Genomic DNA, 54,420 nt, shown 5'->3' with positions numbered 1-54,420 from the left:
AGTAGGGGTCGGCGTCCATGCCATGGATCTGTACGGGCACCCCGGCCGGCCAGGCGTCGGCGTAGGTGCCCAGCGGCAGGCAGGCGCTGATCAGCACGGCGCCGCGGGCTCCGGGGCGGGTCTGCGCCAGCCGCTGCGCCGGCATCACGCCCAGCGAAAAGCCGATGTAGACCAGGTCCTCCGGAAAACGGCCGGCAACCTGCACGCCCGCCTCCTCGATGGCGTCCATGCCGATCTCCTGCGCGTACTCGACGCCCTGCTCCAGGTCGCCGAAAACGTGCCCGTCGTACAGGTCCGGCACCGTCACCGTATGCCCTGCCTCGCGCAGCACTTCGGCGAAGGCATCCATCCCGGCGGTCAGGCCGAGCGCGTGATGGAACAGCAGGACATTGGCCACGCCGGCCTCCTAAGGCTCTACGAGGATGCCGTCCTCATCGGCGTACAGCGCGGCGCCGGGACGGAAGGTGACACCGCCGAACTCTACGGGCACATCCACCTCGCCGACAGAGTCCTTGGCGCTCTTGCGCGGGTTACTCCCCAGCGCTTTGACGCCCAGCGGCAGCTTGGCGACAGCGGACCGGTCGCGGATGGGTCCGTTAATGACGACGCCGGCCCAGCCGTTCTCCACGGCGGCGGCGGCGATCATGTCCCCCATGAGTGCGGTGTTCAACGACCCGGCGCCGTCGATCACCAGGACCGCGCCGTCGCCGGGGGAGTTCAGCAGCGACTTGATGATGCCGTTGTCCTCCAGGCAGCGCACGGTGCGGATGGGGCCGGTGAAGGCCGTGTGTCCGCCCAGGTCCTGGAACTGCAGGGAGACGGAGGCAAGCTCGTCGCCGCGCTCGTCGTAAAGGTCAGCTGTGCTCAGTCGGGTTTCCATGCCACCTACTGTGGCAGAGGACACACCGCAGTGCCGCCCTGCCACGCCGTCGCCGTCGTTCTTCGGGCCGGGTTACGCCTTGGTGGCGCGGGCGTGGTCCTTGAGAACATCCACAATCTGGAGCAGGTCGCCCACGGAGTTGGAGCGGTGGTCGCGTGTGGACTGCGGCCAGCCGCCGGGCAGCCCCTCGTTGTAATACAGTCCGTCGGCCAGCAGCGTGATGCCCCGGGCAATGGCCGGATCACCCACCTCCTGCTCCACCATGTCGAACCAGCTGCTGTGGATCTGCTGCAGCAGTTCCGACGCCGCCGCATCCGAGGCCTGTGCCAGCCGGACCACGCCGATCAGTGCCCGGTCCAGTGGGCTGCCCACATACACGGAACTGCGGACCAGGTAGCGGGACGGGCCTTCGGGGTCCTCCCGCATCCGCTGCAGGTCGACGTCGGCCAGCTCGTGCAGCCGCTCGATCAGCGCCCCGGCCATCGCTTCCTTGTTCTTGAAGTGATACAGCAGGCCGCCTTTGGAGACCTCGGCGCGGGCTACCACCGCATCCATGGTGGCGCCGCGGGGGCCTTCGTTAATCAGCAGCTCCTCATAGGCGTCGAGGATGCGGTCCCGGGCGGGACGAGAGTTGGACATGCTTTTACGCTACGCCATCAGCGGACCAAAGGGCGGCCATTTGGGTACCGTACAGTCTAGACGGTACAGTAGTTTTTCGGGTATTTCCCGTAAGCAATCCCTAATGCCGTCTCAAAGGAGGAAAGCCGTGCTGGCCATCCAGGAAAAGCCCGCAGTTGCGCGTGCAGGTAAGCGCGAGTGGTGGGGGCTTGCCGTCCTGATGCTGCCGGTACTGCTCATCTCCATCGACAACAACGTGCTGAGCTTCGCCATCCCGTCGCTCTCGCAGGCGCTGGCACCCACCGGCGTCGAACTGCTGTGGATCGTGGACATTTACGCCCTGGTCCTTGCCGGCCTGCTGGTGCCCATGGGCAGCCTCGGGGACCGGATCGGCCGGCTCCGCCTGCTGATGATCGGCAGCGTGGGCTTCGGCGTCTTCTCCCTGGTGGCCGCGTTTGCTCCCTCGGCCATGCTGCTGATCGTGGCCCGCGCCCTGATGGGTGTCTTCGGCGCCATGCTGATGCCCGCCACCCTCTCGCTGATCCGCAACATCTTCACCGATCCGTCCCAGCGCCGCATCGCGGTGGCCATCTGGGCGGCCGGCTTCTCCGGCGGCGCGGCCCTCGGCCCGATTGTCGGCGGCGTGCTGCTGGAACACTTCTGGTGGGGTTCGGTGTTCCTGCTCTCCATCCCGGTGCTGCTGCCGCTGCTGATCTTCGCCCCGATGCTCCTGCCCGAGTCCAAGGACCCCAGCCCCGGCGCCGTCGACCGCCTCGGCGTGGTGCTGGTGATGGGTGCCATGCTCTCGGTCACCTACGGCATCAAGACCTTCGCGCACGACGGCGCCGCAGCCGGCCTGCCGTTCATCCTCGCCGGACTGGTGCTCGGGTTCCTGTTTGCCCGCCGCCAGCTGGGCCGCGAGAAGCCGATGCTGGACGTCCGGCTGTTCAAGAACCCGGTCTTCACCGGCTCCATCAGCGCCAACCTGCTCAGCCTGTTCGCCATGGTCGGGTTTATCTTCTTCCTCTCCCAGCACCTGCAGCTGGTGGTGGGCCAGACCCCGATCGAAGCCGGCCTGACCATGCTGCCGGGCCTGGTGCTGACCATCATCACCGGCCTGGCCGTGGTGCCGCTGGTGCGCCATATCCGCCCGGCGTATGTCGTGGCCGGCGGGCTGCTGTTCAATGCGGCCGGCTACGGGCTGGTGTTCGCCGCTGGCGCGGACGTTACGGTGATGCACCTGATCATCGCGTTCCTGCTGCTGGGTGTTGGTGTTGGAGCGGCGGAAACCATTTCCAATGACCTCATCCTGGCCAGCGTCCCGCCCTCCCGGGCCGGATCGGCGTCGGCCATTTCAGAGACCGCCTACGAGATCGGCTCCGTGCTGGGTACCGCCGTACTGGGCAGCATCCTCACCTCGGCCTACCGCACGCACGTTTCCGTGCCCGACGGGCTGAGCCCGGAGCAGGCGGCCTCCGCAGGGGAAACCCTGGGTGGGGCAGTGGAAGCCGCCCATGGCCTTCCCGCCGAACAGGCATCCGCGCTGCTGCACTCAGCGCAGGCTGCCTTCGATTCCGGTGTCAGCATCACCACGCTGATCGGCGTCATCACCATGGTGGTTGCCGCCGTCGGGGCCGCCATCCTGATCCGCCGGGTTCCCGCCCACGGCTAGTCCCGGTGCGGCCGGGCGATGAGGACCGGGCAGTAGGCGTGGGCCGCCACGGCGGTGCTCACGGAGCCGAGCAGCAGGCCGGCGAATCCGCCGCGGCCGCGGTTGCCCACCACCAGCATCTCCGCTCCCCGGCTTGCCTCCATCAACACCCGGGCGGGCTGGCCGGCCACCGCCTCCTGCATCAGGCCCTTCGGAATGCTGGAACCCTCGAACGCTGCCTCCACCGCCTCGGCAAGGGCCTGCTCGGCTTCCACACGCGGTGAGAACTCCGTGGTGGGAAACGGTGTGGCCAGCATGGCCGGGTATTCCCAGACGGTGATGGCCTGTATGCGGCAGTCCAGCAGTTTGGCCAGCCGTGCTGCCATCCGTATCGCGTGCAGGGACTCCTCGGAGCCGTCCATGCCCACCACAATCCTTTTCCGGGACGCCTCAGCCATGGGAAATCCTTCCAAATGGTCAGCCAGTTACCCAGCAGTGTGCGCTTCATGAAGGAGTAATGGCCAGAGCGAGTCAGTGCAATGCAAATAGGATGACGCATATGCCTGCACTGCCCGTATCCCAACGCACCGTCACCGCCATGACCAGCGGACTGCTCCTGGTCCTTGCCCTGCTTTCGGCCGCCGGACCGTTCGCCACGGACCTGTACCTGCCTTCCTTCCCGCAGATGGCCGACGACCTGGGCGCCTCCGCCACCGGTGTGCAGCTGACCCTGACCGCTTTCCTCGCGGGCATGGCCACCGGGCAGCTGATCTTCGGCCCGTTCTCGGACCGGTACGGCCGGTTCCGTCCGCTGCTGGTCGGCTCGGTGCTGTTTGTGCTGGCCTCCGTGGTCTGCGCCGTGGCGCCGAACCTGCCCGTACTGATTGCCGGGCGGCTCTTCCAAGGCCTGTTCGCCTCCGCCGGCGTGGTGATTGCCCGGGCCATCGTGGCCGACCTGACCAGCGGGCAGGCGGCGGCACGCACCTTCAGCCTGCTGATGACCATCGGCGGGGTGGCCCCGGTCCTGGCTCCCACCGTGGGCGGCATCCTGGCCGGCAGTGTTGGCTGGCGCGGGGTGCTCTGGGTTTTGGCGGGGCTGGCCGCAGCCATGCTCGCAGGGGTGGCCGGCGTGGTGCGCGAGACCCGGCCGCAGGAAAAACGCAGCAGCGGCCCCATCTTGGGCGGGCTGGCCGCGGTGCTGCGCCGCAAGCGGTTTGTGGGTTACGCGGTGCTTTTCGCGTCCACTTTCGGAGTCCTGATGGGCTACATTTCCGCCTCCCCGTTTATCTACCAGAACCTTATGGGCCTGTCGCCGGCCGGCTACGGCCTGGCCTTCGGCATCAATGCGAGCGGGCTGGTGCTGGCCGGGTTCATCTCCGCCCGGCTGGCCCGTACGGTCCCGCCCCGCCGGACGGTCAGCATTGCGGTGCCGGTGCTGCTGGGGGTTTCCGCGGTGCTGCTGCTGCTGATCCTGCTGGACGTCCCGCCGCTGCTGTTGGCTGTGCCCATCTTCCTGGCGGCGTCCTCGGTGGGCTTCATTATGGGCAACACCACCAGCCTGGCCCTGGCCGAGGCAGGTTTCGCCGCGGGCAGCGGGTCGGCCGTGCTGGGCAGCGGCCAGTTCTTCTTTGGCGCCCTGGTCTCGCCACTGACCGGTATTGCGGGGGAGGACACCGCCCTGCCGCTGGCCCTGGTGATGTGCGGGTCCGGGCTGATCGCGCTGGTGGCCCTGCTGGCCACCCGTTCTCCGGACACGCCTACGGGCGAACGACGCCGGCTGCGAACCCGCTAGCCCGCGCCGTCGTCGGGCCGCTGGCATCCGCCGGCATCGTCCACTCAGCGGAAGCCGCCGTCGCCGTCGTCAGGACTGATCCCGCACCGGCCGACTTGAGTCGGACCCGGGGTCGGGCATAGGGTAGTAAGCATGCTTACGTTAGCGTAAGCGAACGCCTTTTAGGGCGGCCCGGAAAGGGTCCGCCTGAATGGACTGACCTACCGAAAGTGGGAACTTCTATGACAAACGGCAACAACACAGACCAGTACACGTTCCAGAACCCGGTGGACCGCTACCCGACCATCGCGCCGCCGAAGCAGGACCAGCCGGAGCCGGGCCTGGACAAGGACATGACCCCGCACGTGGACCACGGTGAGGACACCTACCGCGGCACCGGCCGGCTGGAGGGCCGCAAGGCACTCGTCACCGGCGGCGATTCCGGCATCGGTGCGGCCGTGGCCATCGCCTTCGCCCGGGAAGGCGCCGACGTCGCCATCTCCTACCTCCCCGAAGAGGAACCGGACGCCCAGCACATTGCCGAGGTCATCGAGAAGACGGGCCGCAAGGTCGTTAAGCTTCCCGGCGACCTGAAGGACGCCGATTACTGCCGCCAGCTGGTGGAAGACGCCGTTGAGGGTCTGGGCGGCCTCGACATCCTGGTGAACAACGCCGGCAAGCAGATTGCGGTGGACAACCTCGAGGACCTCTCCGACGAGCAGCTGGACCACACCTTCAAGACGAACATCTACTCGTTCTTCCGGGTGACCAAGGCGGCGCTGAAGCACCTGCCTGCCGGTTCCAGCATCATCAACACCACCTCCATCCAGGCCTATGAGCCGTCGCCGAACCTGCTGGATTACGCCAGCACCAAGGCTGCGATCAACAACTTCACCAAGGGCCTGGGCCAGCAGCTGGCACCCAAGGGCATCCGCGTGAACGCCGTGGCCCCGGGTCCGTTCTGGACCCCGCTGCAGCCGACCGACGGACAGAACAAGGAAGACCTGCCCGAGTTCGGCCAGAGTGTTCCGCTGGGCCGTGCGGGCCAGCCGACCGAGCTTGCCCCGGCCTACGTGTTCCTGGCCTCGCCGGAATCCAGCTACGTGATCGGCGAAACCCTGAACGTCAACGGCGGAACCCCTTCCCCGTAACTTTGCCGTTTTCATAGACCTGAGGCCCCGCATCTGCGGGGCCTCAGGTCGTTTAAGCCGTCGTGCACCCATGGAACCAGCCTCTGCGGGAGTGGGGGTTGGGTCAGGGTCGGCGGAGCTTCCCACGGAGCGGTGCCCTTGTGGCTGGTGAGGTCACCCCAGTCACAGCAGTACCGAAGGGTGGGAAAGTCTGTGGGAGCTGACAGCGGGGTCGGCGGAGCTTCCCACGGAGCGGTGCCCTTGTGGCTGGTGGGGCCACAGCAGTCACAGCAGTACCGAAGGGTGGGAAGCTTTGCCGGTACGGGCCCCGGAATCACCAAAACGGCCGCTGCATCCCGGGAATTCCGGAGCGCAGCGGCCGTGAGCCGGAAGGGAACGCCCTAGCGCACGGTCTCTTCGGTGCGGAAGTCCGCGCGGTCGATCCGGCGGTGGAAGCGCATGCCCGCCAGGCCGCCCAACACGGCGCCGGTCAGCGTCACCACCAGGCTGGCAGCGACGGCAATCCAGGTTCCGGCGCTGACGCCTTCCAGGTCCTCGGGCAGCGGGGCCACCGAGTTCAGCTGGCTGATGCTGCGGATGTCGCTGCCGTAGATCAGGCCAAGAACGACGACGACGGCGGCTGCGATCAGCGCCCACAGCCAGACGGCGAGGCCCTGCTTGAGTCCGTTGAAGCGTGCCATCCGGCCGGCCACGTAGCCGCCGGCATAGTAGGAGAGCAGCAGGACCGCCAGCATGATGACCGCGCCGATGATCCCGGCGGACTGGTTGGCGGCAGCGGATTCAAGTGCCGCGCCCAGATCGGTTTCCGCGGACAGGCCCACGGCGGCTCCAATGGCGGCGGCCAGCGCCGACAGCAGCACCACCATGCCGGTGGCGGTCAGCCAGCCGAAGAAGGCCGAGCCGAATTTCATGCCGCCGAAGCGCTCCTTCTCGCGGGCCAGCAGGGCCTCGCGGTTGGGCAGGGCTGTCTCGCCGACGACGGCGTCGTTGTGCACCGCTTCATTGCGTGCCGTTTCGTGGCGCACCGTTTCAGTGCGGTGCCGGCCGTCCCGGGTGTCTGTTTCGTCCGGGAGGTCCTTGGTGGAGGTCACCGGGGCAACCCGGGTGCGGGTGTCGTCGGCATCGGTTGCCGGGACAGCACGCGGGGTGTCCTCGGTCGTGCCGGCGGCGGGGGCAACCCGGGGGTGCATGTCCTCAGCGTCGGTTGCGGGGACAGCGCGCGTGCGCGTTTCATCGGCGTCGGTTGTCCGGACTGTGCTGGCCCGCGTGTCGTCGACGGGGACAGTGCGGGTGCGGGCATCGTGGACCGGGACTGCATGGGTGTGGGTGTCCTCGGCGTTGGTGGCACCGGCGGCGGGGGCAACCCGGGTGCGGCCGGCATCCGTTGCGGGGACGGTGCGGGCATCGCCATCGGCCGAGCCGGCTGCCGGTTCGGCCATGTGGCTGCCCGCATGGTTTCCGGTGTGGCGGCCGGAACCCTGGGTCGGATCGGCAGCGGAGTCCGCGCCGATTCCCCCGGTGCTGTCGTTGGTGCGGCGACTGTCGCCGGGGACGACACGTGCGGCGTCGTCAGCGGCAGTCCGTTCCGAGCGGTCCCGCAGCGGACCGCCGTCGGTGGCGCCGCGATTGGCCGCGGAAGCGTTTCCGGTGTTCCCTGGTTCGGTGCTCATTACTGCATCTCCTGTTTCCGTCCGGTGAATCGGGCTGAAGTTGCCACCATATAAGTATCCTTACTAATTTCTCCACCTGCGTTAGGACTCGCACCCGGGATGAGGGGCAGGGGAGTGCGAAAACCCTCCGTTTTGTGCAGTTCGCTGCCAGTTTGGGAAATCCCTGCCGGTTTGCAGCGGAGCGATTTCCCAAACCGGCAGCAAAAACCCAAACCGGCAGGGAATCCGGGGCCAACGCACCTGGTGTACAGATAATGCGTCTCTGCAGCTCGTTTAGGCCCTTTATCTGTGCAGTAGACGGACGAAGCCGGGCCGGCCTGGGTTCTGCCCCTAGCATCCCGCCGAAGCTGTCACATTCCAGCGGTCCCGCCGAAGCACCCCTAAGCCCCGCAGCGCCCCCAGCACCCCAAACCACCCTGAGGTGGAAATGCGCGGGTCCGGGAAATCCGGTGGAAGACTGGTGGCATGGATCCCGATCTCCTCGTAACCCTTGTCGCCGCCCTCGTGATTGCCGTGGGGCTGACCGGCATAGTGGTGCCCGTTCTGCCCGGCAGCATCCTCATCATCATTGCCCTGCTCGGCTGGGCCTTCGGCGTGCAGAGCCCGGCAGGCTGGTGGGCCTTCGGGATCGGCGCGGTGCTGCTGGTAGCCGGTATGCTCGCCAGCTTCTTCCTCACCGGGCGGCGCCTGAAGCAGCGGCAGATTCCCACCCGCTCCATCGTTGCCGGCGTGGTGCTCGGCGTCGTGGGAATGTTCACCATCCCCGCCGTGGGCCTGTTTGTCGGGTTCGCCGCCGGCCTGCTGCTGAGCGAATGGCAGCGACAGCGGAACCTGTCCACCGCCTGGTCCTCCAGCCTGGCCACCCTGAAGGCGATGGGGATCGGCATCCTCGCCGAACTCGGGCTGGCGCTGACTGCGGGCGGCATCTGGGGAGCCGGCGTCTGGGTGCACTTCGCCACCCGCTGATCCCGCACCGCCCAGCCACGCGTGTATAAGGTGTGGCGGTATGGGCGAACCATCGATCAACCGCAGCATGCGGTCCGTTGAAGACCTCCTCAACTTGATGGACGGGCTCTTTGCCCGTGAGTTGGTCCGCTGGACCAGCGGCGCCGGGAGCTCTTGGTGGGACAACTTCTACGCAGACCGCACCCGGCCCGTTCCGTTTTTTGCGGACAAACCCGACGAGAGCCTGGCGCGGTGGGTCCGCGACGGCGTGCTCTCGCCGACCCGGGTGCTGGATTTGGGTTCAGGGCCCGGGCGCAACGCCCTTTTTCTTGCTGAGAGAGGTTACGCTGTGGACGCCGTGGACCTCTCCTCGGCTGCGGTGGAGTGGGGGCGGGAGCGGGCTGCAGACCGGCATTTGGACGTCTCCTTTACCTGCGGCAACGCTTTCGCTCTACCGCCTGATGCGCTGCCGGGACCGTACGGACTGGTCTACGACTCGGGCTGTCTGCATCACCTTCCCCCGCACCGTCGGATCAGCTACCTGCAACTTTTGCAGCGCACCCTCGCGCCCGGCGGGTACTTGGGGCTGGCCTGTTTCGCCAAGGGAAAGATGGGTGCAGAAGCACCAGACGAGCAGCTCTACCATGATGGGGAGTTTGAAGCAGGGATAGCCTTCAGCCCGGATGATCTTCGCTGGGTTTTCGCGGACTTCGAAGAGATCGAGATCCGCCCGATGGCCGCCCAAAACCAGGACTCGCCGTGGTTTGGTGAATCCTTCCTGCTTACCGCCCTGTTCCGCCGCCCGGGGCCGGCCGGAGCCTAAGCGGCGCGCGCGGAGGACCGCACCAGGCCCGGACCCCAGGCCCGGACCCGAGGCCAGGACCCTAACCCCGGACCCGAGGCCGGGACCCTAACCCCGGACACTAGGCCCGGACCCCAGGCCCGGCCCCTAGACTCCGCCCGACCCCTAAACTCCTGCCACAAACTCCGCCAGGTTCCGCAGCTGGTCCACCCGGCACTCGGGCTTGACGTACATCATGTGCCCGGCCTCGTAGTAGTGGTGCGTGAACCGGGCCCGGGCTTCATCGCTCAGCCGCATGTGCGCCCACACGTACTCCGCGGCGAAATGCGGGGTGGCGCCGTCGTAATACCCGTAGTCCACGTGCACCCGCAGCGCCGGATTGTGCACCAGCAGCCGTTCCAGGGTGCCCGTGACATCCACGGGGACCCCCTCGAAGTTCTTGTAGCTCCACGGCTGGACCCGGCCGGTGAGGATTTCGTAGGGCAGGTCGTTCTCGTACCCGAGCTCCGCACGGACATAGTGGTTGATCGCGGCCGAGTACGGGCCGTTGATGGCCGTGAGGCTGGGATCGTCCCAGTTGATCCAGTCCTGCTGGTGCGCCGGGGCGGCCGCAAACCGGCCGTCGATCCGCCCCACCGCCAGGTTCTCCTCGCGCAGCAGCTCGGCGGAGAACATGGCATAGTCCCAGCGCAGGTTGGTCCGCCGGATGAAACCCTCGCTCAGTGTGGTGATTTCGGCCAGGCGGCGGACGACGTCGGCATACTCTTCGGGGTCCAGCCGCGCCCCGCGGTGCAGGGCGTACACGTAGTCGCGGGAGGCGTACTCTTCGGCTTCGCGCACGACGTCGGCCAGTTCCCGTCCCGGATGGCGGCCGTGGTAGTGGGCAATGGCCGCATAGGTGGGCAGGTGCAGCGGGTACGGGGTTTCCCGGCCCGGCGCGAAGTCCAGGGTGGCCATGTTCAGCACGGTGGAAATCAAGCCCAGCCCGTTGACCGCCAGCCCGTAGGCGTCAAAGAGCTTCCCGGCCACGGCCACCGCGCGCAGGGTGCCGTAGGACTCGCCCACCAGGTACTTGGGGCTCAGCCAGCGGTTGTTGCGGGTGGTCCAGAGCCGGATTACCTCGGCCACCAGGTCCCGGTCCTCCTCGAAGCCGTGGAACTCGCCGGCGTCGTTGCCGTCCACCACCCGGGAGAAGCCGGTGTTCACCGGGTCGATCATCACGAGGTCGGCGTGCGCCAGCAGGGTCTGCGGGTTGTCCACCAGGCCGAACGGGGGCGGGGTGAGTGCCCCGGCGTCGCCGGAGTCCACCATCCGCGGACCCAGCAGCCCCATGTGCAGCCACACTGAGGCCGAACCCGGCCCGCCGTTGAAGGCGAACACTACGGGCCGGCGGTTGGGTTCGCCCTCCGGAGCGTCGGCGGTGTAGGCGACCATAAAAATTTCCGCCTTGGGCTGGAAACCGTCCGACTTGCCGTCCTTGACCTCTTCCTTGCGGAACACCAGCCGTCCGGTGGTGGTGGTGTAGTTCAGCCCCGACGGGAGGGTGTGCCGGCGGACGGCGAAATCGTCGGTGACCTTGGCGCCGGCAGCCGCACCGGTAGAGGCACTGGAAGCTTCGGGCTGCTGCGAAACGCCAGCCGGGGAGGGAGAGGATTCGGGGGAGACCATGGCAAGCAGACTACCCGTGCCGGCACCGATTACCCGGAACTGAAACGGCCGGTTTCCCGCTTCATGCCGACGGAGCCCGGATACCTCTTCCCTGCCTCCGGGCACAGGTCTACGTTGAAAGGACCGTGACTGGCCGCGGCTCCCTCCAGACGGGTTCTGTCTCGCGCGGCGGGTCCGAAAGGTGCGGAGGAAGTACATGTTTTTCCATAAACAGGAACTCCAGTTCAAGTCCACCCCGGACAAGCCAGACGCCGTTTATGCCCGGAAGCTGCAGGAGGTCCTGGGCGGCCAGTACGGCGAAATCACCGTGGCCATGCAATACGAGTTCCAGGCCTGGAACGCGCACATCCCGGGCAAGTACCGGGACCTGCTGTACGGGATTGCCGCCGAAGAGATGGGCCACGTGGAGATGCTGGCCATTATGATTGCCCAGCTGCTGGAAAAGGCGCCCCTCGGGATCACCAACGACGCCGTCCAGTCGGATCCCACCGTCGCAGCGGTTGTGGGCGGAATGGACGTGCAGCATGCCATCGTTGCCGGCGCCGGTGCCCGCCCGGTGGACAGCAACGGCAATCCCTGGACGGGTGGCTATGTGACTGCCAGCGGCAACCTGCTGGCGGACTTTACCTCCAATGCCAACATTGAAATGCAGGGCCGGCTTGCAGTGGCACGGCTCTACCACATGACCGATGACCATGGCATCCGGGACCTGCTGGCCTTCCTGCTGGCCCGGGACACCATGCACCAGAACCAGTGGACCACTGCGGCCCTGGAACTTCAGGCGGAGAAAATGGAAGAACTTCCCGTGCCCAGCAACTTCCCGCTCAGCAAGGAACACCGGGAGGTTTCCTACCAGTACCTCAACTTCTCCGACGGCCAGCACGCCTCGGAAGGCTCGTGGGCGAAGGGTCCTGCGCCGGACGGGCACGGCGAGTTCAGCTACCACGACGGCCCCACGACGTCGGCCCCCATGCCGCCGCCCACGCACCCGGATGCGCGGTTCTACGGCACCACGGAACTGCCCAACACCGTGGAGAAGGCCGCCGGCGCGGCACAGGACAAGCTGAAGAAGGAGTAGCGGCCGCGGTATGAGACCGGGTGCGGCGGGTCCGCGCCCGGTTCCGCCGTGTCCGGAGTCGATTCGGGTGGCCGGCGCGTTTTCCGCGGTGCAGGGCGCTCGCTAGGGTGGGAAACAAAGCACCCTGACTATCGAGGACTCCCATGACCGCGAAACTTCCCGCGCCGGACAGCTCCCTGGCGTTCCTGCGCGAGGGCTACACCTTTATCTCCTCCCGCTGCGACCGCTTGGGTACGGATCTGTTCCGCACCCGGATTGCCGGCCGGCCCGTCTACTGCATGCGCGGCGCCGAGGCGGCACAGATTTTTTACGACGGCGGCCGGTTCAGCCGGCGGGGAGCCCTGCCACCCACGGTGGTGCACCTGCTCCAGGACAAGGGCAGCGTCCAGACGCTCGACGGCGCCGCGCACCATCACCGTAAGGGCATGTTCATGGACATGATGGCTCCCGAGTCCGTGGCCCGGCTGGGTTCCATCTTCGAAGCGGTGTGGCGTCGCCGCACGGCCGGCTGGTCTGCAGATGCTGTGGTGCTGCATAAGGAGGCCCGCTGGATGCTCACGGCTGCCGCCTGCGAATGGGCAGGCCTTCCCCTCCCGGACGCCGACGTGGACCGCCGCGCCGCCGAGTTCGGCCTGATGGTGGACCAGGCCGGCTCCTTCGGCCCGGCAAACTGGTGGGCGCAGCTGCGCCGCCGGCGCACGGAAAAGTGGGCGCAGGACATCATCAATGCCATTCGCTCCGGGGAACGGGAGGTGGCGCCGGCGTCGGCCGCAGCCCTCGTGGCCGGACACCGGGACCAGGAATCGAACCTGCTGCCGGTGGAGGTGGCGGCCGTGGAACTGCTCAACGTACTCCGCCCGATTGTGGCCGTGGCCCGGTTCATCACCTTCGCCGGCACGGCGCTGGTGGAACACCCGCAGTGGCAGCAGCAGTTCGCCGCGGGCAATACCGATGACCTGGAACCCTTTGCCCAGGAAGTGCGGCGCTACTATCCCTTCTTTCCGGCGATCGCCGGCACGGCCCTGAAGGAATTCGACTGGAACGGGCACACCTTCACGCCCGGCACCTGGGTGATGCTGGATATCTACGGCACCAACCACGACGCCCGGCTGTGGCCGGATCCGGAAGCATTCCGGCCCGAACGGTTCCGGTCCTGGGACGACAATCCCTACCGGCTGGTGCCGCAGGGTGCCGGGCAGGTGGAAACCGCGCACCGCTGCCCGGGGGAGGGGCTCACCCTGGAGCTGGTGAAGACGGCCGTCCGGCTGCTGGCCGAAGGCGGCTACCGGGTCCCGGCGCAGGACCTGAGCATTTCCCTGTCCAAGCTGCCCTCGATTCCGCGCTCGGGACTGCTGCTGGCCCCGCAGGGCGCAGCAACCCGCGGAACGGTTTAGAGCCGGACCGTTTGGGTCCGAACCGCCTAGGCCCGGACCGTTTAGGCCCGGACCGTTTCCAGTCCGGTCGGTGCCTGCCCGCCCGGTGCCTGGGACCGGCCGTTCTTCCCGAAGTAGTGAGCCAGGAAAAAGGTCATCGCCACGGCGCCGGCCGCTACGCTGGCACGCTCCCGCGGACCAGGAACCGAATGACCCAGCAGAGCGGTGCCGCCGGCGGTGTTCAACCCGCTCCACACGGCGTTGGCCAGCGGGCTGGAAAGCCCGACGCCGGGTGGTGACGCAAACGGCGTGGGGAACGGCCTGCCCTGCACGGCGCTGACCCCGTGCGGAACTGCGTTGGCCAGGAGTACCCCGGCGAAGAACCTGGCAACCATAGTCATGGGGCGAGCGTACCCCCGCGTACTGTTTTTGCTGCCGGTTTAACCCGGCAGCAAAACCGCGAACCGGCAGCAGAACCGCCGGAAGCGCTAGGCCGCGGTGCTCTTCGCGGCGTCACGGCCGGCCGCACCGCGGGACGTCAGCTCCGGTGCCGGCTTGGCGTAGAACAGCGCCGCCAGCAGGGCCACGATGATCACGGCGGCAGGTAGGTAGAGGGACTGGCCCATGGCCTCCGAATAGCCGGCCTTGAGCGCCTCGGGGAACGCTCCGGCGGCGGGTGCCGTGCCGCCGTCGGCCGCCCCGGCGCCCAGATGTGCGCTCAGGCGTGACTGCATGATGGCCGCGATGGCGCTGCTGCCGATCACCGCACCGAACTGCCGGGTGGTGTTGTAGACACCGGAACCGGCCCCGGCGACGTCGGCGGCCAGGTTGCGGGTGGCGGTCAGCGAGACGGACGGCCAGATGCACGCATTCGCCAGGCCCATCAGCAGCATCGGCAGGACCAGCTGCCAGTAGGGGACATCCGGGCTGAGCAGGGCACCGAGCCAGATCAGCGACGCCGCCATGGCCGCGAAGCCGAACACAGCGATGAACTTGGGGTTGCCGCTCTGGACGGTTTTGCCGGCCAGCGGGGCCAGCACGCCGGACAGCACCGCCATGGGAGCCAGGAGCAGGGCAGCCTGCGTGGGGCTCAGGCCGCGCACGTTCTGCGCGAAGAGGATCAGCGGCAGGGAGAACGCAGTAACGGCGAAGCCCATCCCGGTGATGGAGATGTTGGCCAGGGAGAAGTTGCGGTCCCGGAAGAGCTTCAGGGGCAGCAGTGGCTCGGCCCGGTTCAGGCGCTGCCAAAGGACAAACAGGGCCAGCAGCACAATGCCGGCAATGATGAGCGACCAGACCGAAATGGGCCCGGCGATGGTGCCCCAGTCATAGCTTTCGCCTTCCTGGATACCGAACACCAGGGCGAACATTCCGGCGGCGCTGAGCAGCACGCCCAGGTAATCGAAGCGGTGCACGGAGGTGGAGAGCTTCGGCACCAGCCGGTAGGCGAGGATGAAGCCCACCACGCCCACGGGGACGTTGATAAAGAAGATCCATTCCCAGCCCAGGCCGTCTACCAGGATGCCGCCGAGGATCGGTCCCACCAGGGTGGCGACGCCGGCGGTGGCGCCCCAGAGACCCAGTGCGGTGCCGCGCTTTTCCGGCGGGAAGATTCGGGTGATCACGGACATGGTCTGCGGGGTCATCAGGGCGGCGCCGAAGCCCTGGAAGACGCGGGCCACAATCAGCGCATCCACACTGTTGGCAAAGCCGCACCAGAGGCTGGACAGGGTGAAGACCACAAGGCCGATCAGGTAAACGCGGCGCGGACCGAACCGGTCACCCAGCCGGCCGGTAATCAGCAGGGGCACGGCGTAGGCCAGCAGGTACGCGCTGATCACCCAGATGACCTTGTCCAGGCCGGCGTCCAGGTCCTCCATGATGGCCGGGGTGGCGATGTTTACGATCGTGGAGTCAACCAGGATCATGAAGAAGCCGATGACCAGGGACCAGAGCGCGGGCCAGGGCCTGACCGTATCCGGGGAAAGGTTTTTCAAGATGCTTGCCGTTCTGGGAGAGTCGGGGCCGGGAAGGAACCCCGGGACGGGCCGGAAAAGGGCCGAAGTCCATTGTCCACTTAGGTTCCCTTAGGACCAACCCGGGGCCGGCCGGACCTATTCCGGGTTCCGGAGACTATGCCTCAAATACCTCCCCGTTCCGTGGCAGCCACGGGCCGGGACGGCCGTCCGGATGCCGGAAGGCCAGCGGCATGCCGCGGCAGGTCGGCCAGTGCAGGGAGTCGGTGACCTGGAGATGGACATGCGGTTCGGTGCTGTTGCCGGAGTTCCCGCACGCACCCAGCGGTGTGCCCGGAGGCACTTCGGTTCCGGCCGCCACGGCAACGGAGCCGCGGCGCAGGTGGGCCGTCAGCACAAAAGGGCCGGACGGGGTCAGGGCAATCACCACATGGTTGCCCGCGACGGCGTCCGGACCCTGCCGCACCCGGCCGGCCTGGGTCAGCGCATAGGCGAGCAGCACCGGCGGTGAGCGCCGGGCCTCGTGGTCGGGCTCGCCGTCGTGCACGGACACCACGGTGCCCGACGCCGGTGCCAGCACCGGGGCGCCGAAGCCGCGGAAGATCTCCGGAGGTTCGGTGGACAGCAGCGACCGCCACCCGGGCGGGCCGGAGCGCCCGTGCCCGTCCACGGCCACGAAGTCGATGGCGTAGGTGGTGCCGAAGAGGGTGCTGCCGTGGCTGGGCACGCGGTTGGCGGGGCTGTTCTGCACCGTCCACCGGCCGGTGAACGGCAGGTGAAGCAGTGTGGGTGCTGCGTCGGCGGCCATGGATACCCTTCCGTCAGGGGAACCGCCGTGCCGTCCCGCGCCCAATCGGCTGTAACCGGCAGTGCCCGGCGTACGATTCCTGCAACCGGATTCCTCCTGCACCAGTGTCGGGCCGGGTCCGCCGCACCACAACGCACCGCCGCACCAACGCACCGCCGCACCAATGCACCGCCGCACCAAATTGTCCGTCTCAAACAATGGAGTTTCAGATGAGCGTCAACGCTGCATCCGCCGCGCCTGCTTCCGGCCGGATGACCCGGGAGGAACGCAAGGTCCTCGCCGGCACCCTGGTTGGCACCACCATCGAGTGGTACGACTTTTTCATCTACGCCCAGGCCGCGGGCCTGGTGCTTGCCACCCTGTATTTCGCCCCCATCAATGACGGACCGCTGGGGCAGGTGGTTTCCTTCGCGACCATCGGCATCAGCTTCCTGTTCCGGCCGCTGGGCGCGGTTGTCGCCGGCCACCTCGGTGACCGGATCGGCCGGAAAAAGATGCTGGTCTTTACCCTGATCATGATGGGTGCCTCGACCGCGCTGATCGGCCTGGTACCCACCTACGCGCAGATCGGCATCGCCGGTCCCATCCTGCTGATCCTGCTGCGCATCCTGCAGGGCTTCTCCGCCGGCGGCGAGTGGGGCGGCGCTGCCCTGCTTTCGGTGGAGCATGCCCCCGTCAACAAGCGCGGGCTGTTCGGTGCCTATCCGCAGATCGGCGTGCCGATCGGCATGATCCTGGCCACGTTCGTGATGTATGTGCTGAGTACCAGCCTGACCGAAGAGCAGTTCGAAGCGTGGGGCTGGCGTGTCCCGTTCCTGCTTTCGGTGGTGCTGATTGCGGTGGGTTACTTCATCCGCCGCTCGGTCTCCGAAAGCCCCATCTTCAAGGAGATCCAGGAGCGGAAGAAGGAATCCTCCGCACCGCTGCGCCAGCTGTTCCGGCACAACACGCGCGAAGTGGTGCTGAGCGCCCTGATCTTCGTGGCCAACAACGCCGCGGGGTACCTCGTGATTGCCTTCTTCGCCTCCTACGCCAGCGGCAAGCCGACCCCCGACGGCGGCGGCGGGCTGGGCATGGACCGCCCGTCGGTCCTGCTGGCCACCACCCTGGGATCCTTCGGCTGGCTGATCTTCACCCTCTACGGCGGGATCCTCTCCGACCGGATCGGCCGGATCCGTACGTTCCAGATCGGCTACGCCTGGGTGTTCCTGTGGTCGGTACCGATGTTCCTGCTGATCGATACCACCAACATCATCCTGTTTGCCGTGGCCATCTTTGTGCTCACCGTGGGGCTGGGCCTGTCCTATGGCCCGCAGTCGGCCATGTATGCGGAAATGTTCCCCGCCAAGGTCCGCTATTCCGGGGTGTCCATCGGCTATGCGCTGGGCGCGATCCTGGGCGGGGCCTTTGCGCCCACCATCGCCCAGGCCCTGCTGAACGAAACCAAGTGGTCGCCGTCCATCGGCCTCTACATCATGGTGCTGTGCGTGGTCTCCTTCGCAGCCGTGACCATGGTGAAGGAAACCAAGGGGGCGGACCTGCATGTGGAGGGTGTCCCGAAGCGGCGTACCCGGCACTAGCCGCCGTCAGAACAGGACCGTCAGCGCTCCAGAACCCTCAGCGCTCCAGGACACCGATCTCGGTGCCGGAGCTGTCCAGGATCCGCAGGGTGTCGCCGTCCACCTCGGCGGCGGCACCCGCGGACAGCCACTCATCCACGCCGTGGCAGTACATCTTGGTGGAGGCCATGTCCGTCAGGGTGATGCGGGTGCCCTGGATGCTCCAGCTGCCAAACAGCCGGTTGCAGCCGTCCGTTCCGTTCACCCTGCCGTCGGCGCCGAACTCGAGGGAGGGCGCCTCGGGTGTTCCCGTGTCTCCCCACGTGCCGGTGACGTCGGGGCTTTCTCCGGCGGCATCGCCTCCTGCCGCGTCGCCGCAGGCACTGAGCAGCAGCACCGTGGCCGCCGCGCCCAGCAGGAGCGGGACCAACCGCCGGCGCATTACAGCCACTTGTTCCGCTTGAAGGTCAGGTAGAGGACAATCCCGGTCACCAGCATCCCCAACAGGGCCAGCGGATAGCCGTACTGCCAGGACAGCTCCGGCATGTTCTCGAAGTTCATGCCGTAGACGGTGCCCACCAGGGTAGGCGCAAACAGGATGGCGGCCCAGGAGGAAATCCGTTTCACCTGCTCGTTCTGCTCAATGCTGGTTTCCGCCAGCCGGTTGGAGGCGAGGGTGGAGGACAGGGTCAGCGCGTTTTCCAGGATGGCGCGGTAGGCATTGGCCCGGTCGATCAGCCGCAGCACGTGGTCCAGCACGTCGCCCAGGTTGTCCCGCAGTTCCGCCGGAACCCCGTACTGGTCAGCGGAGTTGCGCAGTTCCCCCACCACGGATTGCAGCGGGGTAATGGCGCGCTGGAACTGGATGACCTCGCGGGAGAGTTCATAGATACGGCGGGACACTTCGGCGTCGCCCCCGAACAGCTGGTCCTCAATCTCGTCGATGTCGTTTTCCAGCCCGGCAGCCACCGGTGCGTACTCATCCACCACCTGGTCCAGCACCGCATACAGGACCGCCTGCGGCCCCAGGGCCAACAGATCCGGCTCCTGCTCCAGGCGTTTGCGCACCCGGGTTAGGTCCGGGGACTCGGCGTGCCTCACGGTCACCACAAAGTTGGGGCCCACAAACAGGTGCAGTTCCCCGAATTCCACGCGCTCGACGTCGTCCAGGTAGCGGGCGGGGCGCAGCACCACAAACAGTTGCTCGTTGTACTGCTCCAGCTTGGAACGCTGGTGGCCGTCCAGGGCGTCCTCGACAATAAGAAGGTTCAGGCCGAACTCCTCGGCCACGGTGAGCAGCTCGAGCTCGGCCGGCCGGTAGAGGCCGATCCAGGCCATGCCGCCGGAACTGCGGGTCAGCTCAAAGGTCTCGTCCAGGCTGCCCGGGTTGTGCACGCGCTTGCCGTCCACGTACACCGCATTGTCGATCAGCGTCATGGACATTCCCCTAGCGTCGAAACCCTCATTACCGGGTGCGGCGCGGTGCGCCGGACCCCAGCCCATTATCCCCATTTCCCGCGCCGCCGTGGCCGCCGGCACCGCGAGTGAACGGTTTTGCGGTCCGGACCCGGCCGCGCGGCTGATGCATCGTACGCATCCGGCGGAGGTGCTCCGGGCTCAGAACCGCCAGACGAGCGGCACGTACAGCACCGCGAAGGCGAGGAAAACGAAGGACAGCGGCAAGCCGAGGCGCCAATAGTCGCCGAAACGGTAGCCGCCCGGCTGCATCACCATGAGGTTGGCAGGGGTGGCGATGGGCGTGAGGAAGGCAGCGGCCCCAACCACGCTGAGCCCCATCATGAACGGCAGCACGCTGACCCCCAGTGTTTGGGCGAAGGTCACCGCTACCGGCCCCATCACGAGCACGGTGGCCACGTTGGAGATGAACTGGCTGAGGATGAGGGCAAGAACGCAGATCACCAGGAGGGCGAGGTGCGGGGAGATGCTGCCGGTCGAGTCCAGGACCAGCGACGCGATCGCATCCGCAGCACCCGAGGACACAAATGCGGAGGACAGCGGGATGAGCGTCCCGATCAGGACCACCGTGTTCCACGAAATCGCCTGGAATCCCTGCGGCACGGTCACCACGCCAAGGAGGACCAGGGCGGCCGCGGCGAGGAGCCCCACAACCACCGGCGGCAGGAAACCGGTTGCCAGCAGCGCGATCGTGGCGGCCAGCACGGCGAGGCACCGGCGCCATCCGCGGCCCAGCGGCACAGCCCGCTGGAGGGTATGCGGAGGTTCGACGGCGATGACGTCGGGAGACTGCACGTATCGGTTCAGGGCATCCCAGGGTCCCTGGACCAGCACCGAGTCTCCGGCCCGCAGCGTCAGTGTCCCGGGAGGTGCGGGGGCCTCGGGGCTGGCCGCCGCGGTTCCGCCGCGGTGCAGCGCGACGATCACCAGGTCCTCGTCCCGCGTGGTCATGCCGGGACTGACGATGCGTCCGATCAGGGTTGAGCGGGGCGCGATGAGAACCTCCACGACGCCCAGCCGTCCCGTAAACAGCCGTTCCGTGTCGAGGTCGGCAGTGTAGATCTCCCGCCAGGACCGCACCCGCTCCCGCGGGTCGGTGCCCGCCTCCGCCAGCCGTTCGGGAGCACGTTTCGGCAGGAGTCTTCGGCCCAGCAGCACCACGAGGAGGGTGGTCACGGCGACGAGCGGAAGCCCCACCAGCGCGAACTCGAAGTACCCGAATGTGCGTCCTCCTGAACTGGCGGAGAGATCGGAGACGATGATGTTCACCGGCGTTCCCGTAAGGGTCAGCAGCGATCCCGCGCTGGCGGCGAAGGCCAGCGGAATGAGCATGTGTGAGGGAATGACCCCGGCCCTCGCCGTCGCGACGACAACCACTGGCAGGAGCGCCGCGACCGCGCCGTTAATGCTGATGACCGCGGAGAGGGCTGCAGCAACGGCCATGATCGTGATCAGCAGGCCGGTGCGGCTGAGGGAGGAGCGAAGTTCCAGCTGCTGTCCGACCCAGGCAGTGATCCCTGTGGCGTCCAGGGCCTCGCTGAGTACAAACAGAGAGGCGATGAACAGGGTGATCGGGTCACTGAAACCCTGCAGGGATTCGTTGAGGGGAAGCACCCCCGTGGCCCACAGGGCTACCGGAACGAAGAGCGCAACAACCACGAGGGGCAGCCGGTTGGTCATAAAGCCCGCCACGGCCAGGGCCAGGACCCCAAAGGTGGCGAGTATCGGCGGGATCATGCGGCCGGGCTTTCGGTTGTATCCACGTCTCACCCCTGTGTGTGATCCCGATGGTTCGTGCACGCGACATTTCCCACGCTTCACCAGCGTGCCCCCGGAACCCACGCAAAGCCATAGCGTTGCCGAGGGGCGGCGCGTTGGTCCTGCCATCGGCAAATGTGAGGACCCGGGAGGGGCGGCCCACGCGTCCCACGCGGACCGCGGGGGTGTGGGACCGGGGGGGCTCCGACGGTCCGCGGTGCGCCGGTTCAGCCGGCCCGGGTCACCGGATTCGGCCGCGCTGCCGCGACGCTGCCCGCCGCGGACCGCGTTTCCCGGGCGGCGTCCGGCATCCGCCGGGGTCCGCTCAGCGCTCGCAGCGCATTCAGGATGGCGGCCAGGTCCACCAGCTCCTGGGTCAGCGCCCCCGCCACCGCGGGGATGAACCCGAACGCGGCCACCAACATCAGGGCCAGGCTGAGGGCGATGCCCAGCCAGATGCTGCTGAGGGCCACCCGGATGGTCCGGCGGCCGATCTCCACCGCATCCGCCACCTTGGCAATGTCATCGGCCACCAGCACGACGTCGGCCGATTCGCTCGCGGCCGTGGAACCGCGCGCTCCCATGGCGATGCCGACGTCGGCCGCCGCAAGGACCGGGGCGTCGTTGACGCCGTCGCCCACCATGATCACCGGCCGCGGTTCCATCACCGCGACCGCCTTCACCTTGTCCTCGGGCAGCAGCCCGGCGCGGACATCGGTGATGCCCAGGCCTTCCGCCACGGCGGCTGCGGTGCCCTGGGCGTCGCCCGTGAGCATGACCGTACGGCGGATGCCTAGCCCGGCCAGGCGCTGCAGGGTGGCCGCGGCGTTTTCCCGTACCGCGTCGCTCATGATCAGCGTGCCGGTAAAGCGGCCGTCCACGCCCGCGTAGACCACCATCTGGCCCGGCTCCAAGCGGGCGGACACCGTATCCGCAGCGGTCTCGGCCACAAAACGTTCCTTGCCCACCCGGACGGTGCGTCCGTCCAGCACGGCTTCCACGCCGTTGGTGGCCACCTCCTGCGCATTGTCCGTGGAGCGCAGGGCAAGGCCGCGGGAGGCTGCGGCGCGCTGCACGGCGGCGGCCAGCACATGGGAGGAGTACTGCTCGGCCGAGGCGGCCAGGCCCAGCACGTCTTCCGCGCTGAAGCCCGGCTGCGGGCGGACCTCCACCAGTGCCGGCTGACCGTGCGTGAGGGTTCCGGTCTTGTCGAAGGCGGCGGACCCGGCCTTGGACAGCTGCTCGAGCACGGCCCCGCCCTTGACGATGATGCCGCTGCGCGCCGAACGGCTCATACCGCCCAGGAAAGCGACGGGAGCGGCGATCAGCAGCGGGCAGGGGGTGGCCAGGACCAGCACCTCCGCGAAGCGGACCGGGTCCCCGCTCAGTGCCCATGCGAGTCCGGCGATCAGCAGGGAGACCACGGTGAAGGGCACGGCGAAGCGGTCCGCCAGCCGCACTACAGGTGCCTTGGAATCTGCGGCTTCAGCCACCAGAGCGACAATGCGCTGGTACTGGCTGTCCGCCGTCGCCGCCGTGGCCCGCAGCAGCACGGCGCGGGTGCCGTTCACGGATCCGCTCATCACGGGGTCACCGGCGTGCCGGGAGACGGGAAGGGACTCGCCGGTCAGGGAGGATTCATCGAAGTCCGCGCCGGCGGACACCAGCTCGCCGTCCACAGGGACCACCTCGGCCGGACGGACCAGGAGCAGGTCCCCGGGGACAACGTCGGAGGCGGGGATGTCCTCGGCTCCCCGTTGGGTGTTTCCGCCGCGGAAACGGTGGGCCTGCTGCGGTGCACGCTCCAGCAGGGCGTCCAGCTCGCTGCGGGCGCGTCCGGCGGCGTAATCCTCCAGTGCCTGTCCGCCGGAGAGCATCAGGACGATGATCAGCGCGGCCAGGTTCTCACCCACGGCAACGGTGGCGGCTATGGCAATGACGGCAAGGATGTCCAGCCCCCAGTTGCCTGCCCGGATGTCCCGGACCATGCCGGCCGTGGTCTTCAGCGCCACCGCGGAGGCGAAAACCGCGGCGGTCCAGCCGGCGGCGGTGCCGGCGCCGGACCACTGCAGGAGAAGGAAGGCCACCGTGACCAGCACAGTGGCGAAAACCAGCGGATAGCGGCGCAGCGCGCCCGGTACCCGGTTCCATGTTCCCTTGCCCATGTCTCTGTTGTAAGCCGCCCGGCGCGGGGTTTCCAGCAAGCGAAAGCTCACCTAACTTCCGGGGGCGCCCCTGGCGGTCAGCGCAGGGCGTCCTCAATCCGGCGGGCGGTGCGGATCAGCCGCAGCCCCATGGCGTCCTCGTCCTTCCCCGAGCCGAAATAGACCACCGAGACCGCGGCGGGCAACTGGCCTGCGGCGCTGATGGGGGCAGCCACCGCGGAAACCCCTTCGATCACCTCGTTGTGGCTGATCGCGTAGCCGCGCTCGCGGGCGGTCCGGCTTTCACTCCGGTATTTCTGACCCGGTGCCAGCCGGTCCCACTGATCTTCGGTCAGGGCGGACTGGATGGCGATGCCCGGGGCACCGGCGGTGAAGGAATGCCGGGTGCCGGGCCGCTGGATCAGGGCGGTCCTCGTGTGGGTGGGTTCCACGGTCATCAGGGTGACGCAGTTCTGCCGGTCCCAAACCGCTATGAATGCGGTCATGGACAGCTCATTGGCCAGCGCGCTGAGCTCCGGCAGGGCAGCGGACTGCAGGTCCCGCGACACTCCCCGGGCGAGGGCCGCCAGGCCGGGGGCTGCGGCAACCCGGCCGGCGTCGTCGCGCATCACCAGCGAATGCGATTCCAAGGTGCGCAGGATGCGGTAGGCAATGGAGCGGTGCACGCCCAGACCTTCGGACAGTTCGGCGATGCTGAGCGGGTTTTCCGCGTCCGCAAGCAGTTCCAGGGCGCGGATGCCGCGGGAGAGCGTCTGGGACTGGGAACCGGCACCGGAAGGATCAGGGGGTGTCATGCGCCAATCCTAAGTCAGCAGCGGGAGCATTCCGGGCTGCGGGTCAGGTCCCGCGGCGGCGGCTGAGGAGCCCGGACATCAGGAGGAGCAGGCCGACGGCGAGCGGCCAGAGAACATACATGCTCAGCAGGGCGCCAAAAGCGGCAACCACCAGGCAGGTGAGCATGGCACCGCAGACCAGGATCAGGCCAAGCGTGATCCGGATGAGGCCGCGGTGCGGTGAGGGAATGGGCGGAAGCCATGCGGGACGTTCGTCAGTCCAGCTCATCCCGCAATTTTAGGGTCGGCGGGGAGCAAGCGCACCCGCTGTGCACTCATTTTCTTTGCCCTGCCGCCAACCCGGCTCTTCCCGGCGGGCAGACGGCGTGAAAGGATGGCGCATCCCTGCCCGCCAACCATCGGAGTTCGCCATTATGGACCAGAGTGACCTGCTGATTGATGCCTTCGGCCGCCTCCCCGCAACGGTGCGCCGGACGGTCCAGGACCTGGATGCCGCTGCCCTGAACCACCGACCGTACGCCGAGGGCAATTCCATTTCCTGGCTGATCTGGCACCTGGGCCGGGTCGAGGATGCCCAGATTGCCGACGTGGCCGGGCAGGAGCAGGCCTGGATAGCGGACGGCTGGGCGAAACGGGTGGGACTGCCGCTGGCCGTGGAGGACACCGGGTACGGGCACACCTCCGAGCAGGTGGCGAAGGTGCAGGTGCAGTCCGCCGAGACCCTGCTGGGTTATTACGACGACGTCCACTCCCGCACGGAGGCGTTTGTCTCCGGGCTATCCGGGCAGGACCTGGACCAGGTGGTGGACCGGGCCTGGGATCCGCCGGTCACCCTGGGCGTGCGGCTGGTAAGCATCCTGGCGGACTGCCTGGAGCACGCAGGCCAGGCCGCCTACCTGCGCGGACTGGTGCTGGCAGAGCGTTCCTAGGCGTCCTCACCGGCGGGCCGCCTGATCTGGGGACGTGCCTCAGCCGAGCGAGGCCAGCAGCTTCTCGCAGGCGTTCAGGCAACGCCGGCAGGCGTCAGCGCAGATCCGGCAGTGCTCATGCATGGAGGCGTGCTGCTGGCATTCCTCGGCGCAGGCGGCGCAGGCTGCGACACAGGCATGCAGCAATGCTGCGGTGGCAGGACCCGTGGTTGCGGTGCGGGACAGCACGGCCGAGGTGACTGCGCAGATTTCGGCGCAGTCCAGGTTCGTGCGGATGCACGCGACCAGGTCGCCCAGCATGTCCTCGCCCAGACACGCATCGGCGCAGGCATTGCAGACCTGGGCGCAGTCGGCACAGGCTGCCAGGCATTCGGCCAGCAGCCGGGGATCCGCGGCACGTGTGCCGCCGGGATGGGTTTCGAGCATTTTGGTGATCAGGGCCATGGGATTCTCCTTGATTCCGGTGTGCTTTGTCCTGGCCGTTTCGAGGCTCCGGCCGCGGCCTGCCTCCCACCGTAACGACACCCCACAGGACTTCCCAAGGGCACTGATGGTTTGGCCCCCGCCCGGCGGCGTGATTAGAATCGGTGTAGCCTAGCGGGGTTGGCCATTTGGACAACACAGCGCAGTTCGGGGCTTTAGCTCAGTTGGTAGAGCGTTTCGTTCGCAATGAAAAGGTCAGGGGTTCGATTCCCCTAAGCTCCACAGAATCGAAGGGGCCTGTTTCCCGGTTTGACCGGAAAACAGGCCCTTTCTGCTTTCCGCACCACGCCCGCCGGCCGTTGGTCCATGCGCTAACGTTGGCACCGCCCAAGCAGTAGCCCTCGAAAAGGGGCACCAGAGGGAGGCAGACTGATGAGAATCCTCGTGACCGGTTCCGCAGACGGCCTCGGGCGTGCTGCGGCGGACTCACTGCTCGCTCAGGGACACGACGTCGTGGTGCATGCCCGCAACCGGGACCGCGCCGCCAGCGTGGAACCACTGCTCCGCCGCGGGGCAGGCCTTGTGGTGGGCGACTTCTCGGACCGGGACGCGGTGCGGCACGTTGCCGTGGAACTGAACGACGGCGGGCCGGTGGACTCGGTGATTCACAATGCCGGTGTCTGGCGCGGTCCGGCGGTGATGCCGATGAATATCGTGGCCCCGTATCTGCTCACCGCCCTGCTCCTGGGCCCGGCGCGGCACGTGTACCTGAGCAGCGGGTCCCACTTCAGCGGACACCCTTCCCTGGACGGCGTGGACTGGGCCGGCACCGGGCCGGGGTCCTACGCGGACAGCAAGCTTTTTGTCACGGCGCTCTCGGCTGCCCTGGCTCGCCTGCGCCCGGCGGTGCTGAGCAATGCCGTGGACCCGGGCTGGGTACCCACCCGGATGGGCGGGCCGGGCGCACCCGATGATCTGGAGCTTGGCCATCAGACCCAGGCATGGCTGGCCGCCGGCACCGAGCCCGAAGCGCTCACCAGCGGCGGGTACTGGTACCACCGGCAGCGGCAGCAGCCGCACGCGGCGGTCCGTGACCGTGCCTTTCAGGATGAACTCCTGCAGACCCTGGCCCGGGAAACCGGCACACCGTTGCTGGCGGGCTGAATCCTCAGTCTTCGGCCAGGGAAGCCATGCACGCGGCCAGCGCCTCCCGCAGGGCGGCCGCCTGCTGTTTGCTGAGCCCGGAGACCATCCGCTGATCCACCGAGTCCACCACCGATTCAGCCCGGGCAAGCAGCTCTGCGCCGGCGGACGTCAGGACCGCGGGCAGGGCCCGTCCGGAATCGGGCCGGGCGGGCCGCTCCACCAGACCGCGGTCCAGCAGCCCCTGAACCAGGGTGTTCATCGCCTGCCGCGAGACGAAGGCGCTGCGCGCCAGCTCCGCCGCGGATATGCCCGGTTCCCCCGCCAGCAGATGCAGGCACACATACTGCGAGACGCTCAGCCCCAGCGGCCGCAGGACTTCATCCATCCGCGTATGCAGCAGTGCCTGGGTGTGCTTGAGCATGTACCCGATCTGCGGAACTTCCTGGTTGACCATGTCAATATCCTGACATACAGTTGGGGTGTCAATAAGTTGACATCAAACAACGAGGAGATCCCCATGGCTGTCACCGGACCCGATTTCATTGCCCTGCAAGTGCGGGACCTGGCGCGGGCAGCAGGGTTCTACGAGGAGGTGGTGGGCCTGACCCGGGCGCCTGCTTCACCTCCCGGTGCCGTGCGTTTCCAGACCGCGCCCATACCTTTTGCTGTCCGGGAAGCGGGCCCCGGCACCGATCTTGGCTCCGGCGCAGAGCCCGGGCTCGGCGTCGCGCTTTGGTTGCATGATCCCGAGGCTGCAGCACTGCACGCGACCGTGGCCGCTGCCGGCGCCACCGTCATCCAGGAACCTTTCGAGGGCCCGTTCGGCACCACTTTTACGTTCCGTGACCCGGAGGGGTATGCCATCACCGTGCATGACCGCGCCTGAGGCGGGGTGGCCGGGCCGCCGCAGGGTGTTGGACACAACACAGTGGGCAGGGCCCCGCGGCGTGTGCCGGTGCCTAGGCTGGAAGCATGAAGGTCACTGGCATCATCCGTCCTGTTGAAACCCGGGAGCTGGAAGCGGAGGGTGAGAGCTTCCTGGACGCCCGTGAAGCCCTCCAGGTGCAGGTCCCGGAAGGGTGGCAACTGATCATGGTTACCACCCATCCATAACCGATTATTTAGCAGTACCGGACGTCCCTAATAAATAGTTTTTGGTGATACCGAAAGTCCCTGTAACCCCCGGAAATCCGCGGATTTCCGGGGGTTATCGTGTCCTTAGTGAATAGTCAATAACTGAGCCCGAAATCCGCACAAAAAACCTGCGTTTTATTCGGTGACATAAACCCTGGTGCGTGTCATGATTTGGCCATGCCGACCCGCGAAGAAATAGAAGCCGCACGTACCCCCTCGGGAAGTTTCACCAAGCAGCAGCTCGCCCAGTGGGGCATTGCCTGGCCGCCGCCGCGGGGCTGGCGCCGCCAGTTGGAAGAAGAAGCGGCAGCCGCAGCATCCTCCGGCGCGCAGGACCGGGTGGGAGCCATCTAGCGGGGAACCGGGAAACCCGCGGGTTAGACTCGCGCCCATGACTATTGCCCTTCGCAGGATGGATGGCGGCGACGCAGACGCGGTTGCCGCCTTTTTGTCCTCCAACCGGTTCCCCTTCCACGTGAACCCGTCACCCACCGAAGTTGAGGCCCGCTCCCGCGTGGCCGCCGGGCACTTCTGGTCGGAGGAAGCCCAGGGCTACTGGATCCGGAACGGGGCAGAAGACATCGGACTGGCCGTTTTGGAAGACCTGGCTGACGAGAATCCCGTTTTCGACCTGCGGCTCGCAGAGTCACACCGCGGACAGGGGTTCGGGGTGCCGGTGGTCCGGGCACTGTGCCGTCTGGTCTTTACGGAGATGCCCGGCATCGTCCGCTTCGAGGGCCAGACACGGGAAGACAACGTGGCCATGCGCAAGACGTTCCTGCGGGCAGGATTCGTCAAGGAAGCCCATTACCGGCAGGGATGGCCTATGCCGGACGGGACACGCGTGGCATCCGTGGCCTACGCCATCCTGCGGACAGACTGGGAAAACAACACCGTCACCCCGCTGGACTTCGATGACTTCCCTTCTCTCCCCGGACTGCAAAAGCAAGGATCCACCCGGTGAGCCCCACTCCCGCCATTTCCGTCCGCGGACTGACCAAACGCTTCGGCAGCATGACCGCCGTCGATGATTTGTCCTTCGAAGTGGAAGCCGGAAGTGTTTTTGCCTTCCTGGGCGCCAACGGGGCGGGGAAATCCACCACCATTTCCTGCCTCACCACGGTGATGCCGTTCGACGACGGGGAGGTGGCGGTTGCCGGACACGACGTGCGCGGCAGCGGGACGGGAGTCCGTGAAGCCATAGGCGTGGTCTTCCAGGACTCCATGCTGGATCCGATCCTGACCGGCCGGGAGAACCTGCAGACGCGCGCCCGGTTCTACTCGGCGGACAAAAAGGCCAACGATGCCCGGATCGAGGAACTGAGCGGGATGATCGGTTTGGCGGATTTCCTCGACCGGAGGTACAGCACCTATTCGGGCGGACAGCGACGCCGGGTGGACATTGCCCGGGCCCTGCTGCATTCGCCGTCGATCATCTTCCTGGATGAGCCAACCGCAGGACTGGACCCGGCAAGCCGGGCGGTGGTCTGGTCCACCATCCACGACCTGCGTGAAAACCACGGGCTGACCGTTTTCCTCACCACGCACTACATGGAGGAGACCGAGGAAGCGGACCGCGTTTGCGTCATCGAGAAGGGCCGGATCATCGCCGACGGAACCCCCACCACCCTGCGGGCCAAATACAGCCGCAGCATACTGTCCATCACCTCCGCCGATCCCGCAGCACTGCGCGGCCTTGCCCGGGAAGACGGCGTGGACGTGGCAGGGGAGGAAGGCAACGTGTTGCGGCTCGCGGTGGACCGCGCCGACACAGCCCGGCAGATCCTCGCCGGGCATGGGGACCACGTCCTGGACTTCGAATTCCGCCACGGCACCATGGATGACGTTTTCCTGGCCCTGACCGGCCGGCGGGGGGAAGCGGAATGAACGTGGTCATGGACATCACCGGACGGAACCTGCGGCTGTACTTCCGCGACCGGCTGAACGTGTTCTTTTCCCTGCTGGGCGCGCTTGTCCTGTTCCTGCTGTACACCCTGTTCCTCGGCAACCAGCAAACCGAAGGCCTGGCCGAATCCTTTCCACAGGCCACGGAGGAGGACATCAAGGGACTGGTGGACGCCTGGATGTTCGCCGGGATCGTCGGCATCACTGCCATCACCACCGGCCTCGCGGCGGTAAACGTGATTGTGGAGGACACTGCCACCGGGCGCTTCCGCGACTTCCTGGTTTCACCGATCAGCCGCGGCCAGCTGGTGCTGGGATACCTGCTGTCCACGGTGGTGATCGCCCTGATTATGACCACCCTGGTGTTCGGCGTGAGCCTGGCATATCTGGCCCTGCTCGACGACGTGACGCTCACCGCCGGGCAGGTGGCCAAGACCTACGGGTACCTCGTCCTCAGCTGCGCCGCTTTCGGAGCGCTCAGCTCGTTCATTGTTTCCTTCGTCCGCACCCCGGGCTCGTTCTCGGCGTTGTCCACCCTGGTGGGCACCATCCTAGGTTTCGCCGCCGGCTCCTACATCCCGGTGGGGGCCTTCCCCGAGGGCGTGCGCAACTTCGTCAGTGCGTTGCCGTTTATGCAGGCATCCATGGTGGTGCGCCAGGAAATGACCGAGGGACCCATGGCATCCGTGACCGACCAGCCCGAGGCCGTGGCAGAGGTGGAACGGCTCTTCGGCATCACCGCGTACGTGGGGGACTGGCAGGTCCCGGTGGGCTACGTGGTGTTGGTGCTGGCGGCCATGCTGGTGGTCTTTACCGCCCTGGCCGCCTTGCGCATCCGGTCACGTATCCGCTGACCGGTCAGGACACCCCGGCAGCCACCTCGTAAATGATCTCCAACCCGTCCTCGTCATCCCACTGCTCGCCGTTGGCCACGAAACCGTACTGTTCCACCAGCCGCCGCGACGCGTGGTTGTCCGGGCTGATGGTGGCCCGGACCACCCGGATGGAGGGCTCCTTCGCCGCCACCGCCAGCAGCGCCTCCAGGGCAGCCCTGGCATAGCCCTTCCGCCGGTAGGCGGGGTCCACCGAATACCCCACTTCCACCATTCCGTCCGGGTCGGGCGGGCCGTGGAACCCGGCCTGGCCCACCGCACGCCCCAGCCGGGGATCGAAGATAGCCCGGGTAATCCAGGCGGCATCGCCGGGACTGTCCTGCAGCTGGGCGCTCCGGATCCGCCACAGGGACTGCCGTTCCCGGGAAAAGTGTTCGGTCATCTCCAAGGGTGCGTGCCGGTTGGCGGTGACCAGATCACCCGCAGCCAGCGCGTCGATCGCCTCGCGGGGGAGCTGGATCAGTTCAATGTGTACGCCTGCCACTGCTGGCTCCTTTGCCGGTTCCGGCACCGCTAATTCACGGCCGGGGTTCCGAGCCTAACGGTGTTCCCGCCAGACTTGAAGGAATCCCCGCCCCGCCGTGAAGGGAAGAGCAATGGCCACCGATTCCATCCTGATCATCGGCTCCGGTCCGGCCGGCTACACCGCGGGCATCTACGCGGCCCGGGCCGGGCTGAAACCGCGCATTCTCGCCGGGTCCGTAACCGCTGGCGGGGCACTGATGAACACCACCGACGTGGAGAACTTCCCCGGGTTCGCCGACGGCATCCAGGGACCCGACCTGATGGACAGCCTGCGCCGGCAGGCGGAGAAGTTCGGTGCCCGGGTGGAGTACGACGACGTCGTGTCAGTTGACCTGGGCGGGCACACCAAGCGGGTGGCCACCGGCGGCGGGAATACCTACAAGGCCAGGTCCGTCATTCTTGCCACCGGTTCCGTCTACAAGGAACTGGGGCTGGCGGAAGAAAAACAGCTGAACGGCCGGGGCATTTCCTGGTGCGCCACCTGCGACGGCTTCTTCTTCCGCAACCTGCCCGTTGTGGTGGTGGGCGGAGGGGATTCCGCCATGGAGGAAGCGCTGTTCCTGACCCGGTTCGCGGAGTCGGTGACCGTCGTCGTGCGCCGGGATGTCCTGCGCGCCTCGCGGATCATGGCGCAGCGGGCGCGTGACCACGCGAAGATCCGCTTCGAATTCAACAGTGAGGTCACAGTCATCCACGGGACGGAAAAGGTCACCGGTGTGACCCTCACTGACACTGTCACGGGCGCCGTCCGGGAACTGCCCGCGGCCGGGATTTTCGTGGCCATCGGCCATGTGCCGCGCACGGACCTGCTGGCCGGCCAGGTGGACCTGGACGACAACGGCTACATCAAGGTGGCCGCCCCCACCACGCAGACCAACCTGGACGGGGTGTTCGCCTGCGGCGATGCGGTGGACCACCGCTACCGGCAGGCCATCACCGCGGCCGGGACCGGCTGCTCCGCGGCACTGGATGCCGAACGCTACCTGGCCGCGCTGGCGGACGCGGACAGCATCGCCACCGCACTGGTGGAGGGCTCGCTGCAGGGCTAACCCAGCGTCAGGACCCGGTGAAGGTCAGCACCAGCAGGGTGATGTTCAGGACCACCAGCAGCACCGAGACCAGCACGCCCAGGGCCGTGGTGAACCAGCGGTTGCGGTGCGCTCCCATCAGGCTGGCCTGAGCGGTCAGCCAGACCAGCGGGATCAGGGCAAACGGAATGCCGAAGGAGAGGATGACCTGGCTGAGGATCAGTGCCCAGGTGGGATCGATGCCGACGGCGAGGATTGCCAGGGCGGGTACCAGGGTGATGAGCCGGCGCAGCAGCATGGGGATGCGTACCTTCAGCAGCCCCTGCATGATCTCCGCGCCTGCATAGGCACCCACCGACGTCGAGGCCAGGCCTGAAGCGAGCAGCCCGACGGCGAAGAGGGTGGCCACGACCCCGCCGAGGGAAGCGGCAATGGCGGCGTGGGCGCCCTCGAGCGTGTCCGTGCCGGCGACACCCTGCAGGGAGCTGGCCGCCAGCAGCAGGATGGCCAGATTCACCGACCCGGCCACCGCCAAGGCAATGGTGACATCCCATTTGGTGGCCTTGATCAGGCGCGGCGTGGTGAGGGTGGCCGTGCGGCCGGGGAAACGGTCACGGGTCAGGGCGGAGTGGGCGTAAATTGCATGCGGCATCACGGTGGCCCCCAGGATGGATGCTGCCAGCAGCACGGATTCGCTGCCGTCAAAGCGGGGCACCAGGCCCGCCGCCAGCGAGGCGCCGTCGGGCGGGCTGACGAAGACGCCCACCGTGAACCCGACCACGATCACCGCCATGAGGGTGACGATCACGTACTCAAAGCCGCGCTGGCGGCCGCGGTGCTGCAGCTGCAGCACCACCATCGAAATGACGCCGGTGATCACCCCGCCCAGGAACAGCGGCAGGTCAAAGAGCAGCCAGAGGGCGACGGCGCCGCCGATCACCTCCGCGACGTCGGTGGCCATGGCAACCAGTTCGGCCTGCAGCCAGTACAGGCGGCGGGCCGGTTTCCGGCCAATCCGCTCGCCGAGCAGTTCCGGCAGGCTGCGCCCGGTCACCAGCCCGAGCTTGGCCGAAAGGTACTGGATCAGCCAGGCCATGATGTTGCCGGCCACCACCACCCAGACCAGCAGGTAACCGAACTGCGCCCCGGCGGTCATGTTGCTGGCGACGTTCCCCGGGTCCAGGTAGGCGACGCCGGCAACCAGGGCCGGGCCGAGCAGCCACAGGATGTTGCGCGGACGGCCTGGACGGCGGGCAGTGGTATCCGGGAGCTGATCTGTACGAGCCATGACAGCAACCTAACATTGAAATTTCGGCACGCCTAACAATTTCTCACAGGTACTCCTCTGCAGTCGTGAAATGCCCTGCACGGCAGCCGGAAAACACCGAAGGCGCCCGCGAGCGGACGCCTTCTGTTTTGTATTGGTTGATGGGATACGGGGCAGGCCAGCGCGGCCTGTAAACCTACGCCTGGGGTGCGTACGCGGGCTGGCTGCCGCTGGCTGCGAGCCCGAAGGGACCCTTGCTGGCCTGCGGGCCGAAGTACCGGGCGGAGCTGAAGGAAAGGTAGAAGTACATGATGGTGGAGAAGAGGAAGGTCAGCACGGCAACTCCGGCGGACTGGCCGAAGACCTTGGCGAGATTGATGGCCAGGAAGATGAGCGCCACCAGGTTTGCCACGGGAACAAGCAGGAGCAGGACCATCCACCCCGACATCCCTGCAATACGGAACAGCACAACCATGGAATATACGGGGATAAAGGCTTCCCAGGTCTTACGGCCGGCCTTCTTGAACATGCCCATCATGGACAGGCCGCCGATGACGATGCCGATGACGGCGAAAACGAGGAAAGACCCGAAGATGGCGCCGGCGCTCATGGCCGGATCCGTGGTGGTGGTGAATTCGGATGCGGACAGGGCAAAGGGAAGGTTCGAGACTGGATTGATCATGGTGCAAATAATAGGTGCCTAATGCATTGAGTCAAGGTTATTTGGGGATTCGGGGTTTACTCAGCCTGAATCAGGGGTCGCCGTGCCTGCCGGCCGTTTCCACGGAAGATATCCCGTCACCTCAAGCTGCAGTGAATAGCTGAGGAATGTCCGGATCAGCACGATCACTGCCAATATCCCCAAGGACTCGAAAGTCGGCGTGATTGCCACCGTGCGGATGATGTCGGCAGCCACCAGCAATTCGAGGCCCAGGAGGATGCTCCGCCCCAACCGCTGCCGGTATTCCGTATATATTTGGTCCTTTTTTCGTGCCAGGGCGGCCAGCGCCGCAATGCTGGCGGCCAGGGCTCCCAGCACAATGGCAGCAACCCCGGCAAGGTCCATGAGTTCGCCTACGGCCTCGATGAAATGCTTAAAGTCCATTTCCGGGATCCGTTATCTCCGGTCCCGGCAGATAGGCGCCGGGAGAATTTCCTCCAGGGGATTAATCAACGCCCGGTGACGCGGCAGGGTCAAGGGTGTCCGGGAAAATGTCCGGTGGAATTTGTGAGGAATCCCGTCCGGTTACGCTGCGGCAGGAGCGGGCTCGTAGTAAAAGCGGAAATCGTCGTACGGGTCGCGCCAGGCGGAGTCGTCCCGCGGAATCCGCCGCACCGTGGCGGCCGGGGTCCAGCGGTTATGCGCCCGTCCGTCGTCGTCGATCCAATGCAGGAGAACCTGGGTGCGGGTCCAGGCCACGGCCTTGCCGTCCACGCTGCCCTGGCCGGTGGTGCAGCGGACGTAGGGCTCGCGACGGTAGTGGGCGTGGGTGACCTGGCCGGCGGGAACAACGGGGGCAGACGGGATGCTGGTGGAAAAACTCATGCCTCCACCATGGCAAGCGCCTCTGACATTCCTGCCTGGGCGTTGCCGGGCAGGGCGCAGCTGCCTAGGAGGCCAGGTCCCGCCATTTGGCTACGGCACGGCCGGTGAGTGCGGCGCCGCGCCGGGCGGCAGCGCGGGGCGCCAGACGGATCACCGGGGCCAGTCCGGCTTCCGGGGAGGACGGCGACGCCGTGCCGGGCATTGTGTCCTTCGCCTTCATCGCCGGGCGGTTCAACACCAGGAAGCCGATGCAGATGGGCAGGAAGAGCAGCGAAACCAGGGTCAACGCACCCAGCCCGAAAACGGCAAGGGCGGCATGCATGGGGGAGCCGAAAAGGGCGGCGACAAAATCGGCGGCACCGAAAATCATCCACGCCCAGAAAACGGCGATCAACACCAGGCCGCTCCGTGCCCGGCGGTAGAGCATGGCCGACTTCTTCCGCACGGAAGGCATGGCCTGAGACTGACTGCCCATTCGGTTATTCTCCCCAACTAAAGGTCCGGATATTCGGACCTAATGCAGATAATAGCCCGTTTTCCGGGAAGTTGGAGATAGGGTGTCCCCCCGCAGTTTCGGTGTGGCATCCGTCCGCCGGTCAGGTACCCGGCTGCGGGTCAGCCCGAAGCCGGCCGTGCCGCGGGCTGTTGGGGTTCAACAGGGAGTGCCGGTAGCCGTAGAAACCGTAAACCAGCAAGCCGATGACCAGCCAGATGCCAAAGCGCAGCCAGGTCTCCCAATGCAGCTGCAGCATCAGGAAACCGGAGGCCAGCACCCCAAAGGCCGGCACAAACGGCATCAGCGGCAGCCGGAACTCCCGCGGTGCATCCGGCTGGCGGTAACGCAGCACAATCACGGCCACGGAAACCACCACAAACGCGGCCAGGATGCCGATATTGGTCAGGTCCGCCACGGCACGGATGGGGAAGAACCCGGCCAGCAGGGCGGAGGCGCCGCCGGCAATCCAGGTCACCCGCTGCGGGGTGCCCCGCCTGTCGGTGCCGGCAAACCAACCCGGCAGCAACCCGTCGCGGCTCATGGAGAACCAGACGCGCGTGACGCCCAGCAGGAACGTGAGCATCACGGTCAGGATGGAGAGCACGGCAAAGGCGGAGATCACGGTGGCTATGACAGGCAGCCCGGCGGCCTGGAACGCCGAGGCGAACCCCGCCGTGGGACTGATATCCCGGTAGTTCTGCATGCCGGTCAGCACCAGGGTGGCCAGGACGTACAGGAGCATCGCCACCCCCAGGGACAGCAGGATGGCCTTGGGCATGTGCTTCTTTCCGTCCTTCGCCTCCTCCGCCGCGGTGCTCATGGCGTCATACCCGAACACTGCGAAGAAAACCGTGGCCGCACCCGTAAAGACCGCGCCGAAGCCGCTGGGCAGGAACGGGGTGTAGTTCTCGGTGTTGATGTAGAAGAAGCCCAGACCCACGATGAAAAGGATCAGCAGCACCTTCAGGCCCACTGCCACCAGCTCAAAACGGCCGAACGTCCTGGTGCCGCGGCTAAGGATCCAGGTGATGAACAGGCAGACGACGGCGGCGGGCAGGTTGATCAGCCCGCCCGCCACGGTGTCGCCCGTGCCCTGCATCCACACGGGCATGTCGATCCCGAACCCGGCGAGGAACTCGGTGAAGTATCCGGATATGCCAATGGCCACCACTGCCACGATCGCGGTGTATTCCAGCAGCAGGTCCCAGCCGATGAACCAGCCGATCAGCTCCCCCAGGGCAACGTACCCGTAGGTGTAGGCGGAGCCGGCACGCGGGACCATCCCGGCGAACTCGGCATAGGACAGGGCAGCTGCCGCGCTGGCGAGGCCGGCAACCAGGAAGGAAATCAACACGGCCGGACCCACCGGGGAGGCGTCCGGGCCGCCGTTCGCCACCAGCCCCGCGAGGGTGAAGATGCCGATACCGATGATGCCGCCCACACCGATGGCCGTCAGCTGCCAGAGACCCAGGCTCTTGAACAGCTTGTTGCCGGTCTTCTCTTCATCAACCTCGTCAATGGGCTTGCGGCGGAGGACCGAACCTCCGCGGCCCGCGACTGTGGACATGTCTGCTCCGATCCGTGCGCTGCGGTGCCGCCGGGACTGGGCGTCGGGGCGCTGCTACGGCAGAAGTATGGACCCGTGCGAGGCCATCGGGTACCCCTGACGGCTACCTGTTCCACCCGACTGTTCCGTTGCCGGGACAGGGTCTCCCCGTACCGCGCAGAAGCCTTGCGGGCCGCGGACCCGCGCCACAGAATTGAGCCAGGTCGCTCCAGTCCGCCGCCGGGCACCGCCGCCGGGCACCGGCGTCGGACATTGACGGGAAGGCGGGAACGGGTTGTCGATGGAACTTCTGCCCACGCACGGCATGCGGATCAACGAATGGCTGGGCACCTACGGGATGAACCGGGGCCGCTACGAGGGTGCGGGCGAGGGGATTTTCGCTGCGGTGGTGGCGCGCCTGGCCGACGACGGGTTGAACTACCACCACATCCAGCACCGGGTGAAGGAGTCCCAGTCGCTGGGCAAGAAGCTGGACCGCCGTTCCGAGGACGGGGTGCCACGCTATCCCAACGGCCTGGCGGACATTGATGACCTGATCGGCGTCCGGATCATCCTGTTCCTGGAATCGGATATCCCGGCACCATGGAAGCACTGTCGGGCACATTCGTGGAACTTGACCATGTGGACAAGTCGGCAGAGCAGAAGACCCGCGGCGACTTCGGGTATTCCGGCCAGCACCTGGTCCTGCAGGTTCCGGAGGACAACGCCCCGGCAGGGTGTGAGGCCTACGGCGGGCAGCGGTTCGAAGTGCAGTTCCGGACCATCCTGCAGCATGCGTGGGCCGAGTTCGAGCACGAAATCCGGTACAAGGGCACCGGGCCGGTTTCTCCGGAGGTGAACCGTGCCTTCACCCTGGCGTCCGGGCTGATCGAACTGGCCGACCGGGAGTTCGATGCCATCAACCATGTGGTGGCCCTGCAGCGGCTGCGGGGCCAGGCCAAGGTGGCCGGCACCGCGACCGGCGATGAGCTCACGGCCGCAGCGCTGCGCGAGGTGCTGGAGCAGGAGCTGCCGGAAAACCCGCGAAGCAGGGCCGAGCACTATGACTGGCTGGTGCAGGTGCTGGAGGCCAACACCGTCTACTCCCTGGCGGAGGCTACAGCGCTGCTGCGCTCGGCCGACTGGCCGTCACTGGGCCAACGGCTGCGCTACCGGTTTCCCCCGGGGCACGTACGCGCAGCAGATGACTTCCTGCTGGAGCAGTGGGGCCGGGCCTACATCCAGCGGACGGCGCATTTGAGCGAGGACGGCACGCGTCGCGGAAAACTGGAGTACCGGCTGCGCCGGCTGCTGTCCTGACCTGCCCCGGCGTCCCTGCATGCAAAAGCGGGGGTGGCGACTGTCCGTAAACAATCACCACCCCCGCTGCATAAAGGAAAAGCCTTATTTCATCAGCGAAGAATCTGGAACTGATATTCGGGTTCCAGGCCGGTAACCAGCAACTTTCCTGTTTCCTCGTCCTTTGTCAGGTGGAAGACGATCTTGGCGGTAGCCTCCTCGTCGGCATGCTTCCCATCGACTTCGGCAATGTTCTTGTATTCAAGTTCGAGGGTCACCATGATTGCATTGCGCCCGTCCGCAAGGGAACCGGCGCTGATGGACGCAGTCTGGATTTCGCGGTCCTTGATATGCGCCGCCTCGTCGCCGTAGACCAAGCCGTAGTCCAGCTTGCTGTCGTCATGAAGCCGGTGCGAACCCTTGAAGACCACTGCCAGGTTGGGATCGTCGGAAATCAAGGCGTTGTAGATATCCTGCGCCCAGGCAGGATCAAACTTGTCCTGGTTGGCCTTCCACCACTCCACTCGTGCTTCGAGGTCATTCGGGGCACCGTTGCCCGCAGTGTCGATCATATCCACGGCCATCTCAACAGAGAGGCGCTGGGCTTCCTTGATTTCATCCTCGCTCCACACCGTGGCGGTCACCGGATCGACCACCGATGCGTCGTAGTCGAAAGCGGGATCGTCCGGAAGGATGGTGGTTTTGCGCCAGGTCCCGTTTTCGTCACTGGCGGGTTCCTTCAGGGTCGGCATGCCGTTGATGGTCGGCCCGTAATCGCTGTTGGCTGCAGCTGCCGTAAACGTAGCGTCTGAAGCGGCTTTCGGATCATCCCCGGCAGCGCAGGCCGATGTAAATAGAAGCGTGCCGGCGATGCCGGCCACTGTTAGGGACCGTGACAGCCTGGCCTGGATATTCCTCGACATATTAAATTTCCCCCATGGTTATGCCTTGAATGTTGAATTATTAAAGAGCGAAACAACAAGCCGTAACTTATCACGGCTATTCTCCGGTATTTACGGCTAGCGCTGTTCCCGCAGGGCGGCCGCGGCATCGGTGGCCGTGGTGCGGATACGGTACAGGCTGGACGTGGCCGTCATGTAAAGCGTCCGGCCGTCGGCACCGCCAAAGCAGACGTTGCTGACGGTCTCCGGCACCGAAATATGCTCGAGCAGTTCCCCCGCAGGGGAGAAGACACGGACGCCGTCCCCGCCGGAGGACCAGATGTTGCCGTCGGTGTCCACCCGGAAGCCGTCCGGCACGCCGGGCGCAACCCGGACGAACACCCGCCCGTTCTTCGCCTGGCGTCCCTCGACGACGTCGTAGGCCCGGATGGGGTTGCCCTCCGGCTGCGCCGGACCCGCGGGGGAGACGGACTCCTCGGCAGTGTCCGAAACGTACAGGACGGACTCATCCGGCGAGAACGCCAGGCCGTTGGGTGCCATGATGTCCGTGATGACGGCGGTGAGTTCCCTGCTGGCCGGGTCGAAGCGGAACACGTACCGGTCCCCGTATTCCAGTTCCCCGCCATGCCCCTCGGCCGGATTGTCGATGCCGTAGGAGGGATCGGAGAACCAGATGGTGCCGTCGGACTTCACCACGACGTCGTTGGGGGAATTGAAGCGCACCTCGCCGAAGCGGTCCACCAGCGTCTCCACGGCGCCGTCGCGGTCGCGTTCAATGGCCCGCCGCCCGTGCGAGCACTGGACCACCGCCCCGTCCGCGTCCAGGGCCCGGCCGTTGGTGAACTCCACATCGTGCCCGTAAACGCTCAGCTCGCCCGTGGTTTCGCTGTATTCCAGGATCCGGTTGGAACGCACATCGCTGTACCGCACGGCATTGCGCTGCGGAACCCAGGCGGGACCCTCCGCCCAGACAGCTCCGGTGCCCACCTTCTCGAGGATGGCGCCGTCTTCCAGCAGCGTTCCGGGGCGGGTATCCATAGGGGTTCTCCTAGCAGTGGGGATTTCGGGTCTGTGTCCTTTTATACGCCACCGGCGTACGGTGGCGGGGGCGAACCGAGGCGGATCGCCAGGTCGGCGCGGGTGCGGGAGGCCCGGACCAGCTCGGCATTGGGCTGGTCCACGTCCCGGACCCAGGCCGCGGCCGCGGCCGGGGTTTTGCCGAAGCGGATATGCCGTTCCAGCAGGCGGGAGTGCCGCTGCTCGTCGTCGTCGACGTACCAGACCTCGTCGCAGTGCGAGCGGACGTGCCGCCATTCCGGACGGTCCAGCAGCAGGTAGTTACCTTCCGTGAGGATGACGCGTGCGGCGGGGAATACCGGTATGTCGCCGGCCAGCGGCTGCTCCAGTGTCCGGTCAAAACCCGGCGCATAGACCACGGCCGTGCGGTCTGCCCGCAGCCGGCCCAGAAGCGCCGCGTAACCGCCGGCATCAAAGGTTTCGGGGGCGCCCTTGCGCTCCAGCAGGCCCAGCCGTTGGAGCTCACGGTCCGAAAGGTGGAAGCCGTCCATGGGCACGTGGGCAAACCGGCGGTTTTCCGGGGGCTGGTGCTCCGGGTTCATCGCCTGCACCAAAGCCTCCACCAGGGTGGTTTTGCCTGCGCCGGGAGCACCGGCCACGCCGATCACCAGGGTTGTCCCGGCCTGGTCGGCCAAGGCCAGGACCCGGTCCTTCACCTGGGCCAAAGTTGTCAGTGCCACGGTTCTTCGCTCCTTCTGCCCGGCCGGCACCAGTCTATGACCAGGCCGGTGCCGGTTTCCCCCGGGACAATCGGCGGGGCGTCTCCTAGGCTGAGGTGCACGGCGTTTCGATGTCTGTTGCAAAGGAGGCGGCCATGGGCCGGAAACGTACGCTCTTGAGGGCAGCAGGGCAGGGCGCCCTGGCCGGTCTGGCAGGTGTGGCCGTAATGACCGCGGGCGAGAAGGTGGAACAGTCCGTAAGCCGGCGGCCCAACTCCTATGTGCCGGCCCGGACACTCCTGAGCCTGCTCGGCAGGCATCCGGCCCCGGACGCGCAGCCCGCTGCCTGGAACCACGCCATGCACTGGGGCACCGGGGCCGTGCTTGGTACCCTGCGCGGAATCTGGTCAGTCACGGGGATCCGCGGCCCCATGGCGAACACGACCTTTAGCGTGGTCCGGCTGGCGACGGACCAGACCCTGGAGAACGCCACCGGCATCGGGGCGCCGCCCACGTCATGGCCCCTGCCCGAAACGCTGGTGGATGTGTGGCACAAGGCGGTTTATGCCTGGACCACCGGAGTGGTTGCGGACGCGTGGATAGCGCCGGTTCTGGAGTCCAGACAGGGCACCACCAGCCACTGACCGGGCGAGGGGGGAGAGGAGCCGGGAGCGGCCTAAGCTGGAGGTGTTCCCTACCGGAGGAGAAATACGTTGTCCCTGCTGACCCCCTTGATCACCAGTGCCGGCCTCATCGGCGGCTACAAGACCGCCCGTGACACCGGCAACCGCCAGCTCGGCGGAGCCGTTCTGGCTGCAGCCGGCGCCGCAGCGTTTGCCCTGTGGAAGCGCGACGCCGGCACGGGCACGGCCGCGGCCCTGACCACCGGCTACGTTGCCGCATTCGGCCTGTCCCACCCGCTGGCCAAGAAGATGGGCGCCTGGCCCTCCGTCTTCACCGTGACCGGCGCCGTGGCCCTGGCCTCGCTGGTCTTCGGCCGCAAGCGCTGAATCTCCCTGGCTGCCGGGCGGGGACAGCGGTCCCGGCCCGGCCTTGCCGGCGGCGGGCCCCGGGCGGCAAAAAGCCGGGGCAGTGCGGGAATCATCGGCCCGGCGTCGTCGTTATACCTGATGCGGGCGGAAGAAGGCCCGCAGCGGCAGCCGGGGCACCGGCGTCGGATTGGTAATTCAATACGGGGATGATCGGTTTCGACGATGTTGTTTGTGCCAGGGGAAGCGGGCCGAGAACGCAGAGTTATCTCGTTAACGCTCTCTGCAAAACAATAAGTGCCAAACCTATGCGCACTGACTTCGCTCTCGCTGCCTAAGCAGCCGGAGTAGTCCGTCAGCCCGGAGTCGCTCTCGCTCCGGATCCTGGCGTCGTTTAGAGGGCCACTGCTGAACGCCCCCGCCGTCGGGGTGTTCGGGACTTTTTGACGGCTGGGCCCGGATCAGCCACCTGTTTGCAGGATGGCTGGGGCCGAGAAAATCCGACGCATACTGCGCCCGGAGAAGCCCTGGCAAAACAACACCGGACGGGGGTTCGATTCCCCCCATCTCCACCACGCCAAAGGCCTGCCCCTGTAGGGGTGGGCCTTTCGCGTTTCCGGGGGCGCTGTGTTCCGGCACTAATCTGGTGAAGGAGAAACCGGTACCCGCGAAGGGACACCCATGCAGGCATTGACCATTACCCCCGGACAAAAGGACTCACTGGAACTGAGGGACTTGCCGGACCCGGGGCAGGGCAGCGTGCTGGTGGATGTGCTGGCCGTGGGCCTGTGCGCGACGGACCGCGAAGTGATTGCCGCTGAATTCGGCAGGGCACCGGAGGGGCACAAGCATCTGGTGATGGGCCACGAGAACCTGGGGCGCGTCGTTGAAGCCCCGGAAGATTCCGGACTGGCCGCCGGCGACCTGGTGGTGGGAATTGTCCGCCGTCCCTGTGCGGAGAACTGCCGGGCGTGCGCTGCCGGTGAGTGGGACATGTGCCTCACCGGCACCTACACCGAGCACGGCATCGAGGGCCTGGACGGCTTTGCCCGGGAACGCTGGCGCGGAGAGCCGGAGGACATGGTCAAGCTGGATCCCTCGCTGGAACGCGTGGGGGTGCTGCTCGAGCCGGCAACCATCCTGGCCAAGGCGTGGGAGCAGATCGAGCGGATCGGCAGCCGCGCCTATTTCCGCCCGCGCGTTGTTGCGGTCACGGGAGCCGGTCCGGTCGGCCTGCTGGCCGCCATGTTCGGCATCCAGCGCGGCCTGGAAGTACATATCTTCGACTTGGAGGACGACGGTCCCAAGGCCGCCCTGGCGAAGGAGCTGGGCGCCGTCTTCCACACCGACACCCTTGCCGACTCGGGCATCCTGGCCGGCATCATCATCGAATGTACCGGTGCCCCAGCCGTGATCCGGGAGGTGCTGAAGCACGGGGCGAAGAACTCCGTCACGTGCCTGACGGGTGTTTCGGAAACAGGCGGCGAGGCACCGGTGGACCTCGGGGCACTGAACCTGGGGCTCGTGATGGACAACCGGGTGGTGTTCGGCACCGTCAACGCCAACCGCCGGCACTATCTCAAGGCAGCCGCCGCACTGGCCAAGGCGGATACCGCGTGGCTGGACCAGATGATCACCCGCCGGGTGCCGCTGGCTGATTACGTGCAGGCCTTCGAAGAGCACGACGACGACGTCAAGGTGGTTTTGGATCTCGCCTAGGCAGGTGCAAATCCTGGGTTCTGCTGCCGGTTTGAGATTTTGCTGCCGGTTTGGGAAATCCCTCCGCTGCAAACCGGCAGGGATTTCCCAAACTGGCAGCCGTTTCCCAAAGTGGCAGCGTTTTGCCAAGGATTCCATCCATGGACGCAGCATTCGTGAGGTACCAACGACAGAGCTCAGCCGCCTAGGCAGGTTCCGCTGACTGTTTCTCCCACGCCGCTTGGGTGATAGACCGGAGGGACCACGGCCGCTGCGGCGGCCACGGCAACTCGCATTGGAGGACGCACATGGAGAAGGACACCGATTTTCCCGTCATTCCCGACGGTTCGGACGCCGACCGCGCCGACCAGTCGATTTCCGCGATTCCCGGTGCCGGCGACGCCGGACCCGCCGGGGAAATCCACCGGGACGGTTCTGAGGCGGACGGCGTGGAACAGGAAGTACCCGTGATCCCCGGTGCCGGCGACGCCGGGCCCGCCGGGGAAATCGACCGCGACGGTTCCGAGGCGGACATCCTGGAACAGAAGGCCGAGGTCCCGGTGGATGACGACGGCTATCCGCAGGGAGCCGGCGAGGACTAGCGCCGGCTCTGCGAGGCTAGGCCGCCCTCCGCCCCCGTAGAATGGACGGCGGCAACACGGCCTATGGAAGCAGCAGGAGCGGCGTGAATCTTTTCGACCCCGGGGCGGTCTTCGACGTCGTTGACCTGGCCGGCGTGCTGGCCAACGGGGTGCTCGGCGGCGCGGTGGCCCGCCAGTTGCGCATGGACCCGGTTGGTTTTATTGTCCTGGCCCTGAGCTCCGCGCTGGGCGGCGGCGTGCTCCGCGACACCCTGCTGCAGGCCGGCCAGCCCGTGGCACTGACCAACCCTGCCTATCTTTACACCGCCATTGCCGGGGCATTCATCGCCTACGCCATTGAACTCAAGGGCAAATGGGCCAACCGGTTCCTCATCGTGACGGACGCATTTGCGCTGGGATGCTGGGCGGCAACCGGTACCGCAAAGGCCCTGGCGACCGGACTGGAGTGGCTGCCGGCCATCCTGATCGGCTGCGTGACCGCGGTGGGCGGCGGCATGATCCGCGACATCGTGGTGGGGCGGGTCCCTGCCATTTTCGGCGGCAACACCCTGTACGCCACCGGAGCGCTGGTGGCTTCCGTGGAGATGGTGGTGCTCTACAGTATGGGCATGCAGAACCTGGGCATGGGCGTGGCGATCGGCACTTGCGCCGTACTGTGCATCGTGGCCCGGCGCCGCGGCTGGCGGCTGCCCGGACCGGGGGAGTTTACCGTCCGGCTGCCGCGGCGCACGCGGCCCGCGGACCGGGCCGCGGACCGGGCGGGCTGGCCCCGCCCGAAGCTGCGGAAGCCGCGTTTCCGCCGCGGGCAACTCCCGTACCCCGGGGGCCAGGAGGCCGACGGCGACGCCCCGGGAACGGATTCCGCCGGCCGCTAAAGTGCGCATTAGGGGTGTAAAACGTGTTTTGGGGCGGAAATAATCCCGGAAAAGACGGCTTTTGCAGTCCGCATTTCCGGGAGTAGCGTGGCAAATATGACTGCTTACAAAAGCGTAAATCCCGCCACCGGAGAGACCCTCCGGGAATTCCCCGAAGCCACCGACACGGAAATCGGGCAGGCCGTTACCGCCGCGCACGATGCATATGCGCGGTGGCGCACCGAACCGGTGGAAACCCGCAGCAAGGTCATCTCCCGGGTGGCCGAACTGTATCGGGAGCGTGCCGACGAACTGGCCGGGCTGATCGCCCTGGAAATGGGCAAGCCGCTGCGTGAGGCGAAGGGCGAGGTGGCCCTCTCCGCCAACATCTACGAGTACTACGCCACCGAGGGTCCCGGCTTTATGGCCGACGAGCAGCTCGATCCGAAAGGCGGCGGCACCGCCGTCGTCCGCACCCTGCCCGTAGGCGTGCTGCTGGGCATCATGCCCTGGAACTACCCGTACTACCAGGTGGCCCGCTTCGCCGGCCCGAACCTGATGCTCGGCAACACCGTCCTGCTTAAGCACGCGAACAACTGCCCGCAGTCCGCCCTGGCCATGGCGCGGATCTTCGCCGACGCCGGGGTGCCGGAGGGCGCCTACGTGAACCTGTTCGCCACCAACGGGCAGGCTGCAGACATCATCGCGGACCCGCGCGTCCAGGGTGTGTCCCTGACGGGCAGCGAGCGGGCGGGCGCCGCCGTCGCCGAGGTGGCCGGCCGGAACCTGAAGAAATACGTGCTGGAACTGGGCGGCAGCGACCCGTTCATTGTCCTGGACAGCCAGGACCTGGACGCCACGGTCAAGGCGGCCGTCGCCGGGCGCATGGGCAACGCGGGGCAGGCCTGCAACGCGGCCAAGCGGTTCATAGTGATGGACAACCTGTACGAGGACTTCGTGGAGAAGTTCACCGCACGCATGGCCGCCATGGAGCCCGGCGACCCGTTGGACCCGGCCACCCGGTTCGGGCCGCTTTCCTCGCAGGCTGCCGCGGACGGTCTGGTGGAACAGATCCGCGACGCCGTGGACCGGGGCGCAACGCTGCGCACTGGCGGCGGGCACATCGATGGGCCCGGAGCCTTTGTGCAGCCCACGGTCCTGACCGACGTCACCCCGGATATGCGGGCCTTCACCGAGGAACTGTTCGGCCCGGCCGCCGTGATCTACAAGGTCTCCAGCGCGGACGAAGCCGTGGAGCTGGCCAACAATTCACCGTTCGGCCTGGGCGGAACCGTGTTCAGCACGGATGAAGAACGGGCCATGGAGGTGGCGGACCGGCTGGAAAGCGGCATGGTCTGGATCAACGGCACCGCGGGTACGCAGCCGGATCTGCCCTTCGGCGGCGTCAAGCGCTCCGGCGTGGGCCGTGAACTGGGTCGCTATGGGATGGATGAGTTCGTGAACAAGAAACTGATCCGTACACCGGCTCCGCGGTAGCCGCAGTGGCGCTCAGGCTGCGCGGGTGTTTTCCTGCTCCAGGTTTTCCGGCTCGGTCCGGGAACCACCCGCGTGGCTGCTGGGTCCGTTGAACACGACGTAGCGGTAGGCGAAATAGCGGAAGATGTTGCCCAGCCCGATGCCCACGATGTTGCCCGAGATGTTGTCCGCGAACTGGCTGCGGAAGCCCAGCACATAGTGGGAGACGTAGAGGCAGCCCGTGGAGATGAGCAGTCCCACAAGGTTGGTCAGGGCGAAGAGCAGGGTTTCGCTGCGGATGCTGCGGGTGCGCAGCTTGCGGAACGTGATGTAGCGGCTGCCCAGCCAGGAGACGGTGGTCGCGGCCGCGACGGAGATGGTCTTGGCCAGAATCGGGTCGTCCTGCATCGCAGTGGAGGAGAGGATGTTGAACAGGCCTACGTCCACTACAAAGGCAACGGCACCTACGGCCGAAAACGAGCCCAGGCGCCGGGCGATTGCGCGCACCTTGTTGGTCTTTGCCATTCACGAAATCCGTTCAACGCGTTCGCAACGGGACGCAGCTTCCTGCCCGCGCCGGTGCATGAGCACGGTGAGAGCCTTTACCTTCGGATGATTGCACACCGTGCATCCGGCCGCAAAATCCGCATAAACGCAAGCGGAATCAGGGCAGTGTGACGGTAAAGACAGTGCCCTTCCCGGCTTCGCTTTCCATGGCGATGGTGCCGCCGTGTTCCTCCACAATGCGCTTGGTGATCACCAGGCCCAGCCCCACCCCGGGGATCTGCGCACGCCGCGCGGTGCCGGAACGGAAGAACTTGGTGAACACCTCGGCCTGCTCGGCCTCCGTCATGCCGATGCCGGAATCGGCCACCCGCAGGATGGTGCTGCCGGCCTCCGTGCGCCACGCGCTGACGGTGACCTGTCCGCCGTCGGGCGAGTACTTCACGGCGTTGGAAAGCAGGTTGTCCAGCACCTGGGAAAGGCGCTTCGGATCCGCCAACACCGGAAGGGTCTCAGGCACCTCGGCGACAATCTCCACGGCATTGATCTCGGCGCGCGGCGCGGCGGATGTAATGCAGGACCGGACCAGCTCGGCCATATCGGTGGCTTCGCGCTCAACGCTTGTGGAACCGGCGGCGGCGGAGAGAAGGTCCGACACCAGGTGCAGGAGCTTTTCCGAGTTGCGCTGGGCAACCTTCAGGGACGAGGCCACGTAGGAGGGGATGGCGTCCTCTTCATCAAGGGCCAGTTCCAGGTAACCCATGATGGAAGTCAGCGGCGTGCGCAGTTCGTGGGACACGTTCGCCACGAAATCGTCCTTCGCCGCCACGGCGTTAACCAGACCGGTCACATCGCTGTAGGCGATCACCGAGCCGCGGAAGGCGTCGTCGTCGCCCTTCATGGAACGGGCGGACACGCTCAGCGCCTTCTGTTCCTCACCCTCGCCGTACCAGACGAGCTGGTCCGAGAAGGACTGCCCGGCCGCAGCCCGCCGCACGGGGCGCTGCTCCAGCGGAACCGGCGTGGTGCGGTCGGGGCCGAAGATCAGCATCTCGCTTTCGGTGGGGCGCTTGGTAAAGTACGGCGCGGCCAGGCGCTCGTGGAAGCGCTGGCGGGAGTTGGTCAGGATGCGCCGGCCGTCCTCGTCGATGACCACCACACCCACCCGCACGGTGTCCAGGATGGTTTCCAGCATCGATTCCTTGCGCAGGCTCTCCAGCAGCGAGGCCTGCAGCACCACGTCCTTTTCCTGCAGGACCACGGCCTGGGCGGTGAGGCTGGCTTCGGCTTCCGCGCGGGCCGCCTCGGCGTCTTCTGCGGTGCGCAGGGCCGAAATCAGGTCCCGCTCATAGAGGCGCCGTTCGTGGGCATAGAAAGCGACGATCTGGTCCAGGGCGGGACGTTCGGCGGTGGCAGGCGTCCGGGTGGCGGAGAGCAGCACAGGGACCCGCTGGCCGTCAGCTCCCAGGAGATCGACGGCGAGCTCCGCGAACGACTCGTTCATTCCCAGCTGCGGCATGGCATGGGTGGTGTAGACAATCCGGTCCCCCACCGGCAGCAGTTTCAGGAGGCTGGTGCCGCACAGCTCCTCCATGGTTTTGCCTGTCCATTGGAGCACCACGGCGTTTGCGGAGACAATGGTGCCGTCCGCCAGCGTGAGGATATGTCCGGCCGGGGCGTTGTTGAACAGTTCCTCGTAGTTGAGCGGGAAAAGCCGGTCCACCACGGGCTACTTTGACTGCTGCAGGAAGCGGAGGATGATGGCCGCGGTTTCATCCGGCGCACTGACGTGCGGGAGGTGGCCGGTGGCCTCCATCTGGACCAGGGTGCTCTGCGGGATGCGGTCCTGCAGGTAGCGGCCCACGTGCGGCGGGCAGAGCAGATCGGCGGAGGCCTGCATGATCAGCGTGGGGACTGCGACCTGTGCCAGCAGGTGGCGGACGTCCGACAGGAACGCCACCCGGGCAAACTGACGGGCAATGGTGGGATTCACCCGGCAGAAACTGCCTTCGAGCTTGGCGCCCAGGGCGGGGGTCTCCGGATTGCCCATGATCACCGGTGCCATGTTGGCCGCCCAGACCAGGTAATTGGTGTCCAGGGAATCCAGCAGCTCATCGAGGTCGGCCCGGCTGAAACCACCTTCGTAGCCGTCCTCCGGGTAATCCATGTAGCTGGCGGAGGGAGCCACCAGGACAAGCCGGGCCAGGCGTGCCGGGGAGGAAGCGCCCGCAGCGATGGCCATCATGGCGCTGACGCTGTGGCCGACGAACGTGACGTCCTGCAGGTCCAGTTCCTCGCATAGTTCCAGGACGTCACGCACATAACCGTCGAGTGCGGAGTATTTCGCCGGGGTATATGCGGAGATATCGGAATTGCCGGCACCCACATGGTCGAAGAGCACTACTTTGTACTGGTCCGTGAAATGCGGCAGCACACCTTCCCACATGCCTTGGTCGCAGCCGAAGCCGTGGGCGAAAAGCAGCACCGGACCGTCGGCCCGTCCCAGAACACGGACGTTGTTCCGGGTGCGGATATCAGTTGTCATGTACTTCTGTGCCTGCTTTTCTTCTTCAGCCCTGCCCGCCATACCATGTGCGGATTCAACTGCACACTTTACAGGTTCCAAGCCGCGTTTAATGGCCGGCTTGGTTCCGTTCGGAAATCTCTTTAATGTGCCGCTCTACCGCGGATTCCTGTTGCTCAGGCCACTTGTTATCCGCCGCTTCCCGGGCAACCCGAATGGTGGCTATCCATCCCCACACCTTGGTCCTTTTTCCGACATAGCCGGGTCCGTACCAGCGTTCCTGCCCGGCATCGTTCGGCCGTACGTTTCCGGTTACCTCCAGGCCGCCCTCGGTGAAGATTTCCAGCCTGGTCAGGGCACGCACCAGCGGGACCAGCCCGGCGACGTCGCCGGCTTCCGGCGCCGTGCTGCCGTTCCACGGAAGCAGCGCGACAATAAAGTGCTTCCGGGCCCGGGGCTTTAGCTCCACCACCTGTAAACATGCCCAGGCGCCCGACGGCGACTGTACGGGAATGACGTCGCCGGCCTCGAGCGCGGTGGCCGTGCGCGGGGAAAAGGGAAAGGTGCGGGCAGGCATGCTGCCATGGTGGCACGGAGGCAAACACTTCGAATTACGCAAAACGCCGCAATCCCATCCTTTACCGCGGACTGCGGTCCTGGGCGCCTGTTCCTCAGTCGATGGCAAAACGGAGCTCGGATGCCCCGCCGTCGAACTGGGTGGCGGCAATCAGCCGCATTGGGGCAGTGGGGCCCGATACCGGCAGCAGCCGCCGGCCGCTGCCCAGGGCGACCGGCATGTAGGTCACCCACAGCTCATCCAGCAGTCCGGCGTCGGCAAACTGGGCCGCCACATTGCCGCCGCCCACCAGCCAGACGTTGCGTTCCCCGGCGGCCTGACGGGCTTGCTGCAGGACCGGACGAATGTCCCCGGCAGCGAATCGGATGTCCGCCTCCGGCGGTGCCGGGTCCTCCCGGCTGGTCAGCACCCAGCAGGGCTGGCGGTATTCCCACTTATCCGGTTCCTCGGCCCGGAGCCAGCGGTAGGTTTCCCCGCCCATGACCACCGCACCCACGCCGGCTATAAAGCGGTCATAGTGTGCCTGGAAAGCCTTGAACCCGAACTGCAGCAGCCAGTCCAGGTTGTTGTCGTCGGTCGCGATAAAGCCATCCAGGGACGAGGCGACGTAATAGATGACCTTGGGCATGCCGAAAGCCTACCGGTGCCGCGAATGCCGGGGCAGGGGACGGGTCCAAACCGGCCGGTGCCGGCGCGCTTCCCGCCCATCTGGGATAGGTTGTCAGTGATGCATCATAAGCAGCCTGACTATTTTCGGCTCCGGCCGGCGGAGTGCCTCCGGCGGGCGGAACGGGGAGGGAAAAACATGAGCGAGCGGCTCGTAGCGGACCTGATTGTTGAACGCCTGCAGGCCTGGAATGTGGAGCGGGTATTCGGCTACAGCGGAGACGGCATCAATACGGTGCTGGGTGCCATGCGCCGCAGCGGCAATCCAGAATTCGTCCAGGTCCGGCATGAGGAAAATGCCGCATTCATGGCCGTCGGGCACGCCAAGTACACCGGCGGCGTCGGAGTGGTGATGTCCACCCAGGGTCCCGGAGCCATCCACCTGCTCAACGGCCTGTATGACGCCCGGCTGGACGGGGTGCCCGTGGTGGCCATTGTGGGGCAGCAGTCGCGCAGCGTCCTCGGGTCCTCCTATATGCAGGAGGTGGACCTGATGAACCTCACCCGGGACGTGGCCTCGGCCTTCCGGCAGCAGATCAATTCCCCCGAGCAGGTGCCGCTGGTGCTGGACCGCGCCTTCAAGAAGGCGCTGGCCACCGGTACCCCCGCCGTCGTGATCATTCCGCATGACGTGCAGCAGGCCCCGGCACCGGAACTGGAACAGGAACACGGCATCCTGGCGACCGCCCCGGTGTTCCGGCCCGCCCGGATCACGCCCGCGGAAGCGGACATCAAGGCCGCTGCGGAGCTGATCAATGCCGGTTCGAAGGTGGCCCTGCTGGTGGGTCAGGGCGCGCGGAATGCCCGCGCGGAGGTCCACGAGCTGGCGGAGAAGATCGGCGCCGGCATCACCACCAGCCTGCTCGGCAAGCCGTACGTGGATGAAACCGCGCCGCTGGCCGCCGGGACCATGGGACATCTGGGCACCGCGTCCGCCGGGTACGTGCTGGAGCACTGCGACACCCTGCTGATCATCGGCTCCAATGACCCGTGGACCGAGTTCTACCCCGCGCCGGGCAGCGCACGGGCGGTGCAGATTGACCGGGACGCCTCGGCGATCGGCAACCGGTATCCGGTGGAGATCGGCATCACGGGCGACGCCGGACCTGCCCTGGAGGCGCTGATCCCGCTGCTGGAGGCCCGGCCGGACTCGCCGTGGCGGGGCAAGGTGGAGGAAAGCGTGCGCCGCTGGCATGAGCTGGCGCGGGTACGGGCCATGACGGAAGCGGATCCGGTGAACCCGGAGCGCGTGGTCTATGAACTGAACCGGCGGCTGCCGGACAACGCGCAGGTCGCGGTCGACGTCGGCAGTTCCGTGTACTGGTACGCCCGCCAGCTGCACCTGCCCGAAGGCGTGCCGGCGCACCTGTCCAGCACGCTCGCGAGCATGGGCTGCTCGGTGCCGTACGGCCTGGCGGCCAAGCTGGCAGCCCCAGACCGTCCCGTGGTGGCGCTCTCCGGTGACGGGGCCATGCAGATGGCCGGCGTGACCGAGCTGATCACCCTGAGCCGGCTCTGGCAGAAGTGGGCGGATCCGCGGTTCGTGATCTGCGTGCTGAACAACCGCGAATTGGCGGAGGTGACCTGGGAGCAGCGCGAAATGGAAGGCGATCCGCGGTTCGAAGACAGCCAGTCGCTGCCGGACTTCAAATACGCCGAGTACGCCAAGCTGCTGGGTCTGGAGAGCATCCGGGTGGAGGATCCGGAACTGCTGGGGGAGGCGTGGGACGTTGCGCTCGCCGCCAAGCGGCCGTTCCTGATTGAAGTGGTGACGGACCCCGCGGTTCCGCTGCTGCCGCCGTTCCCTGCCGGTGCGGCGCAGGCCGAAACCATGAAGGACGGGCTGGACCAGGAAGGAACGGCGGGTGAACACTCGCGTCGGCTGCTGGACACGTACTTGGCGCAGGAAGAGGGCCTGTACCAGGACCTCTGACGGTTCCGGATAACGGAACGGGCGCACCCGCCGGGGTGCGCCCGTTCCTCCTTTCGGCGGACCGGTCCTTGCCTGTCTGCGGTTAGGTGCGGGTGGGTGCGCCGAGTTCTACGGGTTCTTCGTCGTTGAGGTATGCGGATTCGGAGTGGGCGATCAGGTCGATGCCCTTGAGTTCGCTTTCCTCCGGGATGCGCAGGCCAATGGTCAGCTGCAGCACCTTGGCAATCAGCCAGGTTACCGCGAACGAGTACGCCAGCACCGCCAAGCAAGCCAGGGCCTGGATGCCCAGCAGGGAGAACCCGCCGCCGTAGAACAGGCCGCTGACGCCGTTGGGTGCCGCGCCGGTGGCGAACAGCCCGATCAGCAGGGTTCCCAGCAGACCGCCGACGGCGTGTACCGCCACCACGTCCAGGGAATCGTCAAACCCGAGCCGGAACTTCAGTTCGATGGCCAGCGAGCAGACCAGGCCGGCCACTGCACCAATTACTACCGCGCCAATCGGACTCACGGCACCGCAGGCAGGGGTGATGGCCACCAGCGCGGCGATCAGTCCCGACGCCGCGCCCAGGCTGGAGGAACGACCCAGCCGCATCCGTTCCATCAGTGCCCAGCCCAGCAGCCCGGCGGCGGCAGCCACGGCGGTGTTGAGGAAAACGACGGCGGCGGAGTGCCCGGCGCTCAGCGCGGACCCGGCGTTGAAGCCGTACCAGCCGATCCATAGCAGGCTGGCCCCCAGCAGGATCAGCGGCCGGCTGTGCGGCTGGCCGTGGGAGTGGGGCCAGCCCTTGCTGCGGCCCAGGACCAGGGCCAGCGCCAGGGCAGCGACGCCGGCGTTCAGGTGCACCGCCGTGCCGCCGGCAAAGTCGATGGCGCCCAGCCGGTTGGCAATCCAGCCGCCGACCACCGACCCGTCCTCGTTGTCGAAGGCGAACACCCAGTGCGCCACGGGGAAGTACACCAGCGTGGCCCAGAGCCCGGCGAAGACCATCCACGCGCCGAACTTCATCCGGCCGGCGGCGGAGCCTGCCACCAGGGCGGTGGTGACGCAGGCAAACATCAACTGGAACGCCGCGAACAGGGCCACCGGGATGGAAGCGGCCGGGTCCTCGGTGAGCACGCTGGACAGGCCAAGGAATTCCACCGGGTCTCCCAGCAGGCCCAACCCGCCGAGCGAGTTGCCGAAGGCCGCGGAATAGCCGTACAGCACCCAGAGGACGGCCACCAGGCTGGCCCCGCCAAAGCACATCATCATCATGTTCAGGATCCGCCGTGAACCCACCATGCCGCCGTAGAAAAAGGCAATGCCGGGGATCATCAGGCAGACCAGCGCGGAACTGGCCAGCAGCCAGGCCGTGTTTCCAGAGTCCATGGAGGTACTCCCGTTCAGGTCGGACGCCCGTTGTGCATCTGCGGCGGGAATGCCCCGGGCAGCAGCCGGGCGGAGGATGAGGGACGGATCAGCCCCCGAAACTGATCGGCACCCCGGTACCGGCGGTGCTCGTTCCAGAATGGAGCGGTGATGTTACGGGCGGGAGCGCCTGCAGGTTAGCGCTGTGTTAACGCCCACTGGGCGTCTGCTGGGAGCTTGCTGGGTGGGCCGGGCGCGCGCCGACGGCGGCGGGCTAGGCCTACAGCTCGGTAGTCACCACCGCCGGACAGACGGTTGAGAGCTACCAGGT

58 protein-coding genes, 1 tRNA gene and 1 other RNA gene (1 of these 60 only partly in view) are annotated in these 54,420 nt (G+C 66.7%); 27 read left to right on the top strand and 33 right to left on the bottom strand.

Translation table 11 applies throughout. The features are described 5' to 3' along the window. From AC5RUF_RS10915 to AC5RUF_RS10905, 3 genes are all read right to left on the bottom strand, one after another. Positions 1–397, bottom strand: partial view of a dienelactone hydrolase family protein gene (locus AC5RUF_RS10915; RefSeq protein ID WP_494130569.1) — the 5' portion only. 191 nt of this gene lie to the left of the window's left edge; the window shows 397 of its 588 coding nt (coding positions 1–397); its start codon is at positions 395–397; its stop codon lies beyond the left edge, outside the window. 9 nt (positions 398–406) lie between these two features. Next, the gene (gene rraA, locus AC5RUF_RS10910; protein WP_494130568.1) at positions 407–880 is read right to left on the bottom strand and encodes a ribonuclease E activity regulator RraA; all 474 of its coding nucleotides are present in this window, start codon (positions 878–880) and stop codon (positions 407–409) included. Positions 881–952: 72 nt separating this feature from the next. Beyond that, positions 953–1,519, bottom strand: a complete 567-nt coding sequence (locus AC5RUF_RS10905; RefSeq protein WP_494130567.1) for a TetR/AcrR family transcriptional regulator — start codon at positions 1,517–1,519, stop codon at positions 953–955. A gap of 103 nt (positions 1,520–1,622) precedes the next feature. On the opposite strand from AC5RUF_RS10905, the gene AC5RUF_RS10900 reads away from it, so the two are divergent. Beyond that, positions 1,623–3,170, top strand: a complete 1,548-nt coding sequence (locus tag AC5RUF_RS10900) for an MFS transporter (protein WP_493997553.1) — start codon at positions 1,623–1,625, stop codon at positions 3,168–3,170. Here the strand turns inward: AC5RUF_RS10900 and AC5RUF_RS10895 are convergent. Continuing rightward, positions 3,167–3,607, bottom strand: coding sequence for a universal stress protein (locus AC5RUF_RS10895; RefSeq protein WP_493997554.1), 441 nt, complete (start codon positions 3,605–3,607; stop codon positions 3,167–3,169). The two genes, AC5RUF_RS10900 and AC5RUF_RS10895, sit on opposite strands and share 4 nt — an antisense overlap. A 101-nt stretch (positions 3,608–3,708) precedes the next feature. On the opposite strand from AC5RUF_RS10895, the gene AC5RUF_RS10890 reads away from it, so the two are divergent. Further along, a complete protein-coding gene (locus AC5RUF_RS10890) occupies positions 3,709–4,941 on the top strand; it encodes a multidrug effflux MFS transporter (protein WP_494130566.1) in 1,233 nt (410 codons plus the stop codon). 221 nt (positions 4,942–5,162) lie between these two features. Continuing rightward, entirely contained in the window at positions 5,163–6,071 is a 909-nt protein-coding gene (locus AC5RUF_RS10885; RefSeq protein WP_493998383.1) for an SDR family oxidoreductase, read from the top strand. A 380-nt stretch (positions 6,072–6,451) separates the two neighbouring features. Here AC5RUF_RS10885 and AC5RUF_RS10880 read toward each other — a convergent pair whose 3' ends face one another. Beyond that, positions 6,452–7,741, bottom strand: coding sequence for a YrzE family protein (locus tag AC5RUF_RS10880; protein WP_494130565.1), 1,290 nt, complete (start codon positions 7,739–7,741; stop codon positions 6,452–6,454). Between the two features lie 465 nt (positions 7,742–8,206). On the opposite strand from AC5RUF_RS10880, the gene AC5RUF_RS10875 reads away from it, so the two are divergent. Together AC5RUF_RS10875 and AC5RUF_RS10870 are read left to right on the top strand one after the other, a co-directional pair. After that, entirely contained in the window at positions 8,207–8,707 is a 501-nt protein-coding gene (locus tag AC5RUF_RS10875) for a DUF456 domain-containing protein (RefSeq protein WP_494130564.1), read from the top strand. A 40-nt stretch (positions 8,708–8,747) separates the two neighbouring features. Then, positions 8,748–9,509 carry a class I SAM-dependent methyltransferase gene (locus AC5RUF_RS10870; RefSeq protein WP_494130563.1) on the top strand — a complete coding sequence of 254 codons (762 nt, stop codon included), beginning with the start codon at positions 8,748–8,750 and terminating at the stop codon, positions 9,507–9,509. Between the two features lie 144 nt (positions 9,510–9,653). Here AC5RUF_RS10870 and AC5RUF_RS10865 read toward each other — a convergent pair whose 3' ends face one another. Beyond that, a complete protein-coding gene (locus AC5RUF_RS10865) occupies positions 9,654–11,156 on the bottom strand; it encodes a S10 family peptidase (protein WP_494130562.1) in 1,503 nt (500 codons plus the stop codon). Between the two features lie 196 nt (positions 11,157–11,352). On the opposite strand from AC5RUF_RS10865, the gene AC5RUF_RS10860 reads away from it, so the two are divergent. After that, on the top strand, positions 11,353–12,234 hold the full coding sequence (locus tag AC5RUF_RS10860) for a manganese catalase (RefSeq protein ID WP_493996813.1): 882 nt from the start codon (positions 11,353–11,355) through the stop codon (positions 12,232–12,234). A 143-nt stretch (positions 12,235–12,377) separates the two neighbouring features. Then, on the top strand, positions 12,378–13,628 hold the full coding sequence (locus AC5RUF_RS10855) for a cytochrome P450 (RefSeq protein WP_494130561.1): 1,251 nt from the start codon (positions 12,378–12,380) through the stop codon (positions 13,626–13,628). A gap of 41 nt (positions 13,629–13,669) precedes the next feature. Here AC5RUF_RS10855 and AC5RUF_RS10850 read toward each other — a convergent pair whose 3' ends face one another. The 3 genes from AC5RUF_RS10850 to AC5RUF_RS10840 all read right to left on the bottom strand — a co-directional run bounded on the left by AC5RUF_RS10850 (position 13,670) and on the right by AC5RUF_RS10840 (position 16,391). Further along, positions 13,670–14,008: a hypothetical protein gene (locus AC5RUF_RS10850; RefSeq protein ID WP_494130560.1), complete on the bottom strand. Its 339-nt coding sequence runs from the start codon at positions 14,006–14,008 to the stop codon at positions 13,670–13,672. An 87-nt stretch (positions 14,009–14,095) separates the two neighbouring features. Then, entirely contained in the window at positions 14,096–15,604 is a 1,509-nt protein-coding gene (locus AC5RUF_RS10845) for a DHA2 family efflux MFS transporter permease subunit (RefSeq protein ID WP_493996810.1), read from the bottom strand. A gap of 136 nt (positions 15,605–15,740) precedes the next feature. Next, positions 15,741–16,391, bottom strand: a complete 651-nt coding sequence (locus AC5RUF_RS10840; RefSeq protein WP_494130559.1) for a M23 family metallopeptidase — start codon at positions 16,389–16,391, stop codon at positions 15,741–15,743. A 209-nt stretch (positions 16,392–16,600) separates the two neighbouring features. On the opposite strand from AC5RUF_RS10840, the gene AC5RUF_RS10835 reads away from it, so the two are divergent. Continuing rightward, positions 16,601–17,971, top strand: coding sequence for an MFS transporter (locus AC5RUF_RS10835; RefSeq protein ID WP_494130558.1), 1,371 nt, complete (start codon positions 16,601–16,603; stop codon positions 17,969–17,971). A gap of 37 nt (positions 17,972–18,008) precedes the next feature. On the opposite strand, the gene AC5RUF_RS10830 is transcribed toward AC5RUF_RS10835, so the two are convergent. The 6 genes from AC5RUF_RS10830 to AC5RUF_RS10805 form a co-directional block, all read right to left on the bottom strand. Then, the gene (locus AC5RUF_RS10830) at positions 18,009–18,392 is read right to left on the bottom strand and encodes an META domain-containing protein (RefSeq protein WP_494130557.1); all 384 of its coding nucleotides are present in this window, start codon (positions 18,390–18,392) and stop codon (positions 18,009–18,011) included. Then, positions 18,392–19,387: a magnesium/cobalt transporter CorA gene (corA, locus tag AC5RUF_RS10825; RefSeq protein WP_494130556.1), complete on the bottom strand. Its 996-nt coding sequence runs from the start codon at positions 19,385–19,387 to the stop codon at positions 18,392–18,394. Before corA ends, AC5RUF_RS10830 begins: the two co-directional genes overlap by 1 nt. 180 nt (positions 19,388–19,567) lie before the next feature. Then, positions 19,568–21,163, bottom strand: a complete 1,596-nt coding sequence (locus tag AC5RUF_RS10820) for an SLC13 family permease (protein ID WP_494130555.1) — start codon at positions 21,161–21,163, stop codon at positions 19,568–19,570. 248 nt (positions 21,164–21,411) lie between these two features. Beyond that, positions 21,412–23,349: a heavy metal translocating P-type ATPase gene (locus tag AC5RUF_RS10815; protein ID WP_494130554.1), complete on the bottom strand. Its 1,938-nt coding sequence runs from the start codon at positions 23,347–23,349 to the stop codon at positions 21,412–21,414. A 77-nt stretch (positions 23,350–23,426) separates the two neighbouring features. After that, positions 23,427–24,143, bottom strand: coding sequence for an IclR family transcriptional regulator (locus AC5RUF_RS10810; protein WP_493997650.1), 717 nt, complete (start codon positions 24,141–24,143; stop codon positions 23,427–23,429). A 43-nt stretch (positions 24,144–24,186) separates the two neighbouring features. Next, the gene (locus AC5RUF_RS10805) at positions 24,187–24,411 is read right to left on the bottom strand and encodes a hypothetical protein (RefSeq protein WP_493997651.1); all 225 of its coding nucleotides are present in this window, start codon (positions 24,409–24,411) and stop codon (positions 24,187–24,189) included. 145 nt (positions 24,412–24,556) lie between these two features. Between AC5RUF_RS10805 and AC5RUF_RS10800 the strand changes: the two genes are divergently transcribed. Continuing rightward, a complete protein-coding gene (locus AC5RUF_RS10800; protein WP_493997652.1) occupies positions 24,557–25,072 on the top strand; it encodes a mycothiol transferase in 516 nt (171 codons plus the stop codon). Positions 25,073–25,111: 39 nt separating this feature from the next. Here AC5RUF_RS10800 and AC5RUF_RS10795 read toward each other — a convergent pair whose 3' ends face one another. Then, positions 25,112–25,516 (bottom strand): four-helix bundle copper-binding protein, encoded by a 405-nt coding sequence (locus AC5RUF_RS10795; protein ID WP_493997653.1) that lies wholly within the window; start codon positions 25,514–25,516, stop codon positions 25,112–25,114. A gap of 188 nt (positions 25,517–25,704) precedes the next feature. Between AC5RUF_RS10795 and AC5RUF_RS10790 the strand changes: the two genes are divergently transcribed. Both AC5RUF_RS10790 and AC5RUF_RS10785 read left to right on the top strand, forming a co-directional pair. Then, positions 25,705–25,777, top strand: a tRNA-Ala gene (locus tag AC5RUF_RS10790). A gap of 147 nt (positions 25,778–25,924) precedes the next feature. Further along, the gene (locus AC5RUF_RS10785) at positions 25,925–26,659 is read left to right on the top strand and encodes an SDR family NAD(P)-dependent oxidoreductase (RefSeq protein ID WP_493997655.1); all 735 of its coding nucleotides are present in this window, start codon (positions 25,925–25,927) and stop codon (positions 26,657–26,659) included. Between the two features lie 4 nt (positions 26,660–26,663). Here AC5RUF_RS10785 and AC5RUF_RS10780 read toward each other — a convergent pair whose 3' ends face one another. Beyond that, on the bottom strand, positions 26,664–27,095 hold the full coding sequence (locus tag AC5RUF_RS10780) for a MarR family winged helix-turn-helix transcriptional regulator (protein ID WP_494130553.1): 432 nt from the start codon (positions 27,093–27,095) through the stop codon (positions 26,664–26,666). A gap of 63 nt (positions 27,096–27,158) precedes the next feature. Here AC5RUF_RS10780 and AC5RUF_RS10775 point away from each other — a divergent pair, with 63 nt between their 5' ends. The 6 genes from AC5RUF_RS10775 to AC5RUF_RS10750 all read left to right on the top strand — a co-directional run bounded on the left by AC5RUF_RS10775 (position 27,159) and on the right by AC5RUF_RS10750 (position 30,534). Next, the gene (locus tag AC5RUF_RS10775; protein WP_493996860.1) at positions 27,159–27,527 is read left to right on the top strand and encodes a VOC family protein; all 369 of its coding nucleotides are present in this window, start codon (positions 27,159–27,161) and stop codon (positions 27,525–27,527) included. An 86-nt stretch (positions 27,528–27,613) separates the two neighbouring features. Next, positions 27,614–27,754: a hypothetical protein gene (locus tag AC5RUF_RS10770; RefSeq protein ID WP_493996859.1), complete on the top strand. Its 141-nt coding sequence runs from the start codon at positions 27,614–27,616 to the stop codon at positions 27,752–27,754. A 198-nt stretch (positions 27,755–27,952) separates the two neighbouring features. Further along, a complete protein-coding gene (locus AC5RUF_RS10765; protein WP_493996858.1) occupies positions 27,953–28,129 on the top strand; it encodes a hypothetical protein in 177 nt (58 codons plus the stop codon). Positions 28,130–28,166: 37 nt separating this feature from the next. Continuing rightward, positions 28,167–28,739, top strand: coding sequence for a GNAT family N-acetyltransferase (locus tag AC5RUF_RS10760; protein WP_493996857.1), 573 nt, complete (start codon positions 28,167–28,169; stop codon positions 28,737–28,739). Then, complete coding sequence (locus AC5RUF_RS10755) at positions 28,736–29,662, top strand: ABC transporter ATP-binding protein (protein WP_493996856.1); 927 nt, start codon at positions 28,736–28,738, stop codon at positions 29,660–29,662. Before AC5RUF_RS10760 ends, AC5RUF_RS10755 begins: the two co-directional genes overlap by 4 nt. Continuing rightward, on the top strand, positions 29,659–30,534 hold the full coding sequence (locus AC5RUF_RS10750) for an ABC transporter permease (RefSeq protein WP_493996855.1): 876 nt from the start codon (positions 29,659–29,661) through the stop codon (positions 30,532–30,534). Before AC5RUF_RS10755 ends, AC5RUF_RS10750 begins: the two co-directional genes overlap by 4 nt. 4 nt (positions 30,535–30,538) lie before the next feature. Here AC5RUF_RS10750 and AC5RUF_RS10745 read toward each other — a convergent pair whose 3' ends face one another. Continuing rightward, positions 30,539–31,057 (bottom strand): GNAT family N-acetyltransferase, encoded by a 519-nt coding sequence (locus AC5RUF_RS10745; protein ID WP_493996854.1) that lies wholly within the window; start codon positions 31,055–31,057, stop codon positions 30,539–30,541. Positions 31,058–31,169: 112 nt separating this feature from the next. Here AC5RUF_RS10745 and trxB point away from each other — a divergent pair, with 112 nt between their 5' ends. Then, complete coding sequence (gene trxB, locus AC5RUF_RS10740) at positions 31,170–32,147, top strand: thioredoxin-disulfide reductase (RefSeq protein ID WP_494130552.1); 978 nt, start codon at positions 31,170–31,172, stop codon at positions 32,145–32,147. A 7-nt stretch (positions 32,148–32,154) separates the two neighbouring features. On the opposite strand, the gene AC5RUF_RS10735 is transcribed toward trxB, so the two are convergent. From AC5RUF_RS10735 to AC5RUF_RS10710, 6 genes are all read right to left on the bottom strand, one after another. Next, positions 32,155–33,414 carry an Nramp family divalent metal transporter gene (locus AC5RUF_RS10735; protein ID WP_493996852.1) on the bottom strand — a complete coding sequence of 420 codons (1,260 nt, stop codon included), beginning with the start codon at positions 33,412–33,414 and terminating at the stop codon, positions 32,155–32,157. A gap of 175 nt (positions 33,415–33,589) precedes the next feature. Beyond that, the gene (locus AC5RUF_RS10730) at positions 33,590–34,075 is read right to left on the bottom strand and encodes a DUF5684 domain-containing protein (protein ID WP_493996851.1); all 486 of its coding nucleotides are present in this window, start codon (positions 34,073–34,075) and stop codon (positions 33,590–33,592) included. A 60-nt stretch (positions 34,076–34,135) separates the two neighbouring features. Then, positions 34,136–34,498 carry a DUF1622 domain-containing protein gene (locus tag AC5RUF_RS10725; RefSeq protein WP_493996850.1) on the bottom strand — a complete coding sequence of 121 codons (363 nt, stop codon included), beginning with the start codon at positions 34,496–34,498 and terminating at the stop codon, positions 34,136–34,138. A 141-nt stretch (positions 34,499–34,639) separates the two neighbouring features. Beyond that, entirely contained in the window at positions 34,640–34,939 is a 300-nt protein-coding gene (locus AC5RUF_RS10720; RefSeq protein ID WP_494130551.1) for a hypothetical protein, read from the bottom strand. A 64-nt stretch (positions 34,940–35,003) separates the two neighbouring features. Further along, on the bottom strand, positions 35,004–35,414 hold the full coding sequence (locus AC5RUF_RS10715; RefSeq protein WP_494130550.1) for a hypothetical protein: 411 nt from the start codon (positions 35,412–35,414) through the stop codon (positions 35,004–35,006). 121 nt (positions 35,415–35,535) lie between these two features. Further along, entirely contained in the window at positions 35,536–37,002 is a 1,467-nt protein-coding gene (locus AC5RUF_RS10710) for an amino acid permease (protein WP_493997313.1), read from the bottom strand. A gap of 582 nt (positions 37,003–37,584) precedes the next feature. On the opposite strand from AC5RUF_RS10710, the gene AC5RUF_RS10705 reads away from it, so the two are divergent. Then, positions 37,585–38,301, top strand: a complete 717-nt coding sequence (locus tag AC5RUF_RS10705; RefSeq protein WP_494130549.1) for a GTP pyrophosphokinase — start codon at positions 37,585–37,587, stop codon at positions 38,299–38,301. Between the two features lie 92 nt (positions 38,302–38,393). Here the strand turns inward: AC5RUF_RS10705 and AC5RUF_RS10700 are convergent, their stop codons facing one another. From AC5RUF_RS10700 to AC5RUF_RS10690, 3 genes are all read right to left on the bottom strand, one after another. Beyond that, a complete protein-coding gene (locus tag AC5RUF_RS10700; protein ID WP_494130548.1) occupies positions 38,394–39,203 on the bottom strand; it encodes a hypothetical protein in 810 nt (269 codons plus the stop codon). Positions 39,204–39,299: 96 nt separating this feature from the next. After that, positions 39,300–40,220, bottom strand: a complete 921-nt coding sequence (locus AC5RUF_RS10695; RefSeq protein WP_494130547.1) for an SMP-30/gluconolactonase/LRE family protein — start codon at positions 40,218–40,220, stop codon at positions 39,300–39,302. A gap of 41 nt (positions 40,221–40,261) precedes the next feature. Continuing rightward, positions 40,262–40,939: a nucleoside/nucleotide kinase family protein gene (locus tag AC5RUF_RS10690; protein WP_494130546.1), complete on the bottom strand. Its 678-nt coding sequence runs from the start codon at positions 40,937–40,939 to the stop codon at positions 40,262–40,264. A gap of 134 nt (positions 40,940–41,073) precedes the next feature. On the opposite strand from AC5RUF_RS10690, the gene AC5RUF_RS10685 reads away from it, so the two are divergent. The 7 genes from AC5RUF_RS10685 to AC5RUF_RS10655 all read left to right on the top strand — a co-directional run bounded on the left by AC5RUF_RS10685 (position 41,074) and on the right by AC5RUF_RS10655 (position 46,558). Beyond that, on the top strand, positions 41,074–41,562 hold the full coding sequence (locus tag AC5RUF_RS10685; RefSeq protein WP_494130545.1) for a hypothetical protein: 489 nt from the start codon (positions 41,074–41,076) through the stop codon (positions 41,560–41,562). 69 nt (positions 41,563–41,631) lie between these two features. Continuing rightward, positions 41,632–41,928, top strand: coding sequence for a hypothetical protein (locus tag AC5RUF_RS10680; RefSeq protein WP_227911875.1), 297 nt, complete (start codon positions 41,632–41,634; stop codon positions 41,926–41,928). A gap of 184 nt (positions 41,929–42,112) precedes the next feature. Further along, positions 42,113–42,482: a transfer-messenger RNA gene (gene ssrA, locus AC5RUF_RS10675) on the top strand. Between the two features lie 106 nt (positions 42,483–42,588). After that, positions 42,589–43,626 carry a glucose 1-dehydrogenase gene (locus tag AC5RUF_RS10670; RefSeq protein ID WP_494130544.1) on the top strand — a complete coding sequence of 346 codons (1,038 nt, stop codon included), beginning with the start codon at positions 42,589–42,591 and terminating at the stop codon, positions 43,624–43,626. Between the two features lie 287 nt (positions 43,627–43,913). Then, a complete protein-coding gene (locus tag AC5RUF_RS10665) occupies positions 43,914–44,207 on the top strand; it encodes an Rv3202a family protein (protein WP_493998217.1) in 294 nt (97 codons plus the stop codon). Between the two features lie 83 nt (positions 44,208–44,290). Continuing rightward, positions 44,291–45,082, top strand: coding sequence for a trimeric intracellular cation channel family protein (locus AC5RUF_RS10660; RefSeq protein WP_494130543.1), 792 nt, complete (start codon positions 44,291–44,293; stop codon positions 45,080–45,082). A 96-nt stretch (positions 45,083–45,178) separates the two neighbouring features. Further along, positions 45,179–46,558 (top strand): NAD-dependent succinate-semialdehyde dehydrogenase, encoded by a 1,380-nt coding sequence (locus tag AC5RUF_RS10655; protein WP_493996832.1) that lies wholly within the window; start codon positions 45,179–45,181, stop codon positions 46,556–46,558. Between the two features lie 12 nt (positions 46,559–46,570). Here the strand turns inward: AC5RUF_RS10655 and AC5RUF_RS10650 are convergent, their stop codons facing one another. The 5 genes from AC5RUF_RS10650 to AC5RUF_RS10630 all read right to left on the bottom strand — a co-directional run bounded on the left by AC5RUF_RS10650 (position 46,571) and on the right by AC5RUF_RS10630 (position 50,770). Continuing rightward, positions 46,571–47,062, bottom strand: a complete 492-nt coding sequence (locus AC5RUF_RS10650; protein ID WP_493996831.1) for a GtrA family protein — start codon at positions 47,060–47,062, stop codon at positions 46,571–46,573. Between the two features lie 139 nt (positions 47,063–47,201). Further along, positions 47,202–48,764, bottom strand: a complete 1,563-nt coding sequence (locus AC5RUF_RS10645; RefSeq protein ID WP_494130542.1) for an ATP-binding protein — start codon at positions 48,762–48,764, stop codon at positions 47,202–47,204. A 6-nt stretch (positions 48,765–48,770) separates the two neighbouring features. Further along, positions 48,771–49,586 carry an alpha/beta fold hydrolase gene (locus AC5RUF_RS10640; protein ID WP_493996829.1) on the bottom strand — a complete coding sequence of 272 codons (816 nt, stop codon included), beginning with the start codon at positions 49,584–49,586 and terminating at the stop codon, positions 48,771–48,773. An 88-nt stretch (positions 49,587–49,674) separates the two neighbouring features. Continuing rightward, positions 49,675–50,142 (bottom strand): hypothetical protein, encoded by a 468-nt coding sequence (locus AC5RUF_RS10635; RefSeq protein WP_493996828.1) that lies wholly within the window; start codon positions 50,140–50,142, stop codon positions 49,675–49,677. 94 nt (positions 50,143–50,236) lie between these two features. Continuing rightward, positions 50,237–50,770, bottom strand: a complete 534-nt coding sequence (locus AC5RUF_RS10630) for a dihydrofolate reductase family protein (protein WP_493996827.1) — start codon at positions 50,768–50,770, stop codon at positions 50,237–50,239. Between the two features lie 177 nt (positions 50,771–50,947). Between AC5RUF_RS10630 and AC5RUF_RS10625 the strand changes: the two genes are divergently transcribed. Further along, entirely contained in the window at positions 50,948–52,741 is a 1,794-nt protein-coding gene (locus AC5RUF_RS10625) for a thiamine pyrophosphate-requiring protein (protein ID WP_493996826.1), read from the top strand. Between the two features lie 82 nt (positions 52,742–52,823). Here the strand turns inward: AC5RUF_RS10625 and AC5RUF_RS10620 are convergent, their stop codons facing one another. Beyond that, the gene (locus AC5RUF_RS10620) at positions 52,824–54,110 is read right to left on the bottom strand and encodes an ammonium transporter (RefSeq protein ID WP_494130541.1); all 1,287 of its coding nucleotides are present in this window, start codon (positions 54,108–54,110) and stop codon (positions 52,824–52,826) included. Positions 54,111–54,420: the final 310 nt, after the last annotated feature.

The sequence above is a fragment of the Arthrobacter sp. Y3224198 genome (assembly GCF_059090025.1).
Note: the sequence above shows the minus strand (reverse complement) of the source record. Positions and strands in the feature narration are given on the sequence as shown.

Bases quoted from the DNA above. Each gene is read 5' to 3' on its own strand.
- rraA (WP_494130568.1), bottom strand. From the start codon at position 880: ATGGAAACCCGACTGAGCACAGCTGACCTTTACGACGAGCGCGGCGAC.
- AC5RUF_RS10905 (WP_494130567.1), bottom strand. From the start codon at position 1,519: ATGTCCAACTCTCGTCCCGCCCGGGACCGCATCCTCGACGCCTATGAG.
- AC5RUF_RS10900 (WP_493997553.1), top strand. From the start codon at position 1,623: ATGCCGTCTCAAAGGAGGAAAGCCGTGCTGGCCATCCAGGAAAAGCCC.
- AC5RUF_RS10895 (WP_493997554.1), bottom strand. From the start codon at position 3,607: ATGGCTGAGGCGTCCCGGAAAAGGATTGTGGTGGGCATGGACGGCTCC.
- AC5RUF_RS10890 (WP_494130566.1), top strand. From the start codon at position 3,709: ATGCCTGCACTGCCCGTATCCCAACGCACCGTCACCGCCATGACCAGC.
- AC5RUF_RS10885 (WP_493998383.1), top strand. From the start codon at position 5,163: ATGACAAACGGCAACAACACAGACCAGTACACGTTCCAGAACCCGGTG.
- AC5RUF_RS10880 (WP_494130565.1), bottom strand. From the start codon at position 7,741: ATGAGCACCGAACCAGGGAACACCGGAAACGCTTCCGCGGCCAATCGC.
- AC5RUF_RS10875 (WP_494130564.1), top strand. From the start codon at position 8,207: ATGGATCCCGATCTCCTCGTAACCCTTGTCGCCGCCCTCGTGATTGCC.
- AC5RUF_RS10870 (WP_494130563.1), top strand. From the start codon at position 8,748: ATGGGCGAACCATCGATCAACCGCAGCATGCGGTCCGTTGAAGACCTC.
- AC5RUF_RS10865 (WP_494130562.1), bottom strand. From the start codon at position 11,156: ATGGTCTCCCCCGAATCCTCTCCCTCCCCGGCTGGCGTTTCGCAGCAG.
- AC5RUF_RS10860 (WP_493996813.1), top strand. From the start codon at position 11,353: ATGTTTTTCCATAAACAGGAACTCCAGTTCAAGTCCACCCCGGACAAG.
- AC5RUF_RS10855 (WP_494130561.1), top strand. From the start codon at position 12,378: ATGACCGCGAAACTTCCCGCGCCGGACAGCTCCCTGGCGTTCCTGCGC.
- AC5RUF_RS10850 (WP_494130560.1), bottom strand. From the start codon at position 14,008: ATGACTATGGTTGCCAGGTTCTTCGCCGGGGTACTCCTGGCCAACGCA.
- AC5RUF_RS10840 (WP_494130559.1), bottom strand. From the start codon at position 16,391: ATGGCCGCCGACGCAGCACCCACACTGCTTCACCTGCCGTTCACCGGC.
- AC5RUF_RS10835 (WP_494130558.1), top strand. From the start codon at position 16,601: ATGAGCGTCAACGCTGCATCCGCCGCGCCTGCTTCCGGCCGGATGACC.
- AC5RUF_RS10830 (WP_494130557.1), bottom strand. From the start codon at position 18,392: ATGCGCCGGCGGTTGGTCCCGCTCCTGCTGGGCGCGGCGGCCACGGTG.
- corA (WP_494130556.1), bottom strand. From the start codon at position 19,387: ATGACGCTGATCGACAATGCGGTGTACGTGGACGGCAAGCGCGTGCAC.
- AC5RUF_RS10820 (WP_494130555.1), bottom strand. From the start codon at position 21,163: ATGATCCCGCCGATACTCGCCACCTTTGGGGTCCTGGCCCTGGCCGTG.
- AC5RUF_RS10815 (WP_494130554.1), bottom strand. From the start codon at position 23,349: ATGGGCAAGGGAACATGGAACCGGGTACCGGGCGCGCTGCGCCGCTAT.
- AC5RUF_RS10810 (WP_493997650.1), bottom strand. From the start codon at position 24,143: ATGACACCCCCTGATCCTTCCGGTGCCGGTTCCCAGTCCCAGACGCTC.
- AC5RUF_RS10805 (WP_493997651.1), bottom strand. From the start codon at position 24,411: ATGAGCTGGACTGACGAACGTCCCGCATGGCTTCCGCCCATTCCCTCA.
- AC5RUF_RS10800 (WP_493997652.1), top strand. From the start codon at position 24,557: ATGGACCAGAGTGACCTGCTGATTGATGCCTTCGGCCGCCTCCCCGCA.
- AC5RUF_RS10795 (WP_493997653.1), bottom strand. From the start codon at position 25,516: ATGGCCCTGATCACCAAAATGCTCGAAACCCATCCCGGCGGCACACGT.
- AC5RUF_RS10780 (WP_494130553.1), bottom strand. From the start codon at position 27,095: ATGGTCAACCAGGAAGTTCCGCAGATCGGGTACATGCTCAAGCACACC.
- AC5RUF_RS10775 (WP_493996860.1), top strand. From the start codon at position 27,159: ATGGCTGTCACCGGACCCGATTTCATTGCCCTGCAAGTGCGGGACCTG.
- AC5RUF_RS10770 (WP_493996859.1), top strand. From the start codon at position 27,614: ATGAAGGTCACTGGCATCATCCGTCCTGTTGAAACCCGGGAGCTGGAA.
- AC5RUF_RS10765 (WP_493996858.1), top strand. From the start codon at position 27,953: ATGCCGACCCGCGAAGAAATAGAAGCCGCACGTACCCCCTCGGGAAGT.
- AC5RUF_RS10760 (WP_493996857.1), top strand. From the start codon at position 28,167: ATGACTATTGCCCTTCGCAGGATGGATGGCGGCGACGCAGACGCGGTT.
- AC5RUF_RS10750 (WP_493996855.1), top strand. From the start codon at position 29,659: ATGAACGTGGTCATGGACATCACCGGACGGAACCTGCGGCTGTACTTC.
- trxB (WP_494130552.1), top strand. From the start codon at position 31,170: ATGGCCACCGATTCCATCCTGATCATCGGCTCCGGTCCGGCCGGCTAC.
- AC5RUF_RS10735 (WP_493996852.1), bottom strand. From the start codon at position 33,414: ATGGCTCGTACAGATCAGCTCCCGGATACCACTGCCCGCCGTCCAGGC.
- AC5RUF_RS10730 (WP_493996851.1), bottom strand. From the start codon at position 34,075: ATGATCAATCCAGTCTCGAACCTTCCCTTTGCCCTGTCCGCATCCGAA.
- AC5RUF_RS10725 (WP_493996850.1), bottom strand. From the start codon at position 34,498: ATGGACTTTAAGCATTTCATCGAGGCCGTAGGCGAACTCATGGACCTT.
- AC5RUF_RS10720 (WP_494130551.1), bottom strand. From the start codon at position 34,939: ATGAGTTTTTCCACCAGCATCCCGTCTGCCCCCGTTGTTCCCGCCGGC.
- AC5RUF_RS10715 (WP_494130550.1), bottom strand. From the start codon at position 35,414: ATGGGCAGTCAGTCTCAGGCCATGCCTTCCGTGCGGAAGAAGTCGGCC.
- AC5RUF_RS10710 (WP_493997313.1), bottom strand. From the start codon at position 37,002: ATGTCCACAGTCGCGGGCCGCGGAGGTTCGGTCCTCCGCCGCAAGCCC.
- AC5RUF_RS10705 (WP_494130549.1), top strand. From the start codon at position 37,585: ATGGAAGCACTGTCGGGCACATTCGTGGAACTTGACCATGTGGACAAG.
- AC5RUF_RS10700 (WP_494130548.1), bottom strand. From the start codon at position 39,203: ATGTCGAGGAATATCCAGGCCAGGCTGTCACGGTCCCTAACAGTGGCC.
- AC5RUF_RS10695 (WP_494130547.1), bottom strand. From the start codon at position 40,220: ATGGATACCCGCCCCGGAACGCTGCTGGAAGACGGCGCCATCCTCGAG.
- AC5RUF_RS10685 (WP_494130545.1), top strand. From the start codon at position 41,074: ATGGGCCGGAAACGTACGCTCTTGAGGGCAGCAGGGCAGGGCGCCCTG.
- AC5RUF_RS10670 (WP_494130544.1), top strand. From the start codon at position 42,589: ATGCAGGCATTGACCATTACCCCCGGACAAAAGGACTCACTGGAACTG.
- AC5RUF_RS10665 (WP_493998217.1), top strand. From the start codon at position 43,914: ATGGAGAAGGACACCGATTTTCCCGTCATTCCCGACGGTTCGGACGCC.
- AC5RUF_RS10655 (WP_493996832.1), top strand. From the start codon at position 45,179: ATGACTGCTTACAAAAGCGTAAATCCCGCCACCGGAGAGACCCTCCGG.
- AC5RUF_RS10650 (WP_493996831.1), bottom strand. From the start codon at position 47,062: ATGGCAAAGACCAACAAGGTGCGCGCAATCGCCCGGCGCCTGGGCTCG.
- AC5RUF_RS10640 (WP_493996829.1), bottom strand. From the start codon at position 49,586: ATGACAACTGATATCCGCACCCGGAACAACGTCCGTGTTCTGGGACGG.
- AC5RUF_RS10635 (WP_493996828.1), bottom strand. From the start codon at position 50,142: ATGCCTGCCCGCACCTTTCCCTTTTCCCCGCGCACGGCCACCGCGCTC.
- AC5RUF_RS10630 (WP_493996827.1), bottom strand. From the start codon at position 50,770: ATGCCCAAGGTCATCTATTACGTCGCCTCGTCCCTGGATGGCTTTATC.
- AC5RUF_RS10625 (WP_493996826.1), top strand. From the start codon at position 50,948: ATGAGCGAGCGGCTCGTAGCGGACCTGATTGTTGAACGCCTGCAGGCC.
- AC5RUF_RS10620 (WP_494130541.1), bottom strand. From the start codon at position 54,110: ATGGACTCTGGAAACACGGCCTGGCTGCTGGCCAGTTCCGCGCTGGTC.